General features: G+C 59.8%; 55 protein-coding genes (2 of these 55 cut by a window edge). 34 read left to right on the forward strand and 21 right to left on the reverse strand.

The window, feature by feature from the left end; all coding sequences use genetic code 11:
• Positions 1 to 268, forward strand: partial view of a DMT family transporter gene (locus AAIE04_RS03070; protein ID WP_074054735.1) — the 3' portion only. 641 nt of this gene lie to the left of the window's left edge; only the last 268 of its 909 coding nucleotides appear in the window; the start codon falls outside the window, past its left edge; it ends in the stop codon at positions 266 to 268.
• A 3-nt stretch (positions 269 to 271) separates the two neighbouring features.
• On the opposite strand, the gene prpR is transcribed toward AAIE04_RS03070, so the two are convergent.
• Positions 272 to 1,870 (reverse strand): propionate catabolism operon regulatory protein PrpR, encoded by a 1,599-nt coding sequence (gene prpR, locus AAIE04_RS03075; protein ID WP_154746777.1) that lies wholly within the window; start codon positions 1,868 to 1,870, stop codon positions 272 to 274.
• 245 nt (positions 1,871 to 2,115) lie between these two features.
• Between prpR and prpB the strand changes: the two genes are divergently transcribed.
• From prpB to AAIE04_RS03095, 4 genes are all read left to right on the forward strand, one after another.
• Positions 2,116 to 3,006 (forward strand): methylisocitrate lyase, encoded by an 891-nt coding sequence (prpB, locus tag AAIE04_RS03080; protein WP_063919012.1) that lies wholly within the window; start codon positions 2,116 to 2,118, stop codon positions 3,004 to 3,006.
• Positions 3,007 to 3,039: 33 nt separating this feature from the next.
• Positions 3,040 to 4,203 carry a bifunctional 2-methylcitrate synthase/citrate synthase gene (prpC, locus tag AAIE04_RS03085; protein ID WP_498056475.1) on the forward strand — a complete coding sequence of 388 codons (1,164 nt, stop codon included), beginning with the start codon at positions 3,040 to 3,042 and terminating at the stop codon, positions 4,201 to 4,203.
• A 50-nt stretch (positions 4,204 to 4,253) separates the two neighbouring features.
• A complete protein-coding gene (locus AAIE04_RS03090) occupies positions 4,254 to 5,705 on the forward strand; it encodes a bifunctional 2-methylcitrate dehydratase/aconitate hydratase (protein WP_498576635.1) in 1,452 nt (483 codons plus the stop codon).
• A gap of 79 nt (positions 5,706 to 5,784) precedes the next feature.
• The gene (locus tag AAIE04_RS03095) at positions 5,785 to 6,414 is read left to right on the forward strand and encodes a LysE family translocator (protein ID WP_309531024.1); all 630 of its coding nucleotides are present in this window, start codon (positions 5,785 to 5,787) and stop codon (positions 6,412 to 6,414) included.
• Here the strand turns inward: AAIE04_RS03095 and AAIE04_RS03100 are convergent.
• The gene (locus AAIE04_RS03100; protein WP_498576467.1) at positions 6,411 to 7,250 is read right to left on the reverse strand and encodes a helix-turn-helix transcriptional regulator; all 840 of its coding nucleotides are present in this window, start codon (positions 7,248 to 7,250) and stop codon (positions 6,411 to 6,413) included. The genes AAIE04_RS03095 and AAIE04_RS03100 overlap by 4 nt on opposite strands.
• A 99-nt stretch (positions 7,251 to 7,349) precedes the next feature.
• Between AAIE04_RS03100 and AAIE04_RS03105 the strand changes: the two genes are divergently transcribed.
• The 4 genes from AAIE04_RS03105 to AAIE04_RS03120 are packed head-to-tail and all read left to right on the forward strand — an operon-like array spanning position 7,350 to position 12,362.
• Positions 7,350 to 8,774 (forward strand): MFS transporter, encoded by a 1,425-nt coding sequence (locus tag AAIE04_RS03105; protein ID WP_498576468.1) that lies wholly within the window; start codon positions 7,350 to 7,352, stop codon positions 8,772 to 8,774.
• Between the two features lie 57 nt (positions 8,775 to 8,831).
• On the forward strand, positions 8,832 to 9,461 hold the full coding sequence (locus AAIE04_RS03110; RefSeq protein WP_498576469.1) for an FMN-binding negative transcriptional regulator: 630 nt from the start codon (positions 8,832 to 8,834) through the stop codon (positions 9,459 to 9,461).
• Positions 9,462 to 9,499: 38 nt separating this feature from the next.
• Positions 9,500 to 10,459, forward strand: a complete 960-nt coding sequence (ybiB, locus tag AAIE04_RS03115) for a DNA-binding protein YbiB (protein ID WP_154746780.1) — start codon at positions 9,500 to 9,502, stop codon at positions 10,457 to 10,459.
• Between the two features lie 46 nt (positions 10,460 to 10,505).
• Complete coding sequence (locus AAIE04_RS03120; RefSeq protein WP_154746781.1) at positions 10,506 to 12,362, forward strand: M3 family metallopeptidase; 1,857 nt, start codon at positions 10,506 to 10,508, stop codon at positions 12,360 to 12,362.
• Positions 12,363 to 12,424: 62 nt separating this feature from the next.
• Here AAIE04_RS03120 and AAIE04_RS03125 read toward each other — a convergent pair whose 3' ends face one another.
• The 3 genes from AAIE04_RS03125 to AAIE04_RS03135 form a co-directional block, all read right to left on the reverse strand.
• Entirely contained in the window at positions 12,425 to 13,060 is a 636-nt protein-coding gene (locus AAIE04_RS03125) for a carbonic anhydrase (protein WP_004939270.1), read from the reverse strand.
• 288 nt (positions 13,061 to 13,348) lie between these two features.
• Entirely contained in the window at positions 13,349 to 13,609 is a 261-nt protein-coding gene (bhsA, locus tag AAIE04_RS03130) for a multiple stress resistance protein BhsA (RefSeq protein ID WP_025159991.1), read from the reverse strand.
• A gap of 167 nt (positions 13,610 to 13,776) precedes the next feature.
• Positions 13,777 to 14,406 carry a flavin reductase family protein gene (locus AAIE04_RS03135; protein ID WP_019454627.1) on the reverse strand — a complete coding sequence of 210 codons (630 nt, stop codon included), beginning with the start codon at positions 14,404 to 14,406 and terminating at the stop codon, positions 13,777 to 13,779.
• A gap of 118 nt (positions 14,407 to 14,524) precedes the next feature.
• Between AAIE04_RS03135 and rlmF the strand changes: the two genes are divergently transcribed.
• The 5 genes from rlmF to AAIE04_RS03160 all read left to right on the forward strand — a co-directional run bounded on the left by rlmF (position 14,525) and on the right by AAIE04_RS03160 (position 19,488).
• The gene (gene rlmF / locus AAIE04_RS03140) at positions 14,525 to 15,490 is read left to right on the forward strand and encodes a 23S rRNA (adenine(1618)-N(6))-methyltransferase RlmF (protein ID WP_498576470.1); all 966 of its coding nucleotides are present in this window, start codon (positions 14,525 to 14,527) and stop codon (positions 15,488 to 15,490) included.
• Between the two features lie 293 nt (positions 15,491 to 15,783).
• Positions 15,784 to 17,088: a methyl-accepting chemotaxis protein gene (locus tag AAIE04_RS03145; RefSeq protein WP_154746782.1), complete on the forward strand. Its 1,305-nt coding sequence runs from the start codon at positions 15,784 to 15,786 to the stop codon at positions 17,086 to 17,088.
• A 182-nt stretch (positions 17,089 to 17,270) separates the two neighbouring features.
• Positions 17,271 to 17,840 carry a TetR/AcrR family transcriptional regulator gene (locus tag AAIE04_RS03150; RefSeq protein WP_498576471.1) on the forward strand — a complete coding sequence of 190 codons (570 nt, stop codon included), beginning with the start codon at positions 17,271 to 17,273 and terminating at the stop codon, positions 17,838 to 17,840.
• 11 nt (positions 17,841 to 17,851) lie between these two features.
• Positions 17,852 to 18,490 (forward strand): GNAT family N-acetyltransferase, encoded by a 639-nt coding sequence (locus tag AAIE04_RS03155; protein ID WP_498576472.1) that lies wholly within the window; start codon positions 17,852 to 17,854, stop codon positions 18,488 to 18,490.
• Positions 18,478 to 19,488, forward strand: coding sequence for an alpha/beta hydrolase family protein (locus tag AAIE04_RS03160; RefSeq protein WP_498576473.1), 1,011 nt, complete (start codon positions 18,478 to 18,480; stop codon positions 19,486 to 19,488). The genes AAIE04_RS03155 and AAIE04_RS03160 overlap by 13 nt, the downstream gene beginning before the upstream one ends.
• Here AAIE04_RS03160 and ybiO read toward each other — a convergent pair.
• The 6 genes from ybiO to dps all read right to left on the reverse strand — a co-directional run bounded on the left by ybiO (position 19,485) and on the right by dps (position 25,340).
• Positions 19,485 to 21,710: a mechanosensitive channel protein gene (gene ybiO, locus AAIE04_RS03165; RefSeq protein WP_498576474.1), complete on the reverse strand. Its 2,226-nt coding sequence runs from the start codon at positions 21,708 to 21,710 to the stop codon at positions 19,485 to 19,487. The genes AAIE04_RS03160 and ybiO overlap by 4 nt on opposite strands.
• Before the next feature lie 153 nt (positions 21,711 to 21,863).
• Positions 21,864 to 22,586, reverse strand: coding sequence for a glutamine ABC transporter ATP-binding protein GlnQ (gene glnQ / locus AAIE04_RS03170; RefSeq protein WP_025159986.1), 723 nt, complete (start codon positions 22,584 to 22,586; stop codon positions 21,864 to 21,866).
• Positions 22,583 to 23,242 carry a glutamine ABC transporter permease GlnP gene (gene glnP / locus AAIE04_RS03175; RefSeq protein ID WP_019454487.1) on the reverse strand — a complete coding sequence of 220 codons (660 nt, stop codon included), beginning with the start codon at positions 23,240 to 23,242 and terminating at the stop codon, positions 22,583 to 22,585. Before glnP ends, glnQ begins: the two co-directional genes overlap by 4 nt.
• A gap of 103 nt (positions 23,243 to 23,345) precedes the next feature.
• Positions 23,346 to 24,089: a glutamine ABC transporter substrate-binding protein GlnH gene (gene glnH, locus AAIE04_RS03180; RefSeq protein ID WP_019454486.1), complete on the reverse strand. Its 744-nt coding sequence runs from the start codon at positions 24,087 to 24,089 to the stop codon at positions 23,346 to 23,348.
• Positions 24,090 to 24,427: 338 nt separating this feature from the next.
• Positions 24,428 to 24,694: a DksA/TraR family C4-type zinc finger protein gene (locus AAIE04_RS03185; RefSeq protein WP_019454484.1), complete on the reverse strand. Its 267-nt coding sequence runs from the start codon at positions 24,692 to 24,694 to the stop codon at positions 24,428 to 24,430.
• A 142-nt stretch (positions 24,695 to 24,836) separates the two neighbouring features.
• Positions 24,837 to 25,340, reverse strand: a complete 504-nt coding sequence (dps, locus tag AAIE04_RS03190) for a DNA starvation/stationary phase protection protein Dps (RefSeq protein ID WP_016928514.1) — start codon at positions 25,338 to 25,340, stop codon at positions 24,837 to 24,839.
• A gap of 368 nt (positions 25,341 to 25,708) precedes the next feature.
• Here dps and AAIE04_RS03195 point away from each other — a divergent pair, with 368 nt between their 5' ends.
• Positions 25,709 to 26,260, forward strand: a complete 552-nt coding sequence (locus tag AAIE04_RS03195) for an AAA family ATPase (protein ID WP_498576475.1) — start codon at positions 25,709 to 25,711, stop codon at positions 26,258 to 26,260.
• Here AAIE04_RS03195 and AAIE04_RS03200 read toward each other — a convergent pair.
• Both AAIE04_RS03200 and rhtA read right to left on the reverse strand, forming a co-directional pair.
• Positions 26,242 to 26,709, reverse strand: coding sequence for a YhcH/YjgK/YiaL family protein (locus tag AAIE04_RS03200; protein WP_063919023.1), 468 nt, complete (start codon positions 26,707 to 26,709; stop codon positions 26,242 to 26,244). The genes AAIE04_RS03195 and AAIE04_RS03200 overlap by 19 nt on opposite strands.
• 131 nt (positions 26,710 to 26,840) lie before the next feature.
• A complete protein-coding gene (gene rhtA / locus AAIE04_RS03205; RefSeq protein WP_019454481.1) occupies positions 26,841 to 27,728 on the reverse strand; it encodes a threonine/homoserine exporter RhtA in 888 nt (295 codons plus the stop codon).
• A gap of 400 nt (positions 27,729 to 28,128) precedes the next feature.
• Between rhtA and ompX the strand changes: the two genes are divergently transcribed.
• Complete coding sequence (gene ompX / locus AAIE04_RS03210; protein ID WP_019454480.1) at positions 28,129 to 28,647, forward strand: outer membrane protein OmpX; 519 nt, start codon at positions 28,129 to 28,131, stop codon at positions 28,645 to 28,647.
• A gap of 87 nt (positions 28,648 to 28,734) precedes the next feature.
• On the opposite strand, the gene AAIE04_RS03215 is transcribed toward ompX, so the two are convergent.
• Positions 28,735 to 29,718, reverse strand: a complete 984-nt coding sequence (locus tag AAIE04_RS03215) for a nitrilase family protein (protein WP_498576476.1) — start codon at positions 29,716 to 29,718, stop codon at positions 28,735 to 28,737.
• 91 nt (positions 29,719 to 29,809) lie between these two features.
• Here AAIE04_RS03215 and AAIE04_RS03220 point away from each other — a divergent pair, with 91 nt between their 5' ends.
• Entirely contained in the window at positions 29,810 to 30,682 is an 873-nt protein-coding gene (locus AAIE04_RS03220) for a LysR family transcriptional regulator (RefSeq protein ID WP_019454478.1), read from the forward strand.
• 4 nt (positions 30,683 to 30,686) lie between these two features.
• On the opposite strand, the gene AAIE04_RS03225 is transcribed toward AAIE04_RS03220, so the two are convergent.
• A complete protein-coding gene (locus AAIE04_RS03225) occupies positions 30,687 to 31,217 on the reverse strand; it encodes a GNAT family N-acetyltransferase (RefSeq protein WP_498576477.1) in 531 nt (176 codons plus the stop codon).
• Between the two features lie 690 nt (positions 31,218 to 31,907).
• Here AAIE04_RS03225 and AAIE04_RS03230 point away from each other — a divergent pair.
• The 7 genes from AAIE04_RS03230 (at position 31,908) to AAIE04_RS03260 (ending at position 40,178) form a co-directional block, all read left to right on the forward strand.
• Positions 31,908 to 32,747, forward strand: a complete 840-nt coding sequence (locus AAIE04_RS03230) for a winged helix-turn-helix domain-containing protein (protein ID WP_025159985.1) — start codon at positions 31,908 to 31,910, stop codon at positions 32,745 to 32,747.
• 165 nt (positions 32,748 to 32,912) lie between these two features.
• Entirely contained in the window at positions 32,913 to 33,542 is a 630-nt protein-coding gene (locus AAIE04_RS03235; protein WP_498576478.1) for a helix-turn-helix transcriptional regulator, read from the forward strand.
• A gap of 428 nt (positions 33,543 to 33,970) precedes the next feature.
• Positions 33,971 to 34,558, forward strand: coding sequence for a common pilus major fimbrillin subunit EcpA (gene ecpA, locus AAIE04_RS03240; protein ID WP_004939148.1), 588 nt, complete (start codon positions 33,971 to 33,973; stop codon positions 34,556 to 34,558).
• 76 nt (positions 34,559 to 34,634) lie between these two features.
• Positions 34,635 to 35,303 carry an EcpB family pilus assembly chaperone gene (locus AAIE04_RS03245; RefSeq protein WP_154746790.1) on the forward strand — a complete coding sequence of 223 codons (669 nt, stop codon included), beginning with the start codon at positions 34,635 to 34,637 and terminating at the stop codon, positions 35,301 to 35,303.
• 17 nt (positions 35,304 to 35,320) lie between these two features.
• Complete coding sequence (locus tag AAIE04_RS03250; protein WP_498576479.1) at positions 35,321 to 37,873, forward strand: CS1-pili formation C-terminal domain-containing protein; 2,553 nt, start codon at positions 35,321 to 35,323, stop codon at positions 37,871 to 37,873.
• Positions 37,863 to 39,500, forward strand: a complete 1,638-nt coding sequence (ecpD, locus tag AAIE04_RS03255) for a fimbrial adhesin EcpD (RefSeq protein ID WP_498576480.1) — start codon at positions 37,863 to 37,865, stop codon at positions 39,498 to 39,500. Before AAIE04_RS03250 ends, ecpD begins: the two co-directional genes overlap by 11 nt.
• Positions 39,501 to 39,509: 9 nt before the next feature.
• Positions 39,510 to 40,178, forward strand: coding sequence for a fimbrial biogenesis chaperone (locus tag AAIE04_RS03260; RefSeq protein ID WP_019454471.1), 669 nt, complete (start codon positions 39,510 to 39,512; stop codon positions 40,176 to 40,178).
• Here the strand turns inward: AAIE04_RS03260 and AAIE04_RS03265 are convergent.
• Together AAIE04_RS03265 and AAIE04_RS03270 are read right to left on the reverse strand one after the other, a co-directional pair.
• Positions 40,175 to 41,641 carry a sensor histidine kinase gene (locus tag AAIE04_RS03265; protein ID WP_498576481.1) on the reverse strand — a complete coding sequence of 489 codons (1,467 nt, stop codon included), beginning with the start codon at positions 41,639 to 41,641 and terminating at the stop codon, positions 40,175 to 40,177. The genes AAIE04_RS03260 and AAIE04_RS03265 overlap by 4 nt on opposite strands.
• A 3-nt stretch (positions 41,642 to 41,644) precedes the next feature.
• On the reverse strand, positions 41,645 to 42,358 hold the full coding sequence (locus tag AAIE04_RS03270; RefSeq protein WP_197667376.1) for a winged helix-turn-helix domain-containing protein: 714 nt from the start codon (positions 42,356 to 42,358) through the stop codon (positions 41,645 to 41,647).
• Between the two features lie 150 nt (positions 42,359 to 42,508).
• Here AAIE04_RS03270 and AAIE04_RS03275 point away from each other — a divergent pair, with 150 nt between their 5' ends.
• From AAIE04_RS03275 to AAIE04_RS03290, 4 genes are all read left to right on the forward strand, one after another.
• Complete coding sequence (locus AAIE04_RS03275; protein ID WP_154746792.1) at positions 42,509 to 43,120, forward strand: cytochrome b/b6 domain-containing protein; 612 nt, start codon at positions 42,509 to 42,511, stop codon at positions 43,118 to 43,120.
• Between the two features lie 10 nt (positions 43,121 to 43,130).
• The gene (locus tag AAIE04_RS03280; protein WP_019454467.1) at positions 43,131 to 43,907 is read left to right on the forward strand and encodes a molybdopterin-dependent oxidoreductase; all 777 of its coding nucleotides are present in this window, start codon (positions 43,131 to 43,133) and stop codon (positions 43,905 to 43,907) included.
• Positions 43,908 to 43,966: 59 nt separating this feature from the next.
• Positions 43,967 to 44,257 carry a pentapeptide MXKDX repeat protein gene (locus AAIE04_RS03285; protein WP_019454466.1) on the forward strand — a complete coding sequence of 97 codons (291 nt, stop codon included), beginning with the start codon at positions 43,967 to 43,969 and terminating at the stop codon, positions 44,255 to 44,257.
• 65 nt (positions 44,258 to 44,322) lie between these two features.
• A complete protein-coding gene (locus AAIE04_RS03290; RefSeq protein WP_019454465.1) occupies positions 44,323 to 44,793 on the forward strand; it encodes a YkgB family protein in 471 nt (156 codons plus the stop codon).
• 43 nt (positions 44,794 to 44,836) lie between these two features.
• Here AAIE04_RS03290 and AAIE04_RS03295 read toward each other — a convergent pair whose 3' ends face one another.
• Complete coding sequence (locus AAIE04_RS03295) at positions 44,837 to 46,876, reverse strand: choline transporter (protein WP_025159984.1); 2,040 nt, start codon at positions 46,874 to 46,876, stop codon at positions 44,837 to 44,839.
• A 400-nt stretch (positions 46,877 to 47,276) separates the two neighbouring features.
• Between AAIE04_RS03295 and betI the strand changes: the two genes are divergently transcribed.
• From betI to betA, 3 genes are all read left to right on the forward strand, one after another.
• Positions 47,277 to 47,879, forward strand: coding sequence for a transcriptional regulator BetI (gene betI, locus AAIE04_RS03300; RefSeq protein ID WP_025159983.1), 603 nt, complete (start codon positions 47,277 to 47,279; stop codon positions 47,877 to 47,879).
• 14 nt (positions 47,880 to 47,893) lie between these two features.
• Complete coding sequence (betB, locus tag AAIE04_RS03305; RefSeq protein WP_019454462.1) at positions 47,894 to 49,366, forward strand: betaine-aldehyde dehydrogenase; 1,473 nt, start codon at positions 47,894 to 47,896, stop codon at positions 49,364 to 49,366.
• 135 nt (positions 49,367 to 49,501) lie between these two features.
• Positions 49,502 to 51,169 (forward strand): choline dehydrogenase, encoded by a 1,668-nt coding sequence (gene betA, locus AAIE04_RS03310; protein WP_019454461.1) that lies wholly within the window; start codon positions 49,502 to 49,504, stop codon positions 51,167 to 51,169.
• A 110-nt stretch (positions 51,170 to 51,279) separates the two neighbouring features.
• Here the strand turns inward: betA and AAIE04_RS03315 are convergent, their stop codons facing one another.
• The 3 genes from AAIE04_RS03315 to AAIE04_RS03325 all read right to left on the reverse strand — a co-directional run bounded on the left by AAIE04_RS03315 (position 51,280) and on the right by AAIE04_RS03325 (position 54,417).
• Complete coding sequence (locus tag AAIE04_RS03315; protein ID WP_019454460.1) at positions 51,280 to 52,905, reverse strand: FMN-binding glutamate synthase family protein; 1,626 nt, start codon at positions 52,903 to 52,905, stop codon at positions 51,280 to 51,282.
• A gap of 183 nt (positions 52,906 to 53,088) precedes the next feature.
• Entirely contained in the window at positions 53,089 to 53,679 is a 591-nt protein-coding gene (locus AAIE04_RS03320) for a LuxR family transcriptional regulator (protein WP_025159982.1), read from the reverse strand.
• 21 nt (positions 53,680 to 53,700) lie between these two features.
• Positions 53,701 to 54,417: an EAL domain-containing protein gene (locus AAIE04_RS03325; RefSeq protein ID WP_019454458.1), complete on the reverse strand. Its 717-nt coding sequence runs from the start codon at positions 54,415 to 54,417 to the stop codon at positions 53,701 to 53,703.
• A gap of 514 nt (positions 54,418 to 54,931) precedes the next feature.
• Here AAIE04_RS03325 and AAIE04_RS03330 point away from each other — a divergent pair.
• The 3 genes from AAIE04_RS03330 to AAIE04_RS03340 all read left to right on the forward strand — a co-directional run.
• Complete coding sequence (locus tag AAIE04_RS03330; RefSeq protein WP_004939088.1) at positions 54,932 to 55,459, forward strand: fimbrial protein; 528 nt, start codon at positions 54,932 to 54,934, stop codon at positions 55,457 to 55,459.
• 66 nt (positions 55,460 to 55,525) lie between these two features.
• A complete protein-coding gene (locus AAIE04_RS03335; protein ID WP_019454457.1) occupies positions 55,526 to 56,209 on the forward strand; it encodes a fimbrial biogenesis chaperone in 684 nt (227 codons plus the stop codon).
• A gap of 26 nt (positions 56,210 to 56,235) precedes the next feature.
• On the forward strand, positions 56,236 to 56,460 hold the 5' end (the start) of the coding sequence (locus AAIE04_RS03340) for a fimbria/pilus outer membrane usher protein (RefSeq protein WP_498576482.1). The gene runs 2,391 nt beyond the window's last position; 225 of the gene's 2,616 nt are visible here — the first part of the coding sequence; it begins with the start codon at positions 56,236 to 56,238; its stop codon lies beyond the right edge, outside the window.

A 56,460-nucleotide genomic window follows, 5' to 3' on the forward strand; every position in this document is an offset into this window, starting at 1 on the left:
GGCGACGCTCGGCGTGCTGCACACCGGCCTGATGTACGTGTTGATGTACGGAGCTCTGCAGAAGCTGCCGACCAACCTGATCGGCTCGCTGTCGTTCATCTATCCGATCGCTGCCATGCTGGTGGATCGGCTGGCCTTTGGCCACCGGCTGGCGGTGTGGCAGCTGCTGGGCGCGGCGATTATCCTGCTGGCGGCGGCGGGCATGAACCTGCTGGGCGAACGGCGGCCGCGATTGACGCCGCTGCCGGCCAGCCGGCGTGGCAGCTGATGCTCAGTTCGGTTTTTTCAGCCGACGCCATAAAGTGGTGCGGCTGATCCCGAGCAATCGGGCGGCGGCGGCGTGGTCGCCGCCGCATTGCGCCAGCGCTGCTTGGGCGGAAAGGGGCGGCTCTGGCGCCTCGGGCGAGGTTGGCGCCGCCAGTTCCGGCAGCAGCCACTGCAGCGTTTCACCGCTTGGCGCGGCGCCGGTGCTCAGCATCAGCGCCAAACGTTCCATCATGTTGCGCAGCTCGCGCAGGTTGCCGGGCCAGGCGTAGTGACTGAGCGCGGCGTAACAGCCGGCCATGGCGGTGCGCAGCGGCTCGCTCAGCGGCACGTCGAGCGCCGCCAGCGACTGTTTCAGAAAGTGTTCCGCCAGCATCGCGATATCGTCGCCGCGCGTCCGCAGTGGCGGCAACTGCAGCCGCAGGGCGCTCAGGCGGTAGAACAGGTCGGCACGAAATTCGCCCAGCTGAATCGCCTGTTCCAGCCGGTTGTGAGTGGCGCTGATGACGCGAAAATCGACCGCCACCGGCTGTTGCCCGCCGACCCGGGTGACGGTTTTCTCTTCCAGCGCGCGCAGCAGCCGGGTCTGCAGATGCAGCGGCATTTCGCCGATCTCATCCAGAAACAGGGTGCCGCCGTTGGCGGTTTCCAGCAGCCCGCGTCGGCCGCCGCGCCGTGAGCCGGTAAAGGCGCCTTCCTCATAGCCGAACAGTTCTGCCTCCAGCAGCGATTCGGCGATGGCGCCGCAGTTGATGGCGACGAACGGCGGCGTTGCGCCTCTGGACGGCGCACCGCGCCGGGAAAAATATTCCCGGTGGATCGCCTGCGCCGCCAGCTCTTTGCCGGTGCCGGTTTCTCCTTCGATCAACACCGCCGCCGGCGAGCGGGCGTACAGCATGATGGTGCGCCGCGCCTGCTCCATCTGCGGGGAGTCGCCCTGCAAATCGCCCAGCCCATAGCGCGGCTGCAGGGTATTGCGCGCGGCGTAGTCGCCGCGTTTGGCGTTGCCCAGCATCAGGCGCGTCACGTCCAGCGCATCGCTGAAGGCGGCGCGCAGGGTGGCGGCGGAATAGAGAAAAATGGCGGTGAGCCCGGCTTCTTCCGCCAGATCGCTGATGAGGCCCGCGCCGACCACGGCCTGAATGCCGGCGGCTTTCAGCTCGGCGATCTGGCCGCGGGCGTCCTCTTCGGTCACGTAGCTGCGCTGCTCCAGCGGCAAATCGAAGGTTTGCTGGAACTCCATCAGCGCGGGCAGCGGCGTTTTGTAGGTGATGACGCCGATCCGATCGGCGGTTCTGCGCGCCTTGCTCAGCGCCTGCAGCAGATCGAAGCCGCCGGGTTTGACCAAAATGACCGGCACCGACAGGCGGCTTTTCAGGTAGGCACCGTTGGAGCCGGCGGCGATGATGGCGTCGCAAGGCTCGGTCGCCAGGCGAGCGCGAATATGCTGCACCGCCTCCTCAAAGCCGAGGCGGATCGGGGTGATGGTCGCCAGGTGGTCGAACTCGAGGCTGATATCTCTGAACAGGTCGAACAGACGGGTGATGGAAACGGTCCAGATCACCGGTTTGTCCGGCGTCCGGGGTGGCGTGATGTGATCGCTCATAGTCTGTTACCGAATGAAAGTGGCTGCAGTAGGTGTAGCCTTGTTTCAGTCATGTTTCAAATATGCCGCGTGAAACAGCGATTGAAACGTTAACTGAAACGTTTTTTATCGCTTGGCCTGGCCAATGGCGACGCGGATTTTATAACTCACTTATTTTTATCGTTTTTAATTTTTTCCCTCACCGAAGTGCAACCTGGCCCGCCCCTTGCTCTGTCTGTTTCATCTAGCTAATCGGAGAGAACGTCATGACGCTGCGCTCACCCGGGCTCGCCTTTCGTCAGGCCCTGAGTAACGAAAAACCCCTGCAAATTGCCGGTGCGATCAACGCCAACCATGCCCTGCTGGCCCAGCGGGCCGGATTCCAGGCCATCTACCTTTCCGGCGGCGGCGTGGCGGCCGGTTCGTTGGGGTTGCCGGACCTGGGCATTTCGACGCTGGACGATGTGCTGACCGACATTCGCCGCATCACCGACGTCTGCCCGCTGCCGCTGCTGGTGGATGTCGACAGCGGCTTCGGCGCTTCGGCGTTCAACGTCGCCCGCACGGTGCGCTCGGTGAGCAAGGCCGGGGCGGCGGCGCTGCATATTGAAGATCAGGTCGGCGCCAAACGCTGCGGCCATCGGCCCAATAAGGCCATCGTTTCCACCGAAGAGATGGTGGATCGCATCAAAGCGGCGGTGGATGCGCGCAGCGATCCGGACTTCGTGATCATGGCGCGCACCGACGCGCTGGCGGTAGAGGGGCTGGAGGCGGCCATCGAGCGTGCTCAGGCCTACGTGGCGGCCGGGGCCGACATGTTGTTCCCGGAGGCGATTACCGAACTGGGCATGTACCGCCGTTTCGCCGAAGCGACCGGGGTGCCGATCCTCGCCAACATCACCGAGTTCGGCGCGACGCCGCTGTTCACCACCGATGAGCTGCGCAGCGCGCAGGTGGATATGGCGCTGTATCCGCTGTCGGCTTTCCGGGCGATGAATCGGGCGGCGGAGCGGGTGTACCGCGCCCTGCGCGAGGAGGGCACGCAGAAAAACGTCATCGACACCATGCAGACCCGCAACGAGCTGTATGAAAGCATCAACTACTATTTGTTCGAAGAGAAACTCGACGCTCTGTTCGCGCGCCAGCGCGACGAATAAGCGCCATTCACGCAATAGCCAAATGAGGACAGTATGAGCCAAGCGATCCCTCCGCAAAGCCCGACTGGCGATAAGCCGAAAAAATCCGTGGCGTTATCCGGCGTGCCCGCCGGGAATACCGCGCTGTGCTCCGTAGGGCGCAGCGGCAACGATCTGCACTATCGCGGTTACGACATTCTCGATCTCGCGCGCCACTGCGAGTTTGAAGAGGTGGCTCACCTGCTGATCCACGGCAAGCTGCCCAACCGCGACGAACTTCATGCCTATAAACATCGCTTGAAAGCGCTGCGCGGCCTGCCGGCCAGCGTGCGCACGGTGCTGGAGGCCCTGCCGGCGGCGTCTCACCCGATGGACGTGATGCGCACCGGCGTTTCGGCCCTTGGCTGCACCCTGCCGGAAAAAGAGCAGCACGGCGCGGCCGGCGCGCGCGACATCGCCGACCGGCTGCTGGCGTCGCTGGGATCGATGCTGCTCTACTGGTATCACTACAGCCACAACGGCGAACGCATTCAGCCGGAGACCGACGATGACTCCATCGGCGGCCACTTCCTGCACCTGCTGCACGGCGAAGCGCCTTCCGCCAGCTGGGAGCAGGCGATGCACGCCTCATTGATCCTCTACGCCGAGCATGAGTTCAACGCCTCGACCTTCGCCGGCCGGGTGATCGCCGGCACCGGATCCGATATCTATTCGGCGATCGTCGGCGCCATTGGCGCGCTGCGCGGGCCGAAGCACGGCGGCGCCAACGAGGTGTCGCTGGAGATCCAGCAGCGCTATGAAACGCCGGACGAAGCGGAAAGCGACATTCGCCGTCGCATCGATAACAAAGAGGTGGTGATCGGTTTCGGGCATCCGGTGTACACCGTCTCCGATCCGCGCCATCAGGTGATCAAAGAGATCGCGCTGCGCCTGTCGCAGGAAGCGGGCGCGATGAAGCTGTATGACATCGCCGACCGGCTGGAGAGCGTGATGCGCGACACCAAAAAGATGTTCCCCAACCTCGACTGGTTCTCGGCGGTGTCTTATTACCAGCTGGGCGTGCCCACCGAAATGTTCACGCCGCTGTTTGTCATGGCGCGCGTCAGCGGCTGGTCGGCGCACATCATCGAGCAACGGCAGGACAACAAAATCATTCGTCCGTCCGCCAACTATACCGGGCCGGAAGCGCGGGCGTTCGTACCGCTGGATCAGCGCTGAGCGCCGATCGTTATCGTGTCATTTTCACTATGGAGCCTTTGGGAATCATGATGCTTGAGTCTGCCAATACCCGCCGCCCGCCGTTCGATCGCGAAATGGTCGATATCGTCGATTATGTGATGAAAGAGGCCGTCGATACCCCGGCGGCGTACCGCACCGCCCACTATTGCCTGCTCGATACCCTCGGCTGCGGGCTGGAGGCGCTGAGCTACCCGGCCTGCAAGAAACTGATGGGGCCGGTGGTGCCAGGCGCCGAGGTGCTGAACGGCAGTCGGGTGCCGGGCACCCGCTTCCAGCTGGATCCGGTGCAGGCGGCGTTCAATATCGGCGCCATGATCCGCTGGCTCGACTTCAACGACACCTGGCTGGCGGCGGAATGGGGCCACCCGTCGGATAACCTGGGCGGGATCCTGGCGATGGCCGACTGGCTCTCTCGCCAGGCGGTGGCGGCGGGCAAAGCGCCGCTGACCATGCGACAGGTACTGATCGCCATGATCAAGGCGCACGAGATCCAGGGGTGCCTGGCGTTGGAAAACGCCTTCAACCGGGTGGGGCTGGATCACGTGGTGCTGGTGAAAGTGGCATCCACCGCGGTGGTGGCGCAGATGCTCGGCCTGAGCCGCGCGGAGATCCTGAACGCGGTGTCGCTGGCGTGGGTGGACGGGCAGTCGCTGCGCACCTATCGCCACGCGCCGAACGCCGGCACCCGTAAATCCTGGGCGGCGGGGGATGCGACCTCTCGCGCGGTGCGGTTGGCGCTGATGGCCGCCACCGGCGAGATGGGTTATCCCTCGGCGCTGACGGCGCCGACCTGGGGGTTCTACGACGTTTCTTTCAACGGCAAACCCTTCCGCTTCCAGCGGCCGTACGGCGCGTACGTGATGGAGAACGTGCTGTTTAAAATTTCGTTCCCGGCGGAGTTCCATGCCCAGACCGCCGTGGAGGCGGCGATGACGCTGCATCGCCAGATGCAGGCCGCCGGCAAAACCGCCGCCGACATCGCCAGAGTGAGCATCCGCACCCACGAGGCCTGCCTGCGCATTATCGACAAGCAAGGGCCGCTGGATAATCCGGCGGATCGCGATCACTGCATTCAGTATATGGTGGCGATCCCGCTGCTGTTCGGGCGGCTGACGGCGGCCGATTACGAGGAACGGGTGGCCGAGGATCCGCGCATCGACGCGTTGCGCGGCAAGATCCACTGCCATGAAGATCCCGCCTTCACCCGCGATTATCACGATCCGGAAAAACGCTCGATCGCCAATGCGCTGACGATAGAGTTCACCGACGGCAGCCGTCTGGATGAAGTGGCGGTGGAGTACCCCATCGGCCATGCGCGGCGGCGCGAAGAGGGCATCCCGCTGCTGATCGAGAAGTTCAAAATCAACCTGGCGCGCCAGTTCCCGGCTCTGCAGCAGCAGCGCATTCTCGAGGTGTCGCTGGATCGGCAGCGGCTGGCGCAGATGCCGGTCAACGAGTACCTGGATTTGTGGGTGATCTGACGCGAGCGGCGCTGACAAGCCATGTCGGCGCCGCTATGATGAATGCTCCATTCCCGTCCGTTTTCTTATCAGGTGATTCATGATTGATGCCGCAACGCTGCTGTTGTTTTCCGGCGCCTGCGTGGCGCTGGCGCTCACCCCCGGTCCGGATATGCTGCTGATCGCTTCGCGCAGCGTCAGCCAGGGGCGGCGCGCCGGTTTCGCTTCGCTGGCGGGCATCCAGCTCGGCACGTACTGCCACGCGCTGGCGGCGGCGCTGGGGTTGTCGCAACTGTTCGTCGCCGTGCCGCTGGCCTACGACGCGGTGAGGATGCTGGGTGCCGCCTATCTGCTCTATCTGGCGTGGAAAACGCTGCGATCCGGCAGCAGTCTGCAGGCTTCTTCCGGGTTGCAGGCGGTGCCGACGGCGCGCATTTTCCGTCAGGGATTGTTCACCAACATTCTCAACCCGAAAATGGCGCTGTTCGTGCTGGCGTTGTTCCCGCAGTTTATCGATCCGCGTGCCGGCTCGGTGGTGGGGCAGATGCTGGCGCTGGCGACGGTGTTGAATCTGGTGGGCTTGCTGATTAACGGCGGGGTGATCCTGGCGGTCAGCGGCATGAAAAGCCGCTTTGCCGGCCGCCGTTTCAGCGCCCGTTGGCCGAACTACCTGCTGAGCGGGGTATTCGCCGGGCTGGCCTGCAAACTCATTTTCGACAGTCGTCGTTAACCCTCGCGCAGCAGCGCTTCAAACGCCGCGCTGGCCGGTTCGTCCGGCAGCGCGCTGTACATCACCAGCCGCAGGTGATTCTCTTCGTCGACGATGAAAGAGGCATGGTCAAAGGTGACCGGGCCGATTTCCGGGAGGGTGAAGCTGCGCCGCCCCTGGCAACGCCCGTGAATGTCATGCTGCCGCCAGAGCTGGCGGAACTGCGGCGATACCCGCTCCAGCGCCTGCACCCGTTGACGCATCACCTCATCCTCCGGCGCACGGGCATAGTCGCGCCGGAAACTGGCCAGGATCTGCGGCGCCTGCGCCCGCCACTCCAGCAGGCGCGCATTGAGCTGCGGATCGGCAAACAGCATCCACAACATGTTGCGCTCTTGCGCCGGGCGCTCGTCGATGGCGAACAGCCGCTGCGCCGCCGGGTTCCAGGCGATGATGTCCCAACTGAGGTTCATGACGTAGGCTGGCCGCAGCGCCAGATCGTCCAACAGCCCCCGCACCAACGGCGAAACCTGGCACCACTGATGTCCGACCGGCACCGGTGGCCGCTGATGCGCCAATAAGAACAGGTGGTAGCGGCCGGCGGCATCGAGCTGCAGCACCCGCGCCAGATTTTCCAAAAACGCCACCGAGGCATTGATTTCCCTGCCTTGCTCCAGCCAGGTGTACCAGGTGAGGCCGACGCCGGCCAGCGCCGCGACCTCCTCACGCCGCAATCCCGGCGTGCGGCGGCGGCTGCCGCTCGGCAAACCGACCGCCTGCGGCGACAGCTGTTCTCGTTTTTGACGCAGAAAATCCGCCAGTTCGTGGCGGGTGCGTTCCAGGGTGCGTGGGGGCATGGCGGCCGTCCTGTTGCTGTTAGTAATAGTATAACTGGCTATATAGTAACAGTTTAAACCCTGTTCCATACTGCGGCCATCATAATCTCTGGAGGTGGTATGGAACATTCATTATCTGGTGAACGGCGGGGATTGCCCGGCCTGCCGGTACTGCTGTTGGGCGGTTTTGTCACGGTGTTCGATCTGTTTGTGGTCAATGTGGCGGCGCCGGTGATCCAGCAACAGTTCGCCGCCGATTTCGCCGCTATCGGTTTGATCGTCGCCGGTTATGAGCTGGCGTTTGGGGTACTGCTGATCGCCGGCGGACGCCTGGGGGATCGCTTCGGGCGTCGGCGTCTGTTCAGCCTCGGCATGCTGGGATTCACGCTGAGTTCCCTGTTGTGCGGGCTGGCGGGGTCGCTCAGCCTGCTGATCGCCGCCCGTGTTCTGCAAGGCGCGGCGGCGGCGCTGCTGTTCCCGCAGATCTACGCCCTGATGCGGGTGCTGTACCCGCCGCAACAGCGGCGGCGCGCTTTCGCCTGGCTGGGGATGACGCTGGGATTGGCGGCGATCTTCGGCCAGATCCTCGGGGGTTTCATTATCGAGGCCAATCTGTTCGGCAGCGGCTGGCGCATGATCTTCCTGATCAATCTGCCGATCGGCGCGCTGGCGCTGTGCGCGACGCGCCGCATTCCCGAATCGCGGGTGGCGCAGGCGCAGCGGTTAGACGGCGTTGGCCTGCTGCTGGCGGCGGCCGGCCTGTCGCTGTTGCTGCTGCCATTGCTGGAAGGGCCGGCGCGCGGTTGGCCGTGGTGGATCGCGCCGATGCTGGCATTGGCGCTGCTGACGCTGTGGGGTTTCCTGCGTTGGGAACGCCGCCTGGCAAAGCGCGGTGGCGATGCGGTGCTCGATCCGGCGCTGTTCCGCCAGGCGGGCTTCGCACCGGGCATGGCGGTGGTGTTGGCGATTTATGCCACCGCCTCCTCGTTTTTCTTGTGCTTCGCGCTGCTGCTGCAGGCGGGGGCGGGGCTGACGCCTTTTCAGGCGGGCAGCCTGTTCGCCCCGGCCAGCGCGGCCTTTATGCTGGCCTCGATGCTGGCGCCCCGGCTGGCGCTGCGTTGGGGTAACGATGTGCTGAGCGCGGGCGTGGCGATTTACGCCGTCGGGTTGGCACTATTGATGGCGCAGGCGCTGTGGGGGGCGGCGCTGGCGCATCCCCTGCGGTTGCTGCCAGGGTTGGTGGTACTGGGATTCGGCCAGGCGCTGAGCATGACGCCGCTGCTGAATCTGGTGCTCGGTTTGGCGCAGGAGCGGCAGGCGGGCATGGCGGCGGGTCTGGTTGCCACCGTGCAGCAGGTGGGGGGGGCGCTGGGCATCGTGGTCAGCGGCGTCGGCTTCGTGCCGCTGTTGGCGAGCGGCGGCGCGGCGGAGCGCTACGCCCAGGCATTCGCCGGCGCCATGGTGTTTAATCTGTTGGCGATGGGCGTCGCCCTGCTGTTATTAAACCGGATCAACCGAAATAGCCGGAAAGCGGATCTTAAGTAGGCCGCCGGCGGGTGCTTTACTGTCGTCATCATGAGAGAGCGATAAGGAGCCACACTGATGTTTCAACCCGCCGCATTTCGCGAAGACGATCTCGATACCCAACTGGCGCTGGTGCGCGCCCATCCGCTCGGGCTGCTGGTCAGCCACGGCGAACAGGGGTTGACGGCCGATCCACTGCCGTTTGTGACTGATGTCGAGCAAGGGCAGCTCCGGCTGCGGGGGCACCTGTCGCGCGCCAACGAACACTGGCGGCGATTGCAACAGGTGGCCGAATGTCTGGTGATCTTTCAGGGCGTGGAGGGCTATGTGTCGCCCGGCTGGTACCCGAGCAAGCGCCAGAGCGGCAAGGTGGTGCCGACCTGGAACTACAGCGTCGTGCAGCTGTATGGCGTGCCGACGGTGACGGACGACCCGGCCTGGCTGCGCCGGCAACTGATCGATCTGACCGCGCAGCAGGAAGGGCGGCGTCCTGAATCCTGGCGGCTCGACGATGCGCCGGCCAACTACATCGCCGCACAGCTTAAAGGCATCGTCGGTATTGAGATCGCCGTCACCCGGCGCGAAGGCAAATGGAAGATGAGCCAAAACCGCAGCGCCGACGATGCCGACGGGGTGATCGCCGGGCTGCGCGACGGCGATGAAGCGCAGCGGCGGCTGGCGGCGGAGGTTGAGCGGCGGCGCGGATAGGGTATGCTAACCGAAGAGTGAGCTGAGGGAACCTTCGGATGGATTACACCAAAATTATCAAAGAAATAGGCCGCGGCAAAAACCATGCGCGCGACCTGGACCGGCAGACCGCTTTTCAGCTGTATCAGGCGATGCTGGCCGGGGAGGTCCCCGAGCTGGAGCTGGGCGGCATTCTGATCGCGCTGCGCATCAAGGGCGAAGCCGAAGAGGAGATGCTGGGCTTCTACCAGGCGATGCAGCAGCAGGTGCTGCCGCTGCAGGCGCCGCAGGGGCGGCCATTGCCGGTGGTGTTGCCGAGCTACAACGGCGCGCGTAAGCAGGCCAATCTGACGCCGTTGCTGGCGCTGCTGCTCGCGAAGGTGGGCCTGCCGGTGGTGGTGCACGGCGTGCTGGACGACAGCACCCGCGTGACCAGCGCCGAGATTTTCCGCGCGCTTGGGCTGCCGTGGTCAGAACAGGCCGATCACGCCCAGCGGCGTCTCGATAGCGGCGAGGCGGTATTCATGCCGGTTTCCACGCTGTCGGCGCCGCTGGCGCGGCAGCTCGGGTTGCGTTGGCGCATGGGGGTGCGCAACAGCGCCCATACGTTGGCCAAGCTGGCGACGCCGTTCGGCGAACAGGATGCGCTGCGTCTCGCCAGCGTTTCACACCCGGAGTATGTCGGCCGGGTGGCGTCGTTTTTCCGCCAGATCGGCGCCCGCGGGCTGCTGATGCACGGCACGGAAGGCGAAGCTTACGCCAACCCGCTGCGCTGCCCGCAAATTCACCATATCGTCGGCGGCGAACAGCGCATCTTGCTGGAACGCACCTTGCAGGATGAAACGCCGCTCTTGCCGGCGGCGAAAGACGCGGAAACCACCGCGCGCTGGACCGAGCGCTGCCTAGCCGGCGAGGTGGCGATCCCGCTGGCCATTCAGCGGCAGATCGCCTGTTGTCTGGTGGCCACCGGCGAAAGCGAGACGCTGGAGCAGGGGCTGCGGCGCCTGCATCAGGCCTAGGCGAGACTATACTGGGATATTTCCTCATCGGCTGAGAAGGACGGTTATGCAACAGGCTCTCGATTACTTCAATCAATTGAACCAGGATTACCTCGACGTTCACCGCGCCAAAGAAGAGCTGTTCTGGCAAAACTACATGGGCACCGGCGGCGAAGACGTCTCGGCGCGCTTTTCCGCCGCCGAAAGCGCCTATAAGCGCTTTATCGCCGAACCGCGCCGGCTCGGGGAGATCCGCACTCTGCTGGCCGGGCTGGAGGCGCTGCCGCAGGAGGCGCAGCGCGATGCGCTGATCCACGGCCTGCAGGGTTGGCTGCGCTTTTTCGACTGCAACGCCATCGAAGATCCTCAGGCGCAGGCGCTGTTGGATCAGATCATCCACGCCGAGTCCGATCTCTACTCGCGCCGCAAGGGCTATCAGGTCACCCATCTGAACGCCGACGGCCAGCGCGTGGCGGCTTCGCTCGGCGAGCTGCTGACCAATCAGGCGACCAACCCGAACGAAGAGTATCGCCGCAGCTCGCAGCAGGCGCTGCGCGATCTGGAGCAATGGTTGCTGCATAACGGCTTGCCGGAGCTGATTGGCCTGCGCAACCGCTTTGCGCGCCAGATGGGCTATCGCAACTATTTCGACTACAAGGTGAACAAAACCGAGCGCATGACGCCGGAGCAGCTGTTCGCCATTCTGGATCGCTTCGAGCGGGAAACCCGCGAGGCCAACGCGCGCAGCCTGCAGCAGCTGGCGGCCGAGAAGGGCAGCCAGGCGCTGGAACCGTGGAACGTGCGCTTCGCCAGCGCCGGCGACGTCACCCGCCAACTGGATCCTTATTTCCCGTTTTCCCGTTCGTTGGAACGCTGGGTCGACAGCTTCAAACGCCTGCACATCGGTTTTGGCGGCGCGGAGATGAACCTCGATCTGCTGGTGCGCAAAGGCAAGTATGAGAATGGCTTTATGCATGGCCCGGTGCCGCCGTTTGTGCGCCAGGGGGAATGGGTGCCGGCGCGCATCAACTTCACCAGCCTGGCGCAGCCGGGGCAGGTAGGCAGCGGTGCCTACGGGCTCAACACCCTGTTCCACGAGGGCGGCCATGCGGCGCACTTCGCCAATATTCGCCAGAATGCGCCGTGCTTCTCGCAGGAGTTCCCGCCGACCTCGATGGCCTATGCCGAAACCCAGTCGATGTTCTGCGACAGCCTGCTCGACGACGCCGACTGGCTGAAACGCTATGCGAAAAACGCCGCCGGCGAAGCGGTGCCCGATGCGTTGATCGAGGCCGGCATTGCGGCGCGTCAGCCGATGCGCGCGTTCAATGAACGCCATATTCTGCTGGTGCCGTACTTCGAATGGGCGCTGTATCAATGGGATGACGCGCAGCGCACGCCGGAAGCCATCACCGCGCTGGCGCGCGAGATCGAGCAAAAAATCCTCGGCATCAGCGGTAGCCCGCGCCCGACGCTGGCGATCCCGCATCTGCTGTCGCTGGAGTCAGCCTGTTCTTACCAGGGCTATCTGTTGGCGATGATGGCGGTGGAACAAACCCGCCAGTTCTTCCTGCAGCGCGACGGTTACCTGACGGACAACCCGGCCATCGGCCCGGATCTGGCGCGGCACTATTGGTTGCCGGGCAACAGCGTCAGCCATGACGACACGCTGCGCAGCCTGACCGGCGAAGGGTTCAACCCGGACTCTCTGGCGCAGGCCTGCAATCAGACGGTAGCGCAGGCGTGGCGGGAAGCGCAGCAGACGATGGCCGCCGCCGCCGAGCGCCCGCAGCCGCCGGCGGATTTCGATTTGCAGGCGCATATTCGGGTGGTGGACGGCGAGACGGTATTGGCGGATAACGCCGACGGTGACGAACGAATGTGCCGCGACTTCGCCGCGGCGATAGAGGCGCGCTTGGCTTAAGGCGGATAATAAAATCCACGCCGCGGCGTGGATTTTATTTAATGGCTAAACCGGACGCTATGTTATTCGAAATAGACGTCGGGATTATCCGCCAGAGACACGAAGCTCTTGGTGTTTCTATCCAGCGTACGAATTTCGCCGCTTTCGATGTCATAGACCCAGCCGTGCAGGCGCAGCCCGCTGTTGCGCAGACCCACAGCCACAGAAGGATGGGTTTTGATATTATTTAGCTGAGCTATAACGTTCTCTTCAACCATAGCGTTAACTTTGTCTGTTTCGCTATTCCAGGTTTTCTTCTCGACCACCGCTTTTGCCGCATCGGCATAGTGCAGCCAGTGGGCCACGGCCGGCATCGGATCGAGGCACTGACAGGAAGCGATGGCTTTCATGGCGCCGCAGTTTGAGTGGCCGCAGATAACGATATCAGTCACGCCCAGCGCCACAACGGCATACTCGATGGTCGCGGATACCCCGCCCGGCTCCGGGCCAAAGGAAGGGACGATGTTGCCTGCGTTGCGGATAACGAAAAGTTGCCCCGGTTCTTGCTGGGTCACCAGCTCGGGCACCAGACGGCTGTCAGAACAGGAGATGAAAAGCGCTTTAGGATTCTGGCTGGAGGCAAGGCTGCGAAACAGTTCCTTACGCTGCGGGAAAATCTCTTTCTGGAAACTGAGGAAACCTTCAATGATATGTTGCATACAACGCTCTCTGCATCTGTAGTCTGCGTAACATGATTAATCATCCTTTCCCGTTAGTCCAGCAATGGCTAGGTAAAAAATGTGTGCTCAAGCCACCCTGCAAACCCCATTGAATACAGGGTTTCTGCCGATTTTCGGCAACATGACCCGGCTCGTTTGCGCGTGGGTTGCCGATAGCGTGGACGGCTAGGCGCGCGCTGTCGTACCCATTCAGCGCCGACGCACGCGAACATAAAAAAAGCCCATCGGAGTCATATCCGACGGGCTTTCTGACGACTGGGGCAAGGATTATTTGTAGATAACCGCGGTCGCGTGCATCAGGTTATTGCCGCTGGTAGAGGTGATGGTGAAAGCCTTGGCGCCTGCGGCATCGGCTTTGGCGGCCAGCTGAGAGGTCAGGCTGCTCAGGTCGGTCGCGCCGCTGGCGACGATCACGCCGGCTTTTTCGAATTGGGCGGCATCCTGGGCGCTGAGGTGTTCAGCGGCGAAAGTGGTGAAAGAAACGGTAGCCAGGGCGATAGCGGCAGCAAAAGTTTTGATGGTTTTCATGTTGGTCATTCCTGTCAAAGTGAATTAGGGAGAAAGGGGTTTGCCTTTCGATGGGAAGATTATTGCGCAGTGACAGGCGGGATGAAATCGGAGAGTGTTGATGGTTTTATTCAGATTTTTTGATTGTTAATTCCCCCGTTCATCTTCTGCATAAACGGGGGAGACGATCAGCGCATCGGGCGCGTCAGGTCGAACCGGTGCTGTTCCGAAATGCCGTAGTAGGCGGTCGGGCCGCCGGCGCGCAGGATAGGTTCGGCGGCGGCGGTCTGATACACGCCGTGTTCGTCCAGCAGCGCCGGGTCGAGATGCACCGCCACCACTTCGCCCAACACCAGCCAGGTTTCCACCTGTGCGCCATCGGCGGTTTGCAGCTGAATGCACTGGGTCAACCGGCATTCGAAGTTCACCGGGCTTTCCGCCACGCGTTCGGCTTTGACCCGCCGCCCGGGCAGCGGCGTAACGCCGGCGAAGGCGAATTCGTCCTCGCCGCGCGGCAGGTTGATGGCACTGTTGTTCATCGCTTCCGCCAGCGGGCGCGTCGCCAGGTTCCAGACGAACTCGCCGGTTTCCACGATATTCGCTACGCTGTCTTTCCAGCCGGTGCTGGCGAAACCGATGATCGGCGGACGGTAGTTGAAGCAGTTGAAAAAGCTGTAGGGCGCCAGATTGCGCTGGCCGGCGGCGCTGCGGGAAGATATCCAGCCGATCGGACGCGGGCCGACGATAGCGTTCAGCGGATCGTGCGGCAGGCCGTGGCCGGCGGCGGGTTCATAATAATAACGAGATTCACGGCTCATGGGGGACCCTGTGGCAATCGATGAAGCTTTCATTGTGCCGGGTTTCCCGCCGCTGCGCCATTGCGGGCCGGATGTGTTATCTTACGCGCCGGAAATACCTTCAAGAGAGCCCGTCACGGTGGAAAAAAAGAAAACCTTCCCGCAGCAGAAAAGCGGCCTGCATCCGCGCAACCGTCATCGTTCGCGCTACGACTTCCCGGCGCTGATCGCCAGCTGCCCGGCGCTGGCGCCGTTCGTAAAACCGAACGCCTGGGGCGATGTCTCGGTGGACTTCGCCGATCCGGCGGCGGTGAAAATGCTCAACCGTGCGTTGCTGCAACACTTTTACGGCATCGAACACTGGGATATTCCGGCTGATTACCTGTGCCCGCCGATCCCCGGCCGCGCCGACTATCTGCATCACCTGGCGGACCTGTTGGCGACCAGCAACGGCGGTGAGATCCCACGCGGCAAGGGCGTGGCGATCCTCGACGTCGGCGTCGGCGCCAACTGCATCTACCCGATCGTCGGCCTGCGCGAATACGGTTGGCGTTTCACCGGATCCGAAATCGATCCGGTGTCGCTCAACTCGGCCAAAATGATCGTCGAGATGAACCCGACGCTGCGCAACAGCGTGCGTCTGCGGCTGCAGAAACAGCCGGAGCTTATTTTTACCGGCATTATCGGCGCGGCCGAGAAATTCGACGCCACCCTGTGCAACCCGCCGTTCCATGCCTCTGAACAGGAAGCGCGCGCCAGCACCCGCCGCAAGCTGCATAAGTTGGGCAAAGGGGAAGTGGCCGACAAGCCGGTACAAAACTTCGGCGGCAAGAACAACGAGCTGTGGTGCGAAGGCGGCGAAGAGGCCTTTGTGCGCAAGATGGTGGAAGAGAGCGTCGGCAAGGCCAACAACTGCCTGTGGTTCACCTCGCTTATCTCAAAGAACACTACGCTGCCGGCCATCTACCATGCGCTGAAGGTGGCGGGCGCGGCCGAGGTGCGCACCATCGAGATGGCGCAAGGGCAGAAGATCAGCCGCTTCGTCGCCTGGACCTTCCATGACGTCGAGCAACAGGCCGCCTGGGCGGCCGAACACTGGCGTTAATCCTTCCGGCGCCGGCTATCCTGTCGGCGCCGACAAAAATCCGCATTTTACCTTTCAATTTTCATGGCTTACGTTATTCTCAATACGAGTTTAATAATAAAAATCTTAGTCTGTTGGTTTATTTAAAATCGAATAATTACTTTACTGAATAAATAAATTTAATCCGGTTAATAGCAATAACCAGAAGGATCGGCGTTGCCCGCTCCTTCCGCAATGGCACGTCTGCGTGTGGGCGCGGCATGTGGCCAGGAAAATAAGAAAAGCGCCATCATCTGCCACAAGGACTACACCTTATGCTGTTACGATTCAGTCAGTTAACTACCCACACCGGCGCCGAACTGAGCGCGATAGAACACGCCGTGCCAATGATCGTATTCTCGCCAGAGGGCAGGGTATTGCGCGCCAACGATCTCTTTCTCAGCACGCTGGGATTTCAGCGTGATGACGTGATAGGCCAGCATCACCGTATTTTCTGCGATCCGAACTATGTCGCCAGCCCGCTGTATCGCAAACATTGGGAGACGCTGAATCAGGGGCAACCCATCACGGACACCATAAAGCGCATCGCGAAAAACGGCGAGGCGGTATGGCTGCAGGGCACTTACGCGCCGGTACTGAATAAACAAGGTAAGGTGGTGGAAATCGTCAAGATCGCCAGCGAAGTGACCGAGCGAGTGACCCAGGCGCAGGAACATCGCAGCCTGCTGGCGGCGCTGAATCGATCGATGGCGATGATCTCTTTTACGCCGCAGGGCACCATTGTCAGCGCCAACGACAATATGCTGGCGCTGATGGGTTATCGGCTGGACGAGGCGCGTGGGCAGTCGCATGCGGTGCTGTGCCTGCCGGAGTTCGTCGCTTCCGACGACTATCGGCGGCACTGGCAGCGTCTGGCGCGCGGCGAGTTTATCACCGGGCGTTTTGAACGCATCAATCGGCGCGGTGAGCGGGTATGGCTGGAGGCCAGCTATAACCCGATCCTCGACAACGAAGGTCAGGTGGTGAAGGTGGTGAAGATTGCTCAGGACATCACCCGGCTGATGCAACAGCAGCAGCATGAAGAAGAAATGGTGCGCAGCGCCCATCACCTGTCGCTCGATACCGATCGGCAGGCGGCGCAGGGCGCGGCGATCGTGCAGCAGGCGGTGCAGGGCATGCAGCAGGTTGAAGCGGCGGCGCGTGAAACGTCGGCGGTGATCACCGAACTGGGCCAATGCTCTCAGCAGATTGGCACCATCGTCGAAGCCATTCGTAAAATTGCCGCCCAAACCAACCTGCTGGCGATTAACGCCTCCATCGAAGCCGCCCACGCCGGTGAGCACGGGCGCGGCTTTGCGGTGGTGGCCAACGAGGTACGCACGCTGGCGGAACAATCGCGCAAGGCGGCGACCGAGATCGAACGCATGACCAAGTCTATCCAGCAAGGCGTGGCGGCGGCGATCGCCGGCATGGCGACCTGCGTGGAACAGGCCGGCGGCGGTGTGGCATTGACCCATGACGCCGGAGAAGTGATTAACCAGGTCAACATCGGCATGCATGACGTCGTGAAGCTGATGCAGGCGTTTACTTCGGTGAAGCAGGGCGACGCGCTGCACTGAGTTTGCCGGACGCCGCCCCTGAAAACGGGGCGGCATTTGTCCCCTCCCTCCGATCTCTGCGCCGTTGAGCTGCGGTTCAACGTTGCCATTCTATGCTATGCTTAAAAGTGAACGAACGTTCGTTCATTAATTTATATTCATTTGTGGCGCCAGGCGCCCCTTTCACCGTTTCGGAGCTGCCGATGGGAAACCGAGAAAAGATTGTCGACGCCGCGCTGCACAGCTTTACCGATAAGGGATTTCACCAGACCAGCATGCGGGATATCGCACAGGCGGCGGGCGTCAGCGTCGGCAACCTCTATAACCACTTTACCGGCAAGGAAGCGCTGATCGGCGAAATTGCGCTGCTTGAGAACGACGTATTCACCGAACTCGCCGCCGGATTGCAGGGGGACAGAAAACGGCCGAAACAGGCGCTGTCGGCCTTTTTTACCGCCTATCACGCCTTTGTCTCTGCCCCCGGCAATGTACAGCTGTCGGCTGAGATCGTGGCCGAAGTGGGGCGTAACCCGGCGTTGGCCGAGCCGTTCAGCGCCAACCAGCGGCAGCTGATTGAGGCGCTGGCGACGACGATCGCCGAGGCTCAGCAAACCGGCGAGATCGCACCGGCGGTCGCGCCGTTAGCGCTCGCGCAACTGGTGCTGGACGTGATCGAAAGTCAGGCCTGGCGGCAGGCGATCTTTGCGTCGCCTTCCCCGGAGGAGACCACGCCGGTGCGGCTGTTGGAACAGCTGCTCTACCGGAATCCTTAGTCGAGGTTGGTATGCTGCACATTGAGCCGTATCGCGATGCTGACCGCCTGCAAACGGCGGCGTTGATCTACGCCGCGTTCTGCGACAAGTTCCAGCGTGCGCGCCGTTTGAGCGCCCGCCGGCAGTGGCGTCTGTTTTATCGGTTGTGGAGCTGGAAGCAAAGCGGCAGCCGGGAGCGCAGCTTCGTGGTGAAACAGGATGAGCAGGTGGTGGCGGCCTTTGCCCTCAATGCGGCCGCGGCAGAGGGCGACGCCGGGCCGCGCCCGCGCGCATTGCCGATTTGGCGGCTATGCCGCCGCTACGGTTGGCTGAACGTTTGGCGCATGTATCTGCAAATTGCGGTATTGCAGCATACTCCGGCGGCCGATGAGCTGTATCTCTCTTACCTGGCGGTGGCGGAGAGTCAGCGCGGTAAAGGGGTAGGCAAGCGACTGCTGCAGTGGATGAACGACTATGCCGCCGGACCGGGCGCGGGCCGGCGTCTGAGTTTGCACGTCAGCCGGTGCAACGTCGATGCGCAGCGTTTGTATCAGCGCTGCGGTTTTCAGGTGCGGCGTGAAGAGCACTACGCTTCGCTGGGGCTGCTGTTCGGCCAGGCCGACTGGGTATTGATGGAGAGACGCTGCGGGGAGGCGAGGTGCGAAAAATAGGGCTGTTCATCGTGGCGCTGCTCCTGGCGGTGCTTGGCTGGATAATTTACGTCAATGATTTTCGCTTCGTCACCGAGCCTGTGACGGTGACCGCCGGCGGCAATCGGTTGACCGGCACGCTGGTGCTGCCGCAGCATGCGCCAGTCAAACCCGGCGTCGTGGTGTTCGTGCACGGTGATGGGCCGGCCAACGCCAGTCGCGACGAAGGTTACTACGCCATTTGGGAGACGATGGCGCAGCAGGGCTACGCGGTTTTATCCTTCGATAAGCCGGGCATTGGCGGTTCCGGCGGCAACTGGCTGCATCAGACCATGGCGGATCGCGCGCGGGAAACCGCCGATATCATCGATTGGGCCCGGCGGGACGGGCGTTTCGATGCGCGCTGCGTGGGGCTGTGGGGCGCCAGCCAGGCGGGTTGGGTGATGCCGGAGGTGGCACGCTTGCGGCCTGACATTGCTTTCACGCTTGCGCTCTCGCCGGCGATCAACTGGCTGCGGCAGGGGCGTTATAACACCCGGGCGGCGATGGCGGCGGCAGGGGATGATGAGGCGCTGATCCAGGCGCGCGAGGCGCACTGGCGCCATATCCAAACGCTGCTCGAACAGCCGGACGGCTACGCGCAGTACCGCCGTGACCATGACGGCGGCGCCCCATTGAGCGCCGACCGCTGGCGCTTTATTCGTGCCAACATGGCCAGCGACGCGACGGCGGGACTGGGGTATTTCAACACGCCGGTGCACCTGATTCTGGGCGGCCGTGACGTCAACGTGGACGCGGACGAAACCGAGCGGGTGTACCGGCAGAGGATCCCCGCCTCGCTGCTGACGGTGACGCGCATCGACGAGGCCGATCACGTGATGGTCAAGCCGCTGTTCGCCCGCCATCCGTGGCTGATCAACGCGGTTGGCCTGTTTGCCCCGCGCTCGGTGCAATACGATGCCTACCGGCAGGACGTGGCGGCCTTCCTGGCCGCCCAGCCCTGCGGCAGAGGGCGCTAACCGCCGGGAGCCGCGGGCGGTGTCTGTTCTTCATGCGGCTGCGGCGCGCGCGAGATCTGCATCGCCTGTTGCGGCATGCCGATGCCGGCCCGATCGAAATGGATTTTCACCAGCCGATCGAGGGCGTATTGCACCACCCACTGTTTCAGCGCCTGCGTGCGCACCGTCACGCGGGTGGTGAACGAGCGATCGCCCAGCGCCACCACGCCGTTGAAGACCGGCTCGCCAATCAGGAAATGCTTCACCTGTTCATCCTGCTTCAGCGCCGCGATGGCCTGATGCAACACCTCGTTGACCCGATCGATGTCCTCGTCGCGGCTGACGGTGTAGTTGGCGCGGTATACCCCGAACTCACGGGCATAGTTGGCCAGCGTGGCGATCGACGAGTACGGCACGATGTGATAGACGCCGTAGTCGTCGCGCAGGCCGATCGAGCGGATGGTCATGCGCTCCACGGTGCCGGTGATGCCGCTGACGGTGACGTATTCGCCGGTGTTCATGCCGTTTTCGAACTGGATGAACACGCCGGTGATCACGTCTTTCACCAGCGTCTGGGCACCGAAGCTGATGGCCAGCCCCAGCGCGCCGGCGCCCGCCAGCAGCGGCGCGATATTGAGCCCTACCTGCGACAGCACGATCATCACGGTGATGGTGCTGATAACGATAGCCAGCACGTTGCGAAACAGCGTCAACAGCGTGCGTTCGCGCGCGCTCGGCCGCACGCCGTTGCTCAGCTCCAGCGCCAGGCGATGCTCGATCATGCTGGCCATCAGCGTCCAGCTGAACACGGCGATCAGCAGGATCAGCAGGATATGCACCAGCCCGCCGAGCGCCCGCTGGCCATTTTCGCTGCCCGCCCACTGGTACAGGTTGATCAGGTGCCAGGCGTCGAGCAGGAACAGCGTCACCGCCAGCACTACCATCACCCGCAGTATCTTCAGCCCGTTGGGGATATAGGAATTGATGCGCCGCTCGAGCATCGGGTAGCGCAGATTGACGTCGGTCGGCAGCGAAATGCGGCGAAAAATCCAGCGGGTCAGCATGCCGGACAGCAGGGCGCCGACGCCGATCACCAGCAGGCTTTTCACCGTGGCGCTCATCATAAAGCGCAGGCTGTTGCCGATGTCGAACTGCGACAGCACGAACAACACCAGAAAATAGGCGATCGCCAGCAGGTGCCAGATATGCCCCAGGCCGCGCAGGATCACGCTGAAAAACGCCATCGACCGCTCGGCCAGCAGATTGATCTGTTGCTGTATCGGCTTGCGGTTATGTAGGATTAGCCAGATGGCGTACAGCGTCAGCGCCAGCATCACCACCAGGTTGACGGCGGCGGCGGCCGGGTAGCTGATCTGTACCGCCACCACCGGCACCATTACCATCAGGCCATAGCCGATCAGGCCGCTGAGCCAGGCGAGACGGGTGTTCCAGTAGCGCGCGCTCTGATCGCTGAAAGGAAAGGGGCGCAGATAGTCGAAGCCGGGAGCGAAAATCAGCCGCAGCACCGCTTTGAAGAATTCAATCACCGCGAAAGCGCTGAGAAACAGGGTCTGCAGCCGCAAAATGGTGGCGCTGTCGGCGTGGACGTGGCGGGCGAACAGGTTGCCCGCCGCCAGCGCCAGCAGCAGCACCAGCAGATCGATGGCGAAAGCGCCGAGAATGGCGGCGGGGCGCTTATACCATGGGCCGCGCTGCAGCCGCGCGTTGTGTCCCCAACTGCCCATGCGTTTGTACAGCGGCGCGATCAGCCGCCGGATCAGATGGAACAGGGCAAAGGTGACCGCCACCGTCAGCAGAAAGTAGCCCAGCGCGCGGAAAAAGCCGGCGGGATTGAAAACGCGCTTCGGGCCGGAATCGATCAGCTTTTGCAGCGCGCCGAGCTTCTGGTTAAAGGTGCCGATGCCTTCCTGCGCCAGCGAGTTCAAGCTGTCGCTCAGCGTGGCCGGCGTCGATGCCTCCTGGGCGGCCGGCGCGGCGGCGGGGGCGTCACCGGCGGCCTGTTTCAGATGGTTGATGAGGGCCGCGCGCGCCTGGTCGTCTTGCAGCAGATCGGCCAGCGCGGCATAGGCGGCCTTCTGCTGCTCGCTCTTGTCGGCGGGGGCGGGCGGCGCATTTTGTGCCAGGGCCGGTGGAGCGAAGACGCTCAGGGTCAGCGACAGCAGCAGGAAAAGCAGATGTTCTCGCAGATGAGAACCTCGTCGGGAGTATGCGTTTGGCGGCATTGTTCCTCTCTTTGGCGTTCTGTGATCGGCGGATGTCAGAGCAATACGATGAAAACAATGAATATAGTAGGAAAGGAAGCGCGATGATGCGTGGGAGAGCGTGCGGAATGAAAGCGGCGGGCGCGCGGCGCGCCCGCCATTAATCCGCCGGGATCAGGATACGTGTTGCAGGAACTCCCGCAGGCGCGGGCTCGGCGGATGGTTGATAAGATCGTGCGGATTGCCGTCTTCGGCAATCCGGCCCTTGTCGATAAAGATCAGGCGCGACGCCACTTTTTCGGCAAAGCCGACTTCGTGGGTGACGATGACCATCGTCATGCCTTCCTCGGCCAGATCCTGCATCACCTTCAGCACTTCGTGGCGCAGCTCCGGATCGAGCGCGGAGGTCGGCTCGTCGAACAGCATCATTTTCGGCTTCACCGCCAGCGCGCGCGCGATCGCCACACGCTGCTGCTGGCCGCCCGACAATTCGGACGGGTAGTGATGGGCGCGTTCCGCCAGACCGACCTTGGCCAGCAGCTCGCGCGCCAGTTTTTCCGCATCGGACTTCTTCGCGCCACGCACGCGAATCGGGCCGAAGGCGACGTTTTCCAGCGCCGTCAGGTGCGGGAACAGGTAGAACTGCTGGAACACCATGCCGGCTTCCTGGCGGATCAGCCGGTCGTCCACTTTCGGATCGTTGGCTTTCAGGCCGTCGACGATCAGATCGCCGCTGGTGACCTCTTCCAGTTTGTTGATGCAGCGCAGCAGGGTGGATTTGCCGGAGCCGGACGGCCCGATGATCACCACCACTTCGCCTTTGTCGATCTTCAAATCGATGTTGTGCAGCACCTGGGTTTGGCCAAAATGCTTGGAGACGTTTTTAAATTCAATCACAGGATTTTCATCCTTCTTTCCAGACGACGCAGCACGAAGCTCAGCACCAGGGTAATAATCAGATAGATAACCGCCACGGCGCTCCAGATTTCCAGCGCGCGGAAGTTACCGGCAATAATTTCTTGACCCTGACGGGTCAGCTCCGCCACGCCGATCACGATGAACAGCGAGGTGTCTTTGATGCTGATGATCCACTGGTTGCCCAGCGGCGGCAGCATGCGGCGCAGCGCCAGCGGCATAATGACATAGCGGATGGTTTCGCGGCGCGACAGGCCGAGCGCCAGGCCGGCTTCGCGGAAACCGTTATGAATCGACAGCACCGCGCCGCGGGTGATTTCCGCGATGTAGGCGCCGGAGTTGATCATGATGGTCACCACCGCCGCAGTGAACGGGTCGATGCGCAAGTCGCTAAATGCCATAGGCAGGGCGAAGTAGATGAACATCACCTGCACCACGATCGGCGTGCCGCGGATCACTTCGATAAACACCAACGCGATGTGGTTGGCGATCCAACCGCCGTAGGTGCGGGCAAAGCCGGCGACGAGGCCGATGATCAGGCCGCCAATCAGACCGAGGACCGAAATCCACAGGGTCATTTTGGCGCCCTCTAACAAGATAGGAATGGCGGGCCAGATGGCGCTCCAGTCGAACTGCATGATATTTCTCCCGGTGATCCCAAACGTGGGCATCAGATACAACAAAGCGCAGGGGGTTAAGCGACCCCCTGTGCTTAAGTTAATAACTTGCGAAATTCACAGCTTACTTAGGTTCGGTGCCGAACCACTTCTTGTAGATCTCGTTATAGGTGCCGTTCTCGCGCAGGGTTTTCAGCGCGCCGTTCACCTTCTCGCGCAGCGCGTCGCTGCCTTTAGGGAAGGCGATGCCATACTGCTGTGCTTCCAGCGAATCGCCTACGGTTTTGAACTTGCCGGCGCCGGCCGTCTTAATGAAGTATAGGATGTTTGGCGTGTCGTGCAGCACCGCATCGGCGCGCTTGGTGCCCAGCTCCATGTAGGCGTTGTCGATGTTAGGGAACTGACGCAGGTCCTTGGTTTTGATGTGCTGCTTGGCGTAGTCCACCGAGCCGGTGCCGCTCTTCACCGCCACCACTTTACCGTTGAGATCGTCGATGCTCTTCACGCTGTTGTTGTCGGCATTGACCATCACCAGCAGGCCGCTTTTGTAGTAGCCGTCGGAGAAGTCGATGGCTTTCTTGCGTTCATCGGTGATGGTGATGCCGGCCAACGCCAGATCGACGTTTTTGGTCTGCAGCGCCGGAATGATGCCGCCGAAGTCCATTGGCTTCAGGGTGTAGTCCAGCTTCAGCTCTTTGGCGACGGCGGCCCACAGATCGATGTCGAAGCCGACGTATTTGTCGCCTTGCTTGAACTCAAAAGGAACGAAAGCGGTGTCGGTGGCGACCACCAGTTTGTCTGCTGCGTGGGAACTTACGGCAAAGGCCAGAGAGAGTGCGGCCAGGGAGACTTTAAAAATCGACTTCATGAGAGGAATTCCTGTACAGGTTGCGGATTACCCATTTTTTATATTGCAGTTGGTGCCATGAAAAAATCGTGCCATGTTTTCAACTACTATAAAAACAAAGAGTTATTGCGTGATGTTGTGCCGGTCAGGCGAATTGTTATGGTTATGCACCACAATGAGGCACCGAAATGGTGCGTAAGAATTATCTTGGTGCACGGGGCTATCATTAACCAAATTTTGGCTGTGAAACAACCGATCTTTAACCTTTTTGCTTCAATATTGATAACTAACTCTAACTTTCATGAAGCACTGACGGTGCAAGCGGGGCCGCGAGAGGGGGAAAAGGGGAGCAGATAATGCTAGCGCAACTGGCTGTCTTTGCTGCCGCGCCGGTTGTACAGGCCGTTGGCCGCGTGTTTTTTGTCCTGCTCGGCCTGGCAGGCCAGGCAAAAACGCACGCCGGCTAGCGCCTTGCGGCGCGCTTCGGGGATCGCTTCCCCACACTCCTGACAATAGCGTTCGCTTTCGCCGTGCCCGAGCGCACCACGCGCGCGCTGCACCGCGTCGTCGACGGTGGAGTCGATCTGATCTTGTACGGCGCCGTCCGCCGCCCAACCGTTAGCCATCATGACCTCCTTACCAGGTTACCTTAGGGTTAATATGGGGCGTTTTTCGTACAATGCAACGGTCGTGCAAAAGAAAACAGGCCGGGCAAGAGCCCAGCCTGTTTTTCCCGCGATGAGAGGCGGTCTGTAACGCCTTATGGCGTTATTCGATGTTGGATTCGATGAACCACAGGAACTTGTCCAGATCGCGTGAGGCGGCGGTGAACATATCGGCGGTGTCTTCGTCTTCCACTTCGGTAATGGCTTTACGGATGTCGTTCGCTACCGCGCCATAGCGATCGGCCAGCGCTTTCAGGTGCTCTTGCACGCTGTGGATATTGGTCGGGTAGCTTTTCAGCGGCGTCCGATCGTTAACGACCTGGACCGTGCCCAGCGCCACGCCGCCCAGTTGCACTACGCGCTCGGCGAAGGTGTCCTGGTGCTCGATGATGGCGGTGCGGAAGCCGTCCAGCATTTCATGAACCGCGATGAAGTTTGCGCCGCGCATGTTCCAATGCGCCTGTTTGGTGATCAACGAGAGATCGATGAATTGCACGACCTGATGGTTCAGCGCCTTAATGGCGGCCAGTTTGATTTTTTCGTCCAGATCGTTACGGGTATACAGCAGATCAGAAGATTTCGTTTTCACCAGTTTAGCGGTACTCATATCAGATATCCTCTTGATTAGTCGTTGTCCTATTTCGTTACGAGATCCATTATAGCAGGAGGATTTATTTTTTCCGTACGAAAATGGCTATTGTACAAATAGGAATAGCCTGGTGTAAATATTTTGACTCGGATTTTGTTTTTTATTAATGCATTGAATTTTATTGTTATTTTATTTTTACTGTGCCGTAATTATTATTTACCCAGGTGACGGTTTTTCTGGGTTATCTTATTTGCATTGAGCACACTGAGCTCAGGGGAATATCCGTCTTGTTATCGTAGTGTTAAATTTAAGCCGATTCAGATTGATAGCCGCCATTGATGCCGTTACAGTAGGGAGATTATCCCCATTCTTTATATTGGCGAGTGATGAAAATTAACGTCGTCGGCACCAGCGGCAGCGGTAAAAGCACCCTGGCGCGCCAACTGGCGGAACGGCTTGGCGTTCCCTATATCGAGTTGGACAGGCTCTATTGGTGGCCCGAGTGGCAGGGAACGCCCGATGACGCGTTTCTGGCGCGGGTTGAGCAGACGCTGGCTGAAGCGGGGGAGGGTTGGGTGCTGGATGGCAACTACAGCCGTTCGCAGCCAATCAAGTGGCGCGAGGTCGACTATATCCTGTGGCTGGACTACGGTTTCTGCCGCACGCTGTGGCAAGCCGTGCGCCGCGCGTGCCGGCGTGCGGCCAGCAAAAGCGAGCTGTGGCCGGGCACCGGCAATCGGGAGAGCTTCCGCCGCACTTTTTTCAGCCGCGAGTCGATTGTGCTCTGGACGATCCGCACCTATGCCAAAAACCGGCGAAAATACCTGGCGGAGATGGCCCGAGACGATGTCGGGCACCGTTTCGTGCGCTTGCGTTCACCCCGCCAGACCGCCGATTTTCTACGGGCGCTGAGGCAGACTCACAGCAGCAGTCGGTGATGGATTTTCACCACCGCTTTCTTAATTTGCTGCGGCTGCTGCCACAAGCAGCCGGCTTTGTATGGTTCCATCTGGAAAAAAATCGCGAACATGCCGTGCGTCATATGCAGCGTTTGTGGGTGGCGTTTGATGTCCAGCAACAGCAGGTCGCCGTTTTCCGCGTGGGGATGTTCGCGATGTCCGTCGCCCGCCAGACCGTATTCGATGCGCTCTTCGCCGCTGATCAGCAGGTGCAGAGTAATGTACTCCTGCTGCATTTCGGCCTGTTTCTCCGCCGCCGCTACCGTGGTCAGGGTCATCACGTCCATAAAGATGCTGTCGCCGTCGATCGGGTGTCGTCCCGGTGCCAGTTCGGGCAGGTCGCATCGGCGCAGCTCGGTCAGGGTTGAAACCAGCGCCGGCGCGAGTCCACGGCCGAAGCGGGGGTTGAACAGGCTGTTGTGAATCACTGTTATTCTCCATGTGAGCGAAAGTCCAAATAGCCTGCGTGCAGGCCAAGAGGAAGTATGCCGGCTTGTCTCGCGGAAAACAGTTAACCCGCCTGCATTCCCGGCGTTGCGGTATGCAGGCGAGCAGGCGCTCAGGAAAGGCTTTCGAGGCGTGGTTTGGGACGGATGGTCAGGGTGGAGCCCATGGAGGCGGCGATGATGGCCGCCAGCGCCAGCCATTGCACGCCACTCAGGTGCTCGCCGAGGAACAGCATGCCGGACAGCGCCGCCATCGCCGGTTCCAGGCTCATCAGGGTGCCGAAGGTGCGCGCCGGGATTTTGGGCAGGGCGATAATCTCCAGCGAGTAAGGCAGCGCGGTGGAGAGAACCGCCACCGCCAGCGCCACCGGCAGAATATCGATGTTGAACAGTGCGGCGCCGGTTTGCCACGCGCCGATCGGGCAGAACACCAGCGCGGCGATCAGCGAGCCGAGTGCCACCGTGCCGGGGCCGTGATCGCCGCCGGCCTTCTGACCGAAGATAATATAGACCGCCCAGCAGGCGCCGGCCCCGAGCGCGCAGGCGGCGCCGAACGGATCGATCCCGGCCACGCCGTGGCCGAGCGGCAGCAGGAACCATAGCCCGGCGATCGCCAGTGCCACCCACAGGAAGTCGATCGGTCGCCGCGACGAAAACATGGCCACCGCCAGCGGGCCGGTGAACTCCAGCGCCACGGCGATGCCGAGCGGCACCGTGCGCAACGACAGATAGAACAAGTAGTTCATCGCGCCGAGCGACAGGCCGTAAATCAGCAGCGGCAAGCGGCTGCCGGCGGTGATGCGCATGCGCCACGGGCGGAAGATAATGAACAAAATCAGGGTGCCGAGGAAAAGTCGCAGCGTGGTGATGCCTTCCGCGCCCACGATCGGGAACAGGCTTTTGGCCAACGAGGCGCCGCTCTGGATCGACACCATGGCGATGATTAATAAACAGATAGGCAGCAGCGCGGAGGGCGCTCTGCCGGAAGTAGATAACGACATCCTTAACGGGCCTTTTATGCGCCGTTCCTCAGCCTTGAGAAAACGGTCGAAACGGGGATGTGAGCAGTGTAAATGAAATGACGAAAATCTGTCTGAGAAAAGCGCGTATCGCGGTGAAATCCGCCGATCCTCGGATGAGATGTGGCGAATTTGGTCAAAAAGTGCGCTTTTTCTTAAGAATTATCTGGATATTAAATAGGTGATTTTTGTCACAGAAAGCCGTAGAATACGGCCGAAAATAGAGCGAAAAGAAGAAGATACACTGTTCTTGAAATCTTCTGTTACACGATATAAAGCATTAGACACTCATTTCAAGGCAGAGTTTCACGCTAATTTTTGTTATATTTTCAAAGCATGAACAAATGGATGTACTTAATAATAAAACGCGTTTGAGGTGGTTATGAAAAAAATTGCATGTCTTTCCGCAGTAGCAGCTTGCGTATTAGCAGTTAGCGCAGGTACCGCATTCGCTGGTCAGAGCACCGTATCCGCTGGCTATGCGCAGGGTGATTTCCAAGGCGTTGCTAACAAGGCCGACGGTTTCAACCTGAAATACCGTTACGAGTTCGACAACAACCCACTGGGCGTAATCGGTTCCTTTACCCACCTGGAAAAGGACGGTTCTCAGGACGGTTTCTACAACAAAGCTCAGTACAACTCTATCTCTGCCGGTCCAGCATACCGCATCAATGACTGGGCGAGCATCTACGGTCTGGTTGGCCTGGGTTACGGTAAATTCACTACCAACGCTCAGAACGGCACTTCTCGTCACGACACCGCTGACTACGGCTTCACCTACGGTGCCGGTCTGCAGTTCAACCCAATCGAGAACGTTGCCCTGGATGTTGGTTACGAGCAGAACCGCATTCGCAGCGTTGACGTTGGCACCTGGAACGTTGGCGTAGGCTACCGCTTCTAAGTGTGTTCGTGCCTGCGGGCATGAACCTGCGGCAAGCTTTGCCGCACTCGATAAAAAATCCGCCTCCGGGCGGATTTTTTTTATCTGTTACTTGCCGCCGCGCTCCGTCGGTTGCGTCGAGAACCTTGCGCTGCGGGCATCGCGCTCGTAGCCCTGCGGCTCGGTCAATAATCCATACAGCTCGGGGCGTCGTCCGTAAATCCAGCGGCGACCGGTGCTGAGCGGGATCAACGTCAGATCGAGTTCTGCGCTGACCATCCGGTCTTCCGCCGCCCAGGTCTCTGCCAAGATGCGGCCGTAAGGATCGAGGATCATGGCGTTGCCGGTGCGTATCTCATCATCATCGCGGCCCACGCCGTTGCTGAACAGCAAAAACACGCCATTGTCGTGAGCGCGCGCCGGTAGCCAGCGCATCAGCCAGCCGCGGCCGTGTTCGCCGCGAAAAGCGGCTTCGATCGCCTGCGGATCTTCCGCGCGCCGCTGCCACAGCGCCTGAGGGATCGGCTTCATGCCGTGCGGGCTACGCGAGTGGGTGCCGCCGGTCTGGTGCGGGGCGATCAGCACCTCCGCTCCCAGCAGCGCCGTTGCGCGCACATTCTCCACCAGATTATTGTCCCAGCAGATCAACACGCCCACGCGCACGCCCCAGGGCGTATCGAACACCGTATAGCGGTTGCCGCTGGCGATGGCCGGGTGCTCGAAGGCGTGCAGCTTGCGGTGCACGTGCAGTTCGCCGTCCGGCAGGCAAACGGCGTAGGCGTTGTAACAGCGGCCGTCGTCGCCCAGCTCGATCAGCCCGACGCCAATCGCCATGTTGTAACGCTCCGCCTGCGGGCGAATGCGCGCCAGCGAAGGGCTGTTCGCCATCGGTTCCGCCAGCGCCCGCACTTCGGCGTCGGACAGATGGCGCACGTGCCAATAGCCGGTGATGCACATTTCCGGGAAGGCCAGCAGCTGTATCTGCTGCTCGGCCGCCTGGGCGATAAAGCGCTCGATGATCGACAGGTTGTAATTCTTATCGTTGGCGCGATGCTGGAATTGCACCGTGGCGGCGCGTAATGAAGGGGTCATGGTCTCTCTCCGGTTGGGGTCTGCGTTGATTACAGCAGGCAGATTGATTACTGTATAATCAATTAAATTCCCTATTCGATAACTTGATGGAATGGATATAAAACAACTGCGCGCCCTGGTGGCACTGGCCGAACAGGGCAACTATCGCCAGGCGGCGAGCCAGCTGTGCATCAGCCAACCGGCGCTGAGCAAGCAAATTCAGGCGCTGGAAACCCAGCTCGACGTTCGGTTGTTCGAGCGTGGCCGGCAGGGGGCGGTGCTCACCGCCGGCGGGCAGCGGCTTTACCCGGAGGCACAGGCGCTGGTGGAGCAGTACCAGCAGTTTCAGCGGCGCGCGCGAAAGGTAGCGTCAGGAGAGGCGGGGCGGCTGGCGCTGGGGTTTGGCCTCTCCAGCTTTCATCTGGCGCCGCAGCTGGTGGCCGCTTTCCGCCAACGCTTTCCCGAGGTGGCCATCGGCCTGGAGGACATGCCGTCGGAGCGGCAGTATCAGCTGCTGCTGCAGGGGGAGTTGCAGGCGGGATTCGTGCGCTTGCCGGTCAATACGCCGCTGTGCGGCGTGGCGTTGCTCTGTGACCGGTTGGTGCTGGCCGCGCCGGGCGCGCTGGCGCTGCGAGCCGACGATCTGATGGCGCGTTTCAATCAGCTGCCGCTGTTGCAGTTGACCCCTAAACGCGGGCGCGGATTGAGCGATCAGTCGCTGCGGTTTATCGCCGCTCACCGCCTGACGCCGAACGTGGTACAGCAAGCAGGCGATATCCAGACGCTGCTGGCGTTGGTCGCCGCCGGCGTCGGCGTCGCGCTGCTGCCGCACAGCATCACGCATATCGCGCCGGCCGGCATCGATATTTTAGCGCTGAGCGGCGAGGAAACGGAGTGGCAGGTCGGTATCGCCTGGGATCCGCAGCGCGCCGATGCGCTGCGGGACAACTTCGTGCAGACGGCGCTGGCGGTACAACGCGCTTAGGCATTCAAAGCGGACAATGCATCACCACGATCGGGCTTTGATGGTACTCGCTGCGGTGGCTTTCGCTGAAGCCGACCTTTCTCGCCAGCGCCAGCGAAGCCAGGTTTTCAGGCGAGATGATGCAGACGGTTTTCTCCCCCGGCAGGTGCGTTTTACCCCAGGCCAGCGCCGCCCGCAGCGCCTCGGTGGCGTAGCCTTTGCCGTGCGCCGAGCTCACCAGCGTCCAGCCCATCTCCGGCGCGTCGAGCGCCGGGGCGATGTCGCGCAGGAAGTTGGAGAAGCCGATGCTGCCGAGGTACTCGCCGCTCTGCTTATCGCGCACCGCCCAATATCCGTAGCCTAACAACGCCCAGTGGCCGACGTAGCGCATCAGACGTCCCCAGGAGTCTTCCCGGTCGCGCGGCGTGCCGCCGATATAGCGCACGACCTGCGGATCGGCCCACAGCGCGGCCAGCGAGTCGAAGTCGTCCAGCGTGTGCGCGTCCAGCCTCAGGCGTTCGGTGACAAGCGTCGGCGCGGTGTTGATTACGGTCATGTTGCTGCTCCTGCACGGGGTGAAAGGCGATGAAAAACAACGGCGTTCAGTATGCCAGAGAAATCACGCCGCCAGCCACCACCGCCGGATGAACCGGAAGCCGCCCAGGCCGAGTTGGGGCGTCAGCGGCCAACGGCGCGCGACGAATCCAAACAACGGTGTCTCAGGCTCGCGTCGCTAATAATATGGCGGGCAGGCATTGCCGATATTCGTAAGTTTTCCCTTTCATTATTATTTGCCATCAACCCTGGCTGAACCTAAATTTTAACATTTACGTCGTGACGAGCGTGTCAATTCATCAGGCTAATGCGGGTGGCCTGCAGTATGTGATTATGCTCAACATTCACTTGTTATTATTTTTTTATTAAAATTTAGTTCGGTGGTCTTTTTTTGAGATGATTTTCCTTAAAATTGATAATTTGCGATACAAAAAACTAACTTTATGGTTTTTGGCGCGTCAATATATCAATGGATGTGGTGATTGGTTAACCTTTGGTTATGGTTTGCAAGAAAAATCCTATATAAACGATGGTGAGGTGAAAAAGCGTATTTCGTGGCGTTAATTGAGTGGTTTTTCTTGCCTGTACTTGGGTATTTTCGCGAATTACCTGATTAAATATTTATTTAATATTTCATTAACATTTGACGCCAAACTATAAATGATCGCTATAGTGAAAACATGTGAATAAAATGAAATATAGATTTAATGACCATATTCTCTTTGACGCAGACACCAGAACCCTTAGTCCAACAGATTTTTCTGACGATCCCATATCCATATCCAGTCCTTCCAAACGGTTGCTGCTGCTGTTGATTGCCCACCATGGCGAAGCCGTAGGGCGTGAACTGATATTCAAGAAGGTCTGGGACGATTACGGCATGGTTTCCAGCAATAATAATCTTAATCAATGCGTCAGCAAATTGCGGCGGGTGATTAAAAATCTTGGCGTTGAGGATGAGGTCATTGTTACGGTCCCTAAAGTGGGTTTTATGTTGCGTGATGAGATTACCATCGAGTCTTATGAAGACGCGGAAGATATTAACGACGCAGAGCCTGCCGCGATGTTGCCGGGATCTGCGCCTGAAGCGGCGGTAAATCCGCCGCCCGAAACCGTCATCAATGGGGCCGCCTCTCAACCTGGTTATTCCCGCCGCTGGTGGCTGATGATCAGCGCGTTGGTTCTGGGGGGGCTTTTCGTGGCTATTGCGATGACGACCTATTTCAGCGGTTCGGGGGCCCGGCAGGAGAGCTACCTGGGAAAGTCGGGCAATTGTAAGGTGTTCATGTCGCTGCCTGATGCCTCAAGCTCGGTCAGCGCCAGCCTGAATCGGGACATTCTGGCTTACGCCGCGCACCAAACGGGAGAATGCAGCGGCGATGAGTTTTTGCTGGTGGTGCGCAGCAATCAGGTCAGGGCTTACATTTCCGGCATCTCCCGTTTATTCCTGCTGCGCTGCAAGATCTTGCGTGAACATAAGATGGAGATCTGTTCCGGTTTGGAAAGCGACAATGCCGAGTTTATTAATTGACCATTGAAGCCATTGCTCAACGCGATTGAAAGGGCGACGAATATGACAAAAATATTACAGCGTTGAAATAGAACGTTTGATTTCATTTGGCGAGTCGCCGTGTGGCGTTTATCGAGAGGTATTTCCTTTTTTCTACCGCTTACTACCTAATTATGGTGATTATGTATGGTTAAAGCCGATTTCGGTGATGCGTTGCTATTCTTTGAACCCAACTTTTTAGTGAGAAGAGGAATGAAAGCATTTCTCGTTACCCGATCAAGCGACAGGTATTTTATCGATACTTTGACGGCGCTGGAGAGGGCATTGAAAGAGGGAAAGCCTCATGCGCTAATTATGGAGTTATATCATCATAGCGAATATTTGTATGATGTATTACGGTTCGTTATGACGGCAAAAAATGTCTGGCCGGAAATTCCCCTGGTGATTTTCACCGCTGTAGAACACCCCGGCATATTAGCGTTGTTGGCGACGGATGCGCGCATAGCTATCGTGGCAAAGGATGATCCTTTGCATTGTCTGAGTGACGCCATTGCGGCTGCCGGTGAGTTCTCCGGCTATCTTTCCCCACATATTCGCGCCCGGTTGACGCATTCGGCCACCGCATTATCTGACAGCGAATGGCGCGTTTTAGCCATGATGGCTGCCGGTGCTTCTCCAAGAAGCATCGCCAATGTGACCCGGCGAAGTTACAAAACCATAAGCTCCCATAAACTGAATATTATGCGAAAGTTGGGTCTCAATCAGGCCGGCTTTATGCGGCTAATTCTTACCTTGAGAACCCGATACCCTTCCTGAAACGTGGCGAAAAGCCACCTTTTCTCTACGGCGGCCGATCTTGATTGGCTGCTGCCCCCCCTGTGTGAATCTCATCAATCTTCCCTCCCAACGAATAACGCCGGCGCTGAAATTCTGCGCGGGTATGGGAGTGAGGGACAGGGCTGCCAAATGGCTAAATAATCGCCGCCTGATGGGGTTAAACCACAATGTGATTGTGCTTTCATCAAATGCTTAACCCGCTTTTTAATGTGATTGACGGGGAGATAAAACATTAATTATGGAATTTAAATCTAAATATTTGAACTTTAATAGTTAATGATTCTTTTTTGATCGGCTGGGGATATTCTTGTGGCGTCAAGCAGACTGGCTAAACGCAGTGATGCAAACGGCTGGCTGAGAATGGACGAAAGAAAGAAAACATATTCAACATTGAAGGGAGTTACACCATGAAGAAAATGACACTGGCTCTGGCGATCGTTTCCGCCTTTGCAGCGGTCAGCACTGCACAAGCCGCCGACGTTACCGCTCAGGCGCTGGCAACCTGGTCTGCAACCGCCAAGAAAGACACCACCAGCAAACTGGTCGTGACGCCGATTGGCAGCCTGGCCTTCAACTATGCAGAAGGCATTAAGGGTTTCAACAGCCAGAAAGGCCTGTTTGACGTCACCGTGGAAGGCGATACCACGGCAACCGCTTTCAAACTGACCTCAAAACTGGTCTCCAATACGCTGACTCAGCTGGATACTTCCGGTTCTACTTTGGAAGTCGGGGTGAACTATAACGGTGCGGTGGTCGGGAAAACGGCTGAAACCACCATGATCGACACCACCGCCGGTATTTTGGGCGGCAATCTGAGCGCCTTGTCCAACGCCTACAACCAGGCCGGCCGCACCAGCGCGCAGGATCAGTTCACCTTCAGCATCATCGGCGCGACGTCAAACGGCACCACCGCCGTCACGGATTTCAGCACGCTGCCGGAAGGTATCTGGAGCGGCGATGTCAGCGTCGAATTCAACGCGACCTGGACTTCCTAATCCCCTAACGATCTGCATCTGGCAGGGGGGAGACCTCCTGCTATTTATCGCCCATCAACGCCAGTGGAATACCGCAATGACACGCTTTTCTCTCGCCGTCACCCTGATGTTAATGCTGCTGCAGCCGGCTTTGGCTCTCGATGTGGGTGAGATCAGCTCCTTCATGCCGGGCGACAGCGCGCGTCTGAGTAAGGAAATCAAAAACACCACCGACAGCGGCCGGCTGGTCAACGTCAGCATCGAACGCATTTCCAGCCCCCTGGCCTCCGGTACGGTGATCCCGATGAGCAGCCGGGATGAAATGCTGCTGTCGCCCGCCAGCCTGATCTTGCCGGCCAACGCCAGCGATGTGATCCGCTTTTACTACAAAGGGCCGAACGACGCGCAGGAGCGCTATTACCGCATCATCTGGTTTGATCAGGCGCTGAGCGAGGCGGGGCAAAATTCGGCTCGGCGCAATGCCGTGGCCACCACGTCGGCGCGCATCGGCACCATTTTGGTGGTGGCGCCCCGGCAGGATCGCTTCGCCTATCAGTTCGCCAATGGGCGGATCAAAAACACCGGCAATGCCACGTTCAAAGTGGTGGCCTACGGCAATTGCAGGAACAAGCAGGACGGCAGCGACTGCAAGGAAAACTATTTCGTGATGCCGGGGAAGGATCGCGCCTTCAGCAAGGTTGACGTCAACGATAAAAAAGGGCGTGTCGCGCTGTGGCACGGCGAACAGTTTATCCCGGTGAAGTAATGCGCGCGTTATCCACGATGGATGCAAAACAATCACGCAAGGAGTGGCATGTGAACGCTGTGCTGTTGAAAACGCTTTTGGCTGCCGGTGCGCTGGCGCTCCCGACGCTGTTGCCTGGCCGTATGGCGATGGCGGCCGGCTTGACGCAGATTAACGGCGTGCTGATCCCGCAAACCTTCAGCCTGGCGTTGCGCGAGGGGATGAGCATTCCGCTGTTGCTGCATTATGAGAAGAGCGATGGCGTCAAAGATGACAGCCGCATCGGCCACGCCTTTCTCTACCTGGATCAGGACAGCCTAAAGATTCGTCGGGTGACGCTGGAGGATAACGACGACGGCGCCCGGCTGACGGCGGCGATCGCCGCTCAGCTGCAGGCTTTGCAGGATGCGCCATTCGATCGCCGGCAGCATATCCGGGTCGCGGACGACGCCTGGCTGGCGCTGGATTTCCGGCAGCTCAACCTGCAGCTGGTGGTCAAGGAATCCGCCTTGGGAACGGTACTGCGCAGCCGCTCCAGCGATATCGGCGCGTCCAGCGTAGATGCCGTGAGCAGCACGCTGGATTATAACCTGGGGGTCTACGACAACCGCGCCCGCGCCAGCGAAGGCAATACCTCCAGCTATTTATCGCTCAACAGCGTCACTGCGCTGCGTGAACACCACGTGGAGTTGAACGGTTCAATCTACGGTATCGGCAGCGGCGATGAAAACGCCACGCTGTACAAAGCGATGTACGAGCGCGATTTCGCCGGCCGCCGTTTCGCCGCCGGCATGCTGGACAGTTGGAACCTGCAGTCGCTGGGGCCGGTCACGACGCTCAACTCGAGCAAGATTTATGGTCTGTCATACGGTAACCGCGCCAATTCGACGGTATTCGATAACACCCAATCGTTGACGCCGATCGTGGTGTTTTTCCCATCGGCCGGCGAAGTGCATCTGTCGCGCGACGGACGGCTGCTCAGCGTGCAGAACTTCGCCATGGGCAACCATGAAGTGGACACCGGCAGCCTGCCCTACGGCATTTATGACGTCGAAGTGGAGGTGGTGGTCAACGGCAAAGTCGTGGATAAACGCATGCAGCGAGTGAATAAACTGTTCAGCCCCAACCGCGGCGTCAATGCGCCGCTGGCCTGGCAATTCTGGGGCGGGATGCTGCGCATGGACGACTGGCGTGGCGAGCGGGAACGCCACCGCCCGGCAAAGGATTCTTATTTGCTTGGCGCTTCGGCGACCGGCAATCTGCAAACGCTGAATTGGGCGCTGTCGGGGTACTCGTTTGACGGTAACGCCGTCGGCGAGAGCCGCATCAGCCTGCCGGTGACCGAGTCGATTCAGTTCAACCTGCAAAATATGGCGGCCTCCGATCGCTCCTGGAGCCTGATCAACAGCGTCAGCGCCGCGTTGCCCGGCGGTTTCAGCAGCGTATGGATCAATCAGGAGAAAACGCAGATTGGCGATCGTCTGTTGCAAAATGACGCCTATAACCGCGCCGTTGGCGGCAGCCTCAATCTGGGGGCGCTGTGGTCTCCGCTGGGCACCCTGAGCGTCAGCTACAACGACGATAAAAAGAACGACAGCCACTATTACAACGCCGACTATTACCAGAATATCTTTACCGGCCGTTTTGGCACGCTGGGCGTGCGTGCGGGCGTGCAGCGCTATAACAACGGCAGCAGCAACGCCAATACCGGCAAATACATCGCGCTCGATTTTTCACTGCCGATGGGCAACTGGCTCAGCGCGGGCGTCTCCAACCAGAACGGCTACACCACCGCCAACCTGGCGGCGCGCAAGGACATCAAGGACGGGCCGATCCGCACCCTGGGCGCCAACCTGTCGCGGGCGATTTCCGGTGATACCCGCGGCGACAATAGCTTTAACGGCGGCGGCTATGCGCGCTTCGACACCAAATATTCCACCGGCACGCTCAACGTCAGCAGCTCCGCCGACGGCTACGTCAACAGCAGCCTGACCGCGAGCGGCAGCGTAGGCTGGCAAGGGCGTGATATCGCCATCAGCGGCCGCAACGAAGGCAACGCCGGGATCATCTTCAACACCGGCATCGAAAATGACGGTCTGCTGACCGCGCGGGTTGATGGCCGGATGGTGAAACTGAGCGGCAATAAGAACTACCTGCCGTTGTCGCCTTACGGCCAGTACGACGTTGAGTTGATGAACAACAAAAACTCGGCGGAGAGTTTCGACATCGTGACCAAACGTAAGAGCAAGCTCACTTTGTATCCGGGCAACGTGGCGGTGATCTCGCCGGAGATCAAACAGATGGTGACGGTATTCGGCCGCATCAAGGCGGAGGACGGCACGCTGCTGGCCAACGCCTATATCAAGAACCATATCGGCCGCACCCGCACCGATGAGAAAGGCGAATTTATCATGGATGTCGACAAGAAATTCCCGGTTATCGATTTTACCCACAGCGGCAATCAGACATGCGAAGTGGATTTGGATCTGAGCAAGGCGCAAGGCGCAGTGTGGGTCGGCGACGTGATCTGCACCGGGCTGAAAACCTATGCGGGCAATGTTTCATCCGGGGAGTTTGACCATGAGAGCTAACGTTGCGCTGTTGTTATTGCTGGCGCTGATGGCCCCTGCGCTGCAGGCGGCGGTCAGCCAGACCAACTGGCCGGATGCGGCGGTCATGAAATTTGTCTTCGTGGAAAACAACGCCGACGACAACTTTTTCGTCACGCCCGCCGGCGGGCTGGATCCGCGCATGACCGGCGCCAATAAATGGACCGGGCTGAAATACGGCGGTTCAGGCACTATCTATCAGCAAAGCCTGGGGTATGTGGATAATGGCTACAACACCGGGCTGAATGCCAACTGGCGTTATGACATGTGGCTGGAAAATGCGCCGATCAAGAATCCGTTCCTCGGTTTGCGCTGCATCAACTGGTATGCCGGCTGTAATATGGATACCAGTTTGATCCTGCCGCAGACCACCGACGAAAAGGGGTTTTACGGCGCGGTGGTCACGACCGGCGGTGCAAAATGGATGCACGGCATGATGTCGCCGAGTTTCTATCAGTATCTGAAACAGATGGCGGCGGGCGAAGCTTTCAGCATGCAGATCAACGGCTGCCAAACGTCGGTGGCGTACGACGCCTCAGCCGGCGGCCGCTGTCGGGATCAGGCCAGCGGCAGCTGGTACAAGCGCACCGTCACGCACAGCAAGGCGGCGCACCTGCGTTTTATCAACACCAACGCCGTCTCGGAAGTGTTCGTCAACAGCGATGGGGTGCCGATCATCGGCGAGGGCAATGCCGATTGCAAGAACCAGACCATCGGCGCCCGCTCAGGCATCATGTGCAAAATGGTCAGCTACGATTTGCAGACCGACGGCAGCGTCAGCAATACCTCGATTCATATTTTTCCGGCGATTAACCATGCGGCGCTGTCTTCAGCGGTGAATGCCGCCGATCTGCAGTTCAGTCTGAACGGCAACACCTGGAAAAATACCTCGGGCACCGGCAGCTACTATACCTTTAACGAGCTGAAGAGCAGCAACGCGGTCTATGTGTTCTTCTCCAGCAACTTCTTCAAGCAGATGGTCGCGCTGGGGATATCCGACAGCGGCACCCGCGATCTGATCAATTTCCGCTTTCAGAACACCACCTCGCCGGAGTCGGGGTGGTATGAGTTTTCCACCTCAAACCAGCTGATTATCAAACCGCGCGATTTCAGCATCAGCATTATTTCCGATGACTACGACAACAGCCCACACCGTGAAGGGTATGTCGGCCCGGCGGAACCGGCGCTGGAGTTCGGCTATTTCGTGACCACCAGCGGCAAAACCGCCGCCGATCAGGTGAGGGTGATGGCGACCGGGCCTACTCAGGCGATCAACGGGGTGAACTATTGTCTTTTTTCCTCTGCGGATAACAGTATACGGGTGCCGTTCCCCGCCACCCTCGGCATCACCACCAGCACCAACGGCCAGCAGAGCTTCGCCGCCGGCTGCGATGGCCAATGGCACGACATGACCAACGCGCTCTGGAGCAGCACCCCGTGGAATGATATTTCCGGCGAAGTGGGGGTGCTGAACAAGACCCGCGTGACGTTCAGCATTCCGATGAATAATCCGATCTCGCTGAGAACCGTCGACGGCAACGGTTGGTACGGCGACGTCAGCGCCGCCGGTGAAATTCATGTCGAAGCCACCTGGCGCAACATTAATTGAGGACAGCGTGTGAAACGGGTGCTGATAGGATTGCTGTGTCTGTCTTTTCCCTTTACCGCCGCCGCGATCAATGTCGGCACCCTGACGTTCGCCATGGATCAGGACCGTTCATTCACCGCCAAGCGAGTGTTGAATAACAACCGCAGCGCGCGCCTGTATCAGGTGAGCATTCGCGCCATCGATCGGCCGGGAGAGCGCGAGGCGCGCAGCCGGCCGGCGGATGGCGAACTGCTGTTCGCCCCACGTCAGCTGACGCTGCAGGCCGGGCAGGCGGAGTACTACAAGTTTTTCTATCACGGGCCGCAGGATAATCGCGAGCGTTATTACCGGGTCTCATTTCGCGAAGTGCCGACCCGATTGTTCGAGCCGGGGCCGCGTCAGGGCGCCGGCGTCAACCTGGAGCCGATCGTGGTGATGGACACCATACTGGTGGTGCGCCCGCGTCAGATAAACTTTGCCTATCGGCTCGATGCGCAACGCGGCACGCTCACCAACACCGGCAACACCTACTTCAAGTTCCTGCTCAAACCGGGCTGCAACAGCACGGATGAAGAGGGCGTCACAGAATACCTGCGCCCCGGCGATACGCTGACCCATCCCGGCATTCGGCTGAAGGGACAGAAATTCATTATCTATAACGACAAATTTATCAGCGTAGACCGCAGCTGCCTCGATTAACGCGGCGGAATGGCGAAGCGGAAGCAGGCACCGTTTGGCGCTTGTTCGATCAGCTGAATGTCGCTGTCGTGCAGCTGCAGAATGCGCCGCACGATCATCAACCCCAGCCCGCCGGCAGGGCGCCGGGCGCCGCTGATGATCGACGGGCGTACAAACAGATCGGCGCGCAACGCCTGCGGAATGCCGGGGCCGCTGTCGCTGACCTGCACCATCACCTGGTCTTCCTGCCGCCACAGCCGCACGCCGATATCGCCGCCGGGCGGCGTATGGCGAATGGCGTTGTCCAGCAGGTTGGTCAGCACCCGCTCAATCATGCTGAGATCGGCGAACACCGGCGGAATGCCGGGAGCGATGTCGGCGTGCAGCCGCTGGTTACGCGCCTCCGCCGCCAGCTCGAATTTCTGGAATACGTCCTGCAGCAGTTCGCTGAGGGAGAAGGGCTCTTTCTGCGGTTTCACCACGCCGTATTCCAGCCGCGCCAGCTCAAACAGCTCCTGCGCCAGCTTGCCTACCTTGCGGCTCTGCGCCAGCGCGATCTCCAGATAGCGCCGCCGATCGGCTTCGCTCAGGGTGGCGGCCTTGACCGACAGCGTTTCCAGATAACCGTGCAGCGAGGTGAGCGGGGTGCGCAGATCGTGCGAGACGTTGGCGATGAATTCACGACGCAGCCGATCCTGCTGCGCCAGCGTTTGCCACTGTTCGGCAAGGCGCTGCGCCATGCGGTGGAAGGCCTGTTGCAGCTGGCTGACCTCGTCACGTCCGGCCGGCGTCGCCGGCTGCGCCGCGTAGGCCTGCACCGCCTCAATGCCGCCGTTGTCCAGCGCATTGACCTGCCGGGTCAGGCGACGGATGGGGCGCGTGACCCAGTAGAAAGCGAAACCGCCGGCCAGCAGGCTGAACAGCACCATCACCCCGGAGGTCCACAGCGCCATCCTGACCGCCGAGTTGAACTGGGCGTTGCTGGCCAGCGCGGTATAGTCCTCCCCGAGCAAGACTACATACAGATAGCCTTCGATTCGGCCGTCGACCTTTAGCGGCGCGACGCTGAACACCTTGCGCCCGTCCGCGCTGCGCGGATCGTCGCCATACACCGGCATCTGCGCGCCATCGAGTAGCGCCTGCAGCGGCGCCAGCGCGACCCGCTGCCGTTTCAGGTGCCCGGCCGGCGCGGCATTGCCGATAATCGCCCCTTGCTTGTCGAGCAGGTATACCTCAACGCTGGGATTCACCGCCATCAGCTGATCGAACAGGGTGTGCACCGCCTGCGGATCCGGGCCGTTCGCCCCCAGCAGCGGGTTGCTGTCGGCGATGTGCTGCGCCAGGCTGCCGGACAGGCGTTGGATCACCGCCTGACTGTATTGGGTGCTGCTGCGCACCTGCATCCAGCCGGAAAAGGCGCAGCCGATGACGATCAGCAGTGCGAAGATCAGCGTAAGGCGTGGCGCTAACGTAAGGTTTTTCATGGCTCACTCTTGCGGCGCGGCCGCGAATTTATAGCCCATGCCCCACACCGTGAGGATGCGCTCGGGTTCCGCCGGGTTGCGCTCGATCTTGATGCGCAGCCGGTTGATATGGGTGTTGACGGTGTGCTCATACCCTTCGTGCTGATAGCCCCAGACCTGATTCAACAGGCTGAGGCGGGAGAACACCTGGCCCGGATGGCGGGCGAAAAAATACAGCAGGTCGAATTCGCGCGGCGTCAGTTCGATCGGCTGCTGCTGCAGGCGCACCTCGCGGGCGATAGGGTCGATGGTCAGATCGTTGAAGCTGAGCACGCCGGCGTCCATGCGCAGGTTGCGGCTCATCGCCTCCTGGCGGCGAAACAGCGCCTTGACCCGCGCCACCAGCTCCAGCATGGAAAAGGGTTTGGCCAGATAGTCGTCGGCGCCCAGCTCCAGCCCCAGCACGCGATGCACCTCGCTGGAGCGCGCGCTGGTGATGATGATCGGCGTGTAGCGCGTCATGGTGCGCGCCCGGCGGCAAATCTCCAATCCGTCTACGCCCGGCAGCATCAGATCGAGGATCAAAGCGTCCCAGCCGCCCTGTTCCAGCATCGCCATGCCCTGATTGCCGTCGGCGGCGTGGCTGATGGCGTAACCCTCGTCACGCAAATGCAGCTGCAGCAGTTCGGCGATGTCGCCATCGTCCTCGACGATCAAAATGCGTTTTGGCTTTTCCATTCTCATTACCGCTGATTGCCCGATTCTCTCTGAAGTCTACACAACCCCCACCGGTGGAGTTATCACATTTTATTTAACTTTGCGTGAGGTCTTGGGGAACAAATCCGGGGAATACTCGGTTCATCGCATCATTAGTCGGCAGGAATCGCCATGAATCTCACTCTCACCCCGGAACCACGCCAGACCGTGCATCCGCTGTGGCTGCGGTTGACGCATTGGCTCAATGCGCTGGCGATGCTGATCATGGTGACCAGTGGCTGGCGCATCTACAACGCTTCGCCGCTGTTCAACTTCAGCTTTCTCAACGAGCTGACGCTTGGCGGCTGGCTGGGCGGCGCGTTGCAGTGGCACTTCGCCGGCATGTGGCTGTTCGGCGTCAACGGGTTGTGCTACCTGCTGATCAACCTGGCCAGCGGGCGTTTCAAGCGTAAATATTGGCCGCTCAGCCCGAGGCAGTTTCTCGCCGATTTCGGCGCGGCGCTGCGCGGCCGGCTGCAGCACGCCGACTTGCGCCACTACAACATGGTGCAGCGCGTGGCCTATTTGTCGGTGATGGTCATCGGCGTGCTGAGCGCGTTGTCCGGATTGGTGTTGTGGAAGTCGGTGCAGTTTCCGCTGCTGCGCACGCTGCTCGGCGGCTATGAAGCGGCGCGCTATATCCACTTTTTCGCCATGTCGGCGCTGGTGGCCTTCGTGGCGATTCACCTGGTGATGGTGGCACTGGTGCCCCGTACGCTGCTGGCCATGCTGCGCGGACGTTAAGGAGTTCACGATGGAAAAGGATAAAACGATCATGACGATCGGCGAGGGACAGGCGATCGTCAAAGAAGCGCAGCGCTTGTTGACCGCGTCGTCTCGCCGCCGCTTTCTACGCAATGGCCTGACGCTGGGCGGCATCGCCATGCTCACCGGCTGCGATCTCAGCGACAACGCCAATGTCGAACAGGCGCTGAGCCGCATTTCGCGTCTCAACGATCGGGTGCAGGGCTGGTTGTTCAACGGCGAGCGTCTGGCGCCGGTCTACCCGGAATCGATGATCACCCGGCCGTTCCCGTTCAACGCCTTTTACGCCGAGGAGGAGGCGCCGGATATCAACGGCGACGACTATCGGCTGGAGGTGGCCGGGCTGGTGCGGGACAAGCGCGCCTGGAGCCTGCCGCAGCTGCACCAAATGGCGCAGGTCAGCCAGGTGACACGGCATATCTGCGTCGAGGGCTGGAGCGCCATCGGCAAGTGGGGCGGCGTGCCGTTCGCCACCTTTCTCAAGGCGATCGGCGCGGATCTGAGCGCTCGCTACGTCAGCTTCAAATGCGCCGACGACTACTACACCAGCATCGACATGGCCACCGCGCTGCATCCGCAGACGATTATCGCGCTGACCTATGACGGCCAGATCTTGCCGCGCAAGTATGGCTACCCGATGAAGCTGCGCATGCCGACCAAGCTGGGCTACAAGAATCCGAAACACATTCAGGTGATCGAGGTCACCAACCGCTTCCCGGGCGGTTACTGGGAAGACCAGGGTTACAACTGGTTTGGCGGCAGCTGAGGCGGCCGCCGGCCATTCTCCGGCACTCCGGTGCCTTTGACATGACGGAAGGAAATACCATGAAAAAGTTATTCGCAATGATGATGTGCAGCGCGTTGATGCTGGGTGTGGCCGGCGCCAACGCCGCGGACAGCATGAGCAAAGACGCGATGAAAAAGGACGGCATGAGCCAGATGTCGCACGACGGCATGGCGAAAGACGGCATGAAGAAAGATTGCATGGGCAAGGAGTGCATGAAGAAAGACAAGATGGCCAAAGACGCCATGAAAAAGGATGGCATGGCGAAAGACGGTATGGCCAAAGACGGCATGAAGAAAGACGAGATGAAAAAGGACGCGATGGGGCATTAAGCCGCCGCGATCCGCGGCCGGAAGCGGGCGTTCCGCTGCGGCCGCGGACAACATAAGGAGAGGGGATGATGCAGGCGACATGGCTGCGGCGCTTTCAGCGCTCGAACGGGGACGTTATCTTTATGCGCGCGGCGCTGGTGGTGATCTTCGCCGCCTTCGGCTACGCCAAGTGGTTTGATTACGAGGCGCAGGGGCTGGTGCCGCTGATCGGCAACAGCCCGCTGCTGAGTTGGATGCATCAGGCGTTCGGCATTCGTGGCGCCAGCTATGCGCTGGGCGTCGCCGAATGGAGCTTCGGTTTATTGCTGCTGGCGGGATTCTGGTCGCGGCGTCTGGGCCTGCTGGGGGCGATCGGTTCGACGGTGACCTACCTGACTACGCTGACGCTGATCTTTTCCACTCCGGGCGCCTGGGAGCCTTCCGCCGGCGGTTTCCCGGCCATGGCTGGGGCCACCAGTTTTTTAATCAAGGATCTGGTGTTGCTGGCCGGCTCCCTGGTGCTGCTGAAAGCCGATTTGCCGGCCGAGCAGGCATAAAAAAGGGCGTAGCCTGGCTACGCCCTCTCTCCATCGCCGGTTATCACATATCCGGGAAGGTCAGGGTGCCCCCCGGCGCTTCGCGATGAATGTGCAAGAAGTTCAGGTGCTTCTCGTACTGGTCGAGGATATCGCCAATCACCTGTTCCTTGCTGTAGTCCATCAGGTCGTTGCCCTGGGTGCCCTCCATCAGGAAGGTCTCCAGCCGGTAGTAGTGCGACTTGCCGGAACGGGCGCGGTAGGTGAAGCCCGGCACCGAGTAACGCATCGGCCAGATCTGATAGATGAAGTTCTGTTCTTCGCCCAGGTGCACCAGCAGCTCCAGGTGATTCAGGCGTTCGTCTTCGGTCGGCGGCACTTCGCTGAACTCCACCTTCGCGCCGCGCAGCGCCAGCTCGCGCGCCACGTCCTGCATCGCCGGGCGGCAGACCTTATCCAGCATTTTTTGCGTGTACTGCGTGCCCGGGTAGTTCATCACCCGCGACAGGCGCTGTTTCCAGTTGAGCACGTCGTGGCTGGAGACCGGCACCGGCGCCAGGGTGCTGAGCGCGCTGGCCTTGCGGTAGTCTTCCACCCGCAGCGATTTATACAGCCCGGCCATCACGAAGAAGATCACGAAACTGAACGGCAGGCCCATGATCACCGTGGTTTTCTGCAGCGCCGGCACGCCGTCGGTCATCAGCATGCCGATGGTCAGCAGGCCGATGGCTACCGACCAGAAAATCCGCAGCCAGTTCGGCGCATCATTATTGATGTCGGCCAGCCGCGAAGTGAAGTTGCCCAACACCAACGAGCCGGAGTCCGCCGAGGTGACGTAGAACAGCAGGCCGGTGATGGTGGCCACCGAGGCGCTGAAGGTGAAGCCGGGATATTGCGCCAGCAGGCTGTAGAAGCCGCGCTCCGGGAACTGCATCACTTCCTGCGCGAATTCGGCGTTGCCGTGAATGATCTGATACAGCGCGCTGTTGCCGAAGATAGACAGCCACAGCAGGGTGAACACGAACGGAATAATCAGCGTGCCGACCACGAACTGGCGAATGGTGCGCCCACGCGAGATGCGCGCCAGGAACAGGCCGACGAACGGCGACCACGCCACCCACCAGGCCCAGAAGAACAACGTCCAGTTGTTCATCCACTCCACCGGCCGATCGAAGGCGAAGCTGTTGAGCGTCATGCCCATAAAGCGGTTGACGTAATCGCCGACGTTGAGCACCAGCGCATTGAGCAGGAATTCGGTGTCGCCGAAGAACAGCACGAACAGGATCAGGCCCAGCGCCAGCAGCACGTTCAGCTCGGACAAGATGCGGATGCCCTTGTTGACGCCCGAAGTGACCGAGATGGTGGCCATGATCACCGACAGCAGGATCAGCGAGCCCTGTACCGTCAGGTTTTCCGGGATCTCGAACAGCACCTTGAGGCCGTAGTTGAGCTGCACCACGCCGATACCCAGCGTGGTGGCGATGCCGAAGATGGTGCCGAGCACCGCGGCGATGTCCACGCTGTGGCCGATCGGGCCGTTGATGCGTTTACCGAAGATCGGGTACAGCGCCGAACGGATGGTCAGCGGCAGATTGTAGCGATAGCTGAAGTAGCCGAGGGCGATGCCCATCAGCGCATACATCGACCAGCCGGTCAGGCCGTAGTGGAACAGCGTCCAGACCATCGCCTGGCGCGCCGCCTCCAGCGTTTGCGCGTCGCCTTCCGGCGGCATCATGTACTGGGTCACCGGCTCGGCGACCGAGAAGAACATCAGATCGATACCGATGCCGGCGGCGAACAGCATCGCCGCCCAGCTCATCAGGCTGAACTCCGGTTTGGACTGTTCCGGCCCGAGCTTGATCGAACCGAAGCGCGAGGCGGCGATAAACACCACGAACACGATGTACAGCGTCGCCGCCAGCAGGTAGTACCAACCGAAGGTGGTCGACACCCAATTCAGCGTGCGGGTGATCCACTGCCCGGAGAAGTCGGTGAAAAAGATGGTCATCAGCGAGAAGGCCAGGATCAGCCCCGCCGAGGTGAAGAAAACCACAGGGTTGAGGCGGTCCTGCTGCGGTTTGGAGGAGGTTTCGCGTGTTGTCATCGTCATCCTCTGAACTGAGTAAAATCGTGCCGCTCCGCATTCTGGGGCGCGTTGGCGCCGCCGGAAAACGGGCGAATGAAGGCGGCGGCCATCCCCACGGGGATGGCCTGAGTGATGCCGCTTTCGCCTGTTGCTGAAGCGCCGGAGCGCTTCGCGGCGGGAACCGCTTACAGCCACTGATTTTGGTCAGATTCGTTAATTACCTCACAAAAATCAGCCAGTTCCACAACCAGATAGTACAAATTTTTAACCAGGCGGCAATAAAATATATGCAATTTTTATTGAACGTTCAATCAAAAAAAAGTTTAATAGTCCGCATGATGACCTGAATCACGGGCGAAACGGCAGTGAAATTTGCCCGCTGAGATAAGGCCGAAGTCGGTTTTGTGAGAGTCGAAATATGCCAAAGGTAGGAATGCAGCCAATCAGAAGGCAGCAGTTGATTGATGCCACGCTCGCCGCGGTAAACGAAGTGGGAATGCATGACGCCACCATTGCGCAGATCGCGCGGCGGGCCGGCGTTTCCAACGGCATCATCAGCCATTATTTCAAGGATAAGAACGGCCTGCTGGAAGCCACGATGCGCTACCTGATCAGCCATCTGGGCGAGGCGGTGAAGCTGCGCTTGCAGGCGCTGACCGACCACAGCCCGGCGGCGCGGCTGCAGGCGATTGTCGCCGGCAACTTCGACGACAGCCAGATCAACAGCGCGGCGATGAAGACCTGGCTGGCCTTTTGGGCCAGCAGTTTGCATCAGCCGCAGCTCAATCGGCTGCAACAGGTGAACGGCCGCCGGCTCTATTCCAACCTGTGCGCCGAGTTTCGCCGCGTCATGCCGCAGCCGCAGGCACGCCTGGCGGCCAAGGGGCTGGCGGCGCTGATCGACGGACTGTGGCTGCGCAGCGCGCTGCGCGGTTCGGCGTTCAATCAGGCGCAGGCGTTGGCGCTCACGACCGAATACATCACGTTCCAACTCCGGGGGCAAACGCCGCCTGGAGGATAACCCAAGGAGATCCTATGTCCCGTTTTGGCTTGCAGAAGCTCTATATTCATGGCGCCTATGTAGACAGCACCGCTGGAAAAACCTTCAACGCCATTAACCCGGCGAATGGCGAAGTACTGGCTGAAGTCCAGTCCGCCGGCGCTGAAGACGTCGATCGTGCGGTGGCCAGCGCGGCCAGCGGGCAGAAGGTGTGGGCGGCGATGACGGCGATGGCGCGTTCGCGCATCCTGCGTCGCGCGGTGGATATTCTGCGCGAGCGTAACGATGAACTGGCGGCGCTGGAAACGCTGGATACCGGCAAAGCGATGTCGGAAACCACCGCGGTGGACATCGTCACCGGCGCCGACGTGCTGGAGTACTACGCCGGCCTGATCCCGGCCATCGAAGGCGAACAGATCCCGCTGCGCGATACCTCGTTCGTTTACACTCGCCGCGAACCGTTGGGCGTGGTGGCCGGCATCGGCGCCTGGAACTACCCGATTCAAATCGCACTGTGGAAGTCCGCGCCGGCGCTGGCGGCGGGCAACGCGATGATCTTCAAACCGAGCGAAGTCACGTCGCTGACGGCGCTGAAGCTGGCGGAAATTTACACCGAAGCTGGCCTGCCGGACGGCGTTTTCAACGTGGTGACCGGCAGCGGCGCGGAGGTGGGGCAGTACCTGACCGACCATCCGGGCATCGCCAAAGTGTCCTTCACCGGCGGGGTGAAAACCGGCAAGAAGGTGATGGCCAACGCGTCGGGGTCGACGCTGAAGGAAGTCACCATGGAGCTGGGCGGCAAGTCGCCGCTGATTATTTTCGACGACGCCGATCTGGATCGCGCCGCCGATATCGCCATGATGGCCAACTTCTACAGCTCCGGCCAGGTGTGCACCAACGGCACCCGCGTCTTCGTGCCGGCGGCGCTGCAGGCGCAGTTTGAGGCGAAGATCCTCGAGCGCGTGAAGCGCATTCGCCTCGGCGATCCGACCGATCCGCAGACCAACTTCGGGCCGCTGGTCAGCTTCGCGCACATGGAGTCGGTGCTGCGCTTTATCGAGAGCGGTAAAAACAGCGGCGCGCGCCTGCTGTGCGGCGGCGAACGCGTCACCCACGGCGAGTTCGGCAAGGGCGCTTACGTGGCGCCGACGGTGTTCAGCGACTGCCGCGACGACATGGAAATCGTGCGCGAGGAGATCTTCGGGCCGGTGATGAGCATCCTCAGTTACCAGAACGAAGAGGAAGTGGTACGCCGCGCCAACGACACTACCTTCGGCCTGGCCGCGGGCGTGGTGACCAACGATCTGGCTCGCGCGCACCGCGTGATCCATCAGCTGGAAGCCGGCATTTGCTGGATCAACACCTGGGGCGAGTCGGCGGCGGAAATGCCGGTCGGCGGTTACAAGCAGTCCGGCGTCGGCCGCGAGAACGGTCTGACCACGCTAGAGCACTACACCCAGATCAAATCGGTGCAGGTTGAGCTGGGCGATTACGCCTCGGTGTTTTAACTATCCCCGTCGTCTTTCGAGCCGCAGCCGGATGGCTGCGGCCGACAATCCCCAGAGAGCCAAATACACCGCCTGTTGTGGATCCGCGCTTCGCGTTTTCGTCTCATGCAGGCCTATAAAGTAAGGAGATAATGAATGGAATTTGACTACATCATTATCGGTGCCGGTTCCGCCGGCAACGTGTTAGCCACCCGATTGACCGAAGACGCCGACGTCAGCGTCCTGCTGCTGGAAGCCGGCGGCCCGGATTACCGGATGGATTTCCGTACCCAGATGCCGGCCGCGCTGGCGTTTCCGCTGCAGGGTCGCCGCTACAACTGGGCGTATGAAACCGACCCTGAGCCGCACATGAACAATCGCCGGATGGAATGCGGCCGCGGCAAAGGGCTGGGCGGTTCGTCCCTGATCAACGGCATGTGTTACATTCGCGGCAACGCGATGGACTTCGACAACTGGGCCAAGGCGCCTGGCCTGGAAGATTGGACCTATCTGGACTGCCTGCCGTATTTCCGCAAGGCGGAAACGCGCGATATCGGCCCGAACGATTACCACGGCGGCGAGGGCCCGGTGAGCGTCACCACGCCGAAAGCCGGCAACAACGAACTGTTCCACGCGATGGTGGAAGCCGGCGTGCAGGCGGGCTATCCGCGTACCGACGATCTGAACGGTTACCAGCAGGAAGGCTTCGGCCCGATGGATCGCACCGTGACGCCGAAAGGGCGCCGCGCCAGCACCGCTCGCGGTTATCTGGATCAGGCGCGTTCGCGACCAAACCTGAAGATCGTCACCCATGCGCTGACCGATCACATCGTATTCGACGGCAAGCGCGCGGTGGGCGTCAACTATTTGCAGGGCGACAGCAATCAGCTGACCCACGCCAAAGCGCGCCGCGAAGTGCTGCTGTGCGCCGGCGCCATCGCCTCGCCGCAGATTCTGCAGCGTTCGGGCGTCGGCCCGGCGGCGCTGCTGAACAGTCTGGATATCAAGGTGGTGCACGATCTGCCGGGCGTGGGGGAGAACCTGCAGGATCACCTGGAGATGTATCTGCAGTACGCCTGTAAGAAACCGGTGTCGCTGTACCCGGCGTTGCAATGGTTCAACCAGCCTAAGATCGGCGCGGAGTGGCTGTTCAACGGCACCGGCATCGGCGCCAGCAACCAGTTCGAGGCCGGCGGCTTCATCCGCAGCCGCGAAGAGTTCGCCTGGCCGAACATTCAGTATCACTTCCTGCCGGTGGCGATTAACTACAACGGCAGCAACGCGGTGAAAGAGCACGGTTTCCAGGCGCACGTCGGCTCGATGCGTTCGCCGAGCCGCGGCCGGGTGCAGGTGAAGTCGAAAGATCCGCGTCAACACCCGAGCATTCTGTTCAACTACATGGCGACCGAGCAGGATTGGCAGGAGTTCCGCGACGCCATTCGCATCACGCGCGAGATCATGGCGCAGCCTGCCCTGGACGAATACCGCGGCCGCGAAATAAGCCCGGGGCCGGAGGTGCAGACCGACGAGCAGCTGGACGCCTTCGTGCGCGAGCATGCCGAAACCGCTTTCCACCCGTCCTGTTCGTGCAAAATGGGCGAGGATGAGATGGCAGTGGTCGACGGCCAGGGCCGGGTGCACGGCATGGAAGGATTGCGGGTGGTGGATGCGTCGATTATGCCGCTGATCATCACCGGTAACCTGAACGCCACCACCATTATGATCGCAGAGAAGTTAGCCGATCGCATTCGCCAGCGCGCGCCGCTGCCGCGCAGTACCGCCGACTATTACGTCGCCGGTGATGCGCCGGTGCGCAAGCTGTAACCGACACGCCCTCTCGCCGTTGAGGGGGAGGGCCGCCGTAGCAAGCAACCCCTCTCCATATGCTCTTCCCCAAGGCGAGGGGGCAACTCTCTTTTTTATCCCTTATCCCATCATGCCGCCGGCAGCGAGATCGCCTGATCGAAACTGGTGGGCGTCGCCATGCGCCACATGCGGGCGTAGAACTCGCTTTTGATCTCCGGCTGCAGCAGCGCGCCCGGCTCCAGATAGTAATAGATATCGGCGTATACCTTGATCTCGGTCGGCGTGATGCGACGCAGCATATGGTGCGAGGTCAGCTGCTCCGGGCGGCTGACGCCGGCCGCCGCCAGCATGTCCGCCAGCGCTTTCACCGTATTTTGATGGAAGTGATAGACGCGCTCCGCCTTGTTCGGCACCACCAGCGCCTTTTGCCGCAGCGGATCTTGCGTCGCTACGCCGGTCGGGCAGTGGTTGGTGTGGCAGCTTTGCGACTGGATGCAGCCGACGGCGAACATAAAGCCGCGCGCCGAGTTCACCCAGTCTGCGCCGAGCACCAGCACGCTGGCGATGTCGAAGGCGCTGATGATCTTGCCGCTGGCGCCTATCTTGATTTGGTCGCGCAGGCCGCAACCCACCAGCGTGTTATGCACGAACAGCAGCCCTTCGCGCAGCGGCATGCCCATATAGTTGGAAAGCTCGAGCGGCGCGGCGCCGGTGCCGCCTTCCTTGCCGTCCACCACGATGAAGTCCGGCAGGATACGGGTGTGCAGCATCGCCTTGACGATGGCGACGAACTCCCACGGGTGGCCGATGCACAGCTTGAAACCGACCGGCTTGCCGCCAGACAGCTCGCGCAGCTGCTGGATGAACTGCATCATTTCCAGCGGGGTGGTGAAGGCGCTGTGCGAGGCCGGCGAGATGCAATCGACGCCTTGCGGCACGCCGCGGGTGGCGGCGATTTCCGCATCCACCTTTTTCGCCGGCAGAATGCCGCCGTGGCCCGGCTTGGCGCCCTGGCTGAGCTTGATTTCAATCATTTTCACCTGCGGGCTTTGCGCCTGTTCAGCAAAGCGGCGTGGATCGAAATGACCGTCGGCGGTGCGGCAGCCGAAATAGCCGCTGCCCAGTTCCCACACCAGGTCACCGTTGTTTTCGCGGTGATAGCGGCTGATGCTGCCCTCACCGGTGTCGTGGTAGAAGTTGCCCTTGGCCGCGCCGAGATTGAGCGCGCGAATGGCGTTGGCGGAGAGCGCGCCGAAGCTCATCGCCGAAATGTTGAAGATTGACGCGGAATAGGGCTGGCGGCAGTCGGCGCCGCCGATAGTGATGCGGAAGCTGGTCGGGTCGGCGGCTTCCACCGGCCGCATGGAGTGACCGATGCACTCATAGCCGGTTTGGTACACATCCAGCAGGGTGCCGAACGGCTTGTCGCCCATCTCGTTTTTCGCCCGGCGATACACCAGCGTGCGCTGGGTGCGCGAAAACGGGATCTCTTCATTATCCTGTTCAAGGAAATACTGGCGCAGCTCCGGGCGGATGAATTCAAAGAAGAAACGCAGGCGGCCGATGATCGGGTAGTTGCGGCAGATGGCGTGGCGCTGTTGCGTGAGATCGTAGATACCCAGCACCATCAGACAGCCGCAGGCCAGGGCCGGCAGCCAGAACCACGGATGGTTGTGCATCATGATCAAGAAAACCAGGGTGAGCAAGATGCTCAGCACAAAGCAGGTATAGCGGCTGAATAAGGACGACTTCATAACATCTCCTGATGTTTATTTTAATCCACACGACATGACTCACGGATAGTCCGTGTGCAAATCGTAGCCAACAGGAGAGGATGTTGTGTGTCTGTTGCTGCTTTGTCGCCGGTTGTTACATTAATTTAACGCGGCGAGTGGGCGGGTTGCCGCGCGGCGCACCGCGCAACAAGCCAGGGCAGGTTATTTGCCGGCGACGAAGATGGTGCTCATGCTGCGCAGCCGCAGCTTTTTCATCGCGCTGTATTTCTGCGAAAAGATGGTTTTCGGGTGCGTACCGCGCTTTTCCGCAATGTGCAGCAGGCTGTCGCCGCGCAGCAGATTGAAGATCACGTCGCTTTCCGCCGGGCTGAGCTCGCGGGTTTTCTGCACCTTGATGCCGCCCGGTTCTGTGCTTTCCAGCAGCCGCTGGATTTTTTCCTGCAGCGAATAAAGCGGAATGCGGGTGGAGACCAACTCGACGGAAATCCCCAGGATCGACAGCAGTTTCACCACGCGTTCGTCGTCATAGAACACCAGCAGGCGCGTCTTGCTGTTGTACTGCTGGTGCAGGGACACCAGGCTTTCTATCACGTTGACGCTCTGTTCCAGATTTTGCGAGGTGAAAATCAGCGCAATGTCGTGCTTGGTGATCTTCTCTGCTTTGGCGCCGCCGTGCATGAAATCGGAAAACAGGCGGATATCGTAGGCGCCGTAATGTTTCTTCAGCAGCACCGACAGGCCAACATAGCTGTACTTACACTCACTAATCACAAGAACGTTGTTTTTAGACATAGGGCAAACACCAATACCGAGTTAAAAGTATTCAGCTGTAAGAAGCGAGTTCAAATCCTTGATGCTGGATTCCTTCCACAGCTTTCCCTGCAGTGCGTAATATGGCATTTCATCCAGCCATTTCTTGTGTTCGGGAGTTTCAACTCCTTCGATAATTACCTTGTAATGATTAAGGTAAAAGAAGCGCAGCAACGCGCGCATCAAGCCCTCGCCGCCGGACTTTTTCATAAAGTCCCAAAGCAGAAAACGATCGAGCTTAACGAAGCGGAACTGACTGTTGTACAACGCGGAAAAACCCGCATAGCCAGAACCAAAATCATCGAGCCAAAATGAATAACTATTCAATGACGGATCGCCGTGTACGCGATCTTTCACCAGCCGGGTTGAATTCTCGCTGATCTCGAAATGAATACAGCGCATAGCATTAATTCTTTCGGCAAAGTGACTATTCGCCAGCGATTGCAGGGAATAATCGTCAACATTCAAAGTGGCTATCACTTGGTTTTCATGAAACCAGTGTTTGTATTTATCGATCAGATTGATCTGATCCATCAAAATCGCAATCCGGGTCGCGCTGTCGGCGTGGCGAAAGAACTGTTCAGGAGAAAAATGGGCATATTCGCTATTAAACGTAAAGCGAGACAGACATTCAACGGCCAGCAATTGTCCCGATTTCGCGAACATTGGCTGAAAAACATAATTAATGCCGTTATTTTTCTCTCTGAAAGAACCGCTCATTTCCCAATCCTTGGATTGATATTTAACTTGTTGATTTTAAGTAATAAAAAAGAAAGTTACTCCGGGGTTATTGGTAAATTTCTTATTTAAGGCGCCAGAGTGGCCGAAGCGTGTCGACAGACCATTTAACGCGTAATTCGTGCCAAAGTCCAAACGTCGCAATCTGTTACTAAATGTAAATATTCGGGATAATATTCTGATTTTCAGGCCTTATCGCAAAATCTTGAACTCTGCAGCTTTCCCAAACACAGATTATTCCTATTCGTATGAATCGTCAACATCGATCGATAGGTATTCGCCGATAGTTTATTCCTATCAAGAGGGGCCTTATGAATGTTTTAAACGATTTAACATTAAGAATATGCTTAGTCTATATTTCGTCCGGCAATGAGTTCATCGAGGCAACGCTCCTTTTCAGCAAGGGAGTGCTATCGCTGAGTGTATGCTCAGTGGCGGCAATATATATATAAGCCCGCCACTGAATCGATTATTTTATTGTTCTATGGAGCTGGAAATGAAAAAAGTATTATTGCCTTTGGCTGCCCTGGTATTGTCTGCAACTGCTTCCAACGCAATGGCAGCAAACGGCAACGTTAAATTCACCGGTGAAATTGTACAGTCCACCTGTAAAGTTGTTGATAAAGACCAGAATAAAGAAGTTTACCTGGGTAAATATCCTACCACCGCTTTCCCAACTGCCGGTTCCACCAGCGGTGCTAAAGCTTTCGATATTAGCCTGGAGAAATGTGAAGCGGGTAACTACACCCTGCGTTTCGACGGTAACACTCCAGCTGGGCACCCAGAGCTGTTGGCTGTAACTGGCGGCGCGACTGGCGTTGGTGTTGAAATTCTGGATAACAACGGCTCTACCCTGCCTATCTCTCAGGAAGTGGCGACCCCAGCTACTGTAACTGTTGCTGCAGATGGCGATAACCCAGGCGCTGCGACTTTCAATCTGCGCGCTCGTTACAAATCCTTCCAGGATCTGGTAACTGCCGGTCAGGCAAACTCTAACGCTACCTTCACCATCGAATACAAATAATTCGCTGGCAGGATAGATAGAGTTATTGGCCATGGATGGCTAAATTTTGAGAGTTGAGATATTCCGATGAAAAAAATTCTGACTGGTATTTTATTCGCATTTTCTGTTAATGCCTTCGCCGGCATCCAGGTTGATGCGACACGTGTCATCTATAACAGTGCAAGTAAATCCGCATCGCTCTCAATCAGCAATGACAGCGACGATACCTACATGGTGCAAACCTGGCTGGATACTGGCGACGCAAGCCAGATGCCGAAGAATTTGCCAATCGTGGTGACGCCACCCATTTTGAAACTGGCTGCCAAGAAAGACGCCATCTTGCGTTTTATCTATTCCGGCAGCGGTTTGCCGCAGGACAGAGAATCTCTGCTCTGGGTTAACGTACAGGAAATTCCGCCAACGCCTAAGCAAGATAACGTGCTGCAAGTGGCGATCCGTACCCGCATCAAACTGTTCTATCGTCCGGATTCATTGAAGACCAATCTGCAGCAGCAGGCAGAAGCGCTGAAGTGGACGCGCCAGGGCGGCAATTTGGTCGTCACTAACGATGGCCCGCTGTTTGTCACTTTGGGCGTATTGAACCTGAAGAGCGGCGGTAAGAGCTGGAAAGTGAACGCCGATATGGTCAAACCACACGACAGCCTGCGCATCTCTCTGCCTCAGGGCGCGCAATCAGCCAACACGATGTCGTTTACCTATATCAACGACTATGGCGGTCACACCGAGATTAAAAACGTCGCACTGAATTGATTGAAGCACTTCAAGGAATGAAAGAAATGGCACACAAAAGAATAACAACCCTCACGCCAAAACGTTTGGTTAAGTTGATTAATGGTGTAATTTATTTTTCTGCTGTGCCATTTTCATTCTCGCACATGGCCATGGCGGAGGAGCAGTTCAACACCTCCTTTATCCATGGTGATGACAACGTTGCTCAGGTGGCGGCGCTGGCCAGCGGCGATGATATCCTGCCGGGTAAATACCCGTTTGATATCTATCTC

This window comes from Serratia sp. Ae19-1, assembly GCF_059801225.1.

Coding starts and splice junctions, on each gene's coding strand:
- ybiO (WP_498576474.1), bottom strand. CDS start 21,710: ATGCCGCCAAACGCATACTCCCGACGAGGTTCTCATCTGCGAGAACAT.
- AAIE04_RS03315 (WP_019454460.1), bottom strand. CDS start 52,905: ATGAAGTCGTCCTTATTCAGCCGCTATACCTGCTTTGTGCTGAGCATC.
- dps (WP_016928514.1), bottom strand. CDS start 25,340: ATGAGTACCGCTAAACTGGTGAAAACGAAATCTTCTGATCTGCTGTAT.
- AAIE04_RS03225 (WP_498576477.1), bottom strand. CDS start 31,217: ATGACCGTAATCAACACCGCGCCGACGCTTGTCACCGAACGCCTGAGG.
- AAIE04_RS03320 (WP_025159982.1), bottom strand. CDS start 53,679: ATGTCTAAAAACAACGTTCTTGTGATTAGTGAGTGTAAGTACAGCTAT.
- AAIE04_RS03270 (WP_197667376.1), bottom strand. CDS start 42,358: ATGGAAAAGCCAAAACGCATTTTGATCGTCGAGGACGATGGCGACATC.
- AAIE04_RS03110 (WP_498576469.1), top strand. CDS start 8,832: ATGTTTCAACCCGCCGCATTTCGCGAAGACGATCTCGATACCCAACTG.
- AAIE04_RS03095 (WP_309531024.1), top strand. CDS start 5,785: ATGATTGATGCCGCAACGCTGCTGTTGTTTTCCGGCGCCTGCGTGGCG.
- glnP (WP_019454487.1), bottom strand. CDS start 23,242: ATGCAGTTCGACTGGAGCGCCATCTGGCCCGCCATTCCTATCTTGTTA.
- betB (WP_019454462.1), top strand. CDS start 47,894: ATGTCCCGTTTTGGCTTGCAGAAGCTCTATATTCATGGCGCCTATGTA.
- AAIE04_RS03230 (WP_025159985.1), top strand. CDS start 31,908: ATGAAATATAGATTTAATGACCATATTCTCTTTGACGCAGACACCAGA.
- ompX (WP_019454480.1), top strand. CDS start 28,129: ATGAAAAAAATTGCATGTCTTTCCGCAGTAGCAGCTTGCGTATTAGCA.
- AAIE04_RS03155 (WP_498576472.1), top strand. CDS start 17,852: ATGCTGCACATTGAGCCGTATCGCGATGCTGACCGCCTGCAAACGGCG.
- AAIE04_RS03125 (WP_004939270.1), bottom strand. CDS start 13,060: ATGCAACATATCATTGAAGGTTTCCTCAGTTTCCAGAAAGAGATTTTC.
- AAIE04_RS03105 (WP_498576468.1), top strand. CDS start 7,350: ATGGAACATTCATTATCTGGTGAACGGCGGGGATTGCCCGGCCTGCCG.
- AAIE04_RS03250 (WP_498576479.1), top strand. CDS start 35,321: ATGGATGCAAAACAATCACGCAAGGAGTGGCATGTGAACGCTGTGCTG.
- bhsA (WP_025159991.1), bottom strand. CDS start 13,609: ATGAAAACCATCAAAACTTTTGCTGCCGCTATCGCCCTGGCTACCGTT.
- glnH (WP_019454486.1), bottom strand. CDS start 24,089: ATGAAGTCGATTTTTAAAGTCTCCCTGGCCGCACTCTCTCTGGCCTTT.
- prpC (WP_498056475.1), top strand. CDS start 3,040: ATGAGCCAAGCGATCCCTCCGCAAAGCCCGACTGGCGATAAGCCGAAA.
- AAIE04_RS03290 (WP_019454465.1), top strand. CDS start 44,323: ATGATGCAGGCGACATGGCTGCGGCGCTTTCAGCGCTCGAACGGGGAC.
- ybiB (WP_154746780.1), top strand. CDS start 9,500: ATGGATTACACCAAAATTATCAAAGAAATAGGCCGCGGCAAAAACCAT.
- AAIE04_RS03090 (WP_498576635.1), top strand. CDS start 4,254: ATGCTTGAGTCTGCCAATACCCGCCGCCCGCCGTTCGATCGCGAAATG.
- AAIE04_RS03215 (WP_498576476.1), bottom strand. CDS start 29,718: ATGACCCCTTCATTACGCGCCGCCACGGTGCAATTCCAGCATCGCGCC.
- betI (WP_025159983.1), top strand. CDS start 47,277: ATGCCAAAGGTAGGAATGCAGCCAATCAGAAGGCAGCAGTTGATTGAT.
- prpR (WP_154746777.1), bottom strand. CDS start 1,870: ATGAGCGATCACATCACGCCACCCCGGACGCCGGACAAACCGGTGATC.
- AAIE04_RS03295 (WP_025159984.1), bottom strand. CDS start 46,876: ATGACAACACGCGAAACCTCCTCCAAACCGCAGCAGGACCGCCTCAAC.
- AAIE04_RS03100 (WP_498576467.1), bottom strand. CDS start 7,250: ATGCCCCCACGCACCCTGGAACGCACCCGCCACGAACTGGCGGATTTT.
- betA (WP_019454461.1), top strand. CDS start 49,502: ATGGAATTTGACTACATCATTATCGGTGCCGGTTCCGCCGGCAACGTG.
- AAIE04_RS03245 (WP_154746790.1), top strand. CDS start 34,635: ATGACACGCTTTTCTCTCGCCGTCACCCTGATGTTAATGCTGCTGCAG.
- AAIE04_RS03285 (WP_019454466.1), top strand. CDS start 43,967: ATGAAAAAGTTATTCGCAATGATGATGTGCAGCGCGTTGATGCTGGGT.
- AAIE04_RS03335 (WP_019454457.1), top strand. CDS start 55,526: ATGAAAAAAATTCTGACTGGTATTTTATTCGCATTTTCTGTTAATGCC.
- AAIE04_RS03265 (WP_498576481.1), bottom strand. CDS start 41,641: ATGAAAAACCTTACGTTAGCGCCACGCCTTACGCTGATCTTCGCACTG.
- AAIE04_RS03280 (WP_019454467.1), top strand. CDS start 43,131: ATGGAAAAGGATAAAACGATCATGACGATCGGCGAGGGACAGGCGATC.
- AAIE04_RS03325 (WP_019454458.1), bottom strand. CDS start 54,417: ATGAGCGGTTCTTTCAGAGAGAAAAATAACGGCATTAATTATGTTTTT.
- AAIE04_RS03235 (WP_498576478.1), top strand. CDS start 32,913: ATGGTTAAAGCCGATTTCGGTGATGCGTTGCTATTCTTTGAACCCAAC.
- AAIE04_RS03185 (WP_019454484.1), bottom strand. CDS start 24,694: ATGGCTAACGGTTGGGCGGCGGACGGCGCCGTACAAGATCAGATCGAC.
- rhtA (WP_019454481.1), bottom strand. CDS start 27,728: ATGTCGTTATCTACTTCCGGCAGAGCGCCCTCCGCGCTGCTGCCTATC.
- ecpA (WP_004939148.1), top strand. CDS start 33,971: ATGAAGAAAATGACACTGGCTCTGGCGATCGTTTCCGCCTTTGCAGCG.
- prpB (WP_063919012.1), top strand. CDS start 2,116: ATGACGCTGCGCTCACCCGGGCTCGCCTTTCGTCAGGCCCTGAGTAAC.
- AAIE04_RS03275 (WP_154746792.1), top strand. CDS start 42,509: ATGAATCTCACTCTCACCCCGGAACCACGCCAGACCGTGCATCCGCTG.
- AAIE04_RS03220 (WP_019454478.1), top strand. CDS start 29,810: ATGGATATAAAACAACTGCGCGCCCTGGTGGCACTGGCCGAACAGGGC.
- AAIE04_RS03135 (WP_019454627.1), bottom strand. CDS start 14,406: ATGAGCCGTGAATCTCGTTATTATTATGAACCCGCCGCCGGCCACGGC.
- AAIE04_RS03120 (WP_154746781.1), top strand. CDS start 10,506: ATGCAACAGGCTCTCGATTACTTCAATCAATTGAACCAGGATTACCTC.
- AAIE04_RS03150 (WP_498576471.1), top strand. CDS start 17,271: ATGGGAAACCGAGAAAAGATTGTCGACGCCGCGCTGCACAGCTTTACC.
- AAIE04_RS03145 (WP_154746782.1), top strand. CDS start 15,784: ATGCTGTTACGATTCAGTCAGTTAACTACCCACACCGGCGCCGAACTG.
- ecpD (WP_498576480.1), top strand. CDS start 37,863: ATGAGAGCTAACGTTGCGCTGTTGTTATTGCTGGCGCTGATGGCCCCT.
- AAIE04_RS03330 (WP_004939088.1), top strand. CDS start 54,932: ATGAAAAAAGTATTATTGCCTTTGGCTGCCCTGGTATTGTCTGCAACT.
- AAIE04_RS03195 (WP_498576475.1), top strand. CDS start 25,709: ATGAAAATTAACGTCGTCGGCACCAGCGGCAGCGGTAAAAGCACCCTG.